50 protein-coding genes (2 of these 50 cut by a window edge) are annotated in these 56,003 nt (G+C 75.9%); 23 read left to right on the top strand and 27 right to left on the bottom strand.

Translation table 11 applies throughout. The features are described 5' to 3' along the window. Positions 1-598: the 3' portion of a 3-oxoacyl-ACP reductase FabG gene (fabG, locus tag ACIP60_RS02660; protein ID WP_400679205.1), read on the top strand. The gene continues 161 nt to the left of window position 1, outside the view; 598 of the gene's 759 nt are visible here — the last part of the coding sequence; its start codon lies beyond the left edge, outside the window; it ends in the stop codon at positions 596-598. A gap of 58 nt (positions 599-656) precedes the next feature. Here fabG and ACIP60_RS02655 read toward each other — a convergent pair whose 3' ends face one another. Next, positions 657-2,768 (bottom strand): hypothetical protein, encoded by a 2,112-nt coding sequence (locus tag ACIP60_RS02655; RefSeq protein WP_400679202.1) that lies wholly within the window; start codon positions 2,766-2,768, stop codon positions 657-659. 324 nt (positions 2,769-3,092) lie between these two features. Here ACIP60_RS02655 and ACIP60_RS02650 point away from each other — a divergent pair, with 324 nt between their 5' ends. Next, positions 3,093-3,557 carry a DUF3592 domain-containing protein gene (locus ACIP60_RS02650; protein WP_400679199.1) on the top strand — a complete coding sequence of 155 codons (465 nt, stop codon included), beginning with the start codon at positions 3,093-3,095 and terminating at the stop codon, positions 3,555-3,557. 54 nt (positions 3,558-3,611) lie between these two features. On the opposite strand, the gene ACIP60_RS02645 is transcribed toward ACIP60_RS02650, so the two are convergent. Both ACIP60_RS02645 and ACIP60_RS02640 read right to left on the bottom strand, forming a co-directional pair. Further along, a complete protein-coding gene (locus tag ACIP60_RS02645; protein ID WP_400679196.1) occupies positions 3,612-4,655 on the bottom strand; it encodes a S66 peptidase family protein in 1,044 nt (347 codons plus the stop codon). Positions 4,656-4,723: 68 nt separating this feature from the next. Further along, positions 4,724-5,671, bottom strand: a complete 948-nt coding sequence (locus ACIP60_RS02640; protein ID WP_400679194.1) for a zinc-binding dehydrogenase — start codon at positions 5,669-5,671, stop codon at positions 4,724-4,726. A 166-nt stretch (positions 5,672-5,837) separates the two neighbouring features. Between ACIP60_RS02640 and ACIP60_RS02635 the strand changes: the two genes are divergently transcribed. Continuing rightward, the gene (locus tag ACIP60_RS02635; RefSeq protein ID WP_400679192.1) at positions 5,838-6,401 is read left to right on the top strand and encodes a DUF4240 domain-containing protein; all 564 of its coding nucleotides are present in this window, start codon (positions 5,838-5,840) and stop codon (positions 6,399-6,401) included. 117 nt (positions 6,402-6,518) lie between these two features. Here ACIP60_RS02635 and ACIP60_RS02630 read toward each other — a convergent pair whose 3' ends face one another. Further along, a complete protein-coding gene (locus ACIP60_RS02630; protein ID WP_400679190.1) occupies positions 6,519-7,310 on the bottom strand; it encodes a nucleotidyltransferase domain-containing protein in 792 nt (263 codons plus the stop codon). Between the two features lie 175 nt (positions 7,311-7,485). On the opposite strand from ACIP60_RS02630, the gene ACIP60_RS02625 reads away from it, so the two are divergent. After that, positions 7,486-7,965: a VOC family protein gene (locus ACIP60_RS02625; protein WP_400679188.1), complete on the top strand. Its 480-nt coding sequence runs from the start codon at positions 7,486-7,488 to the stop codon at positions 7,963-7,965. Positions 7,966-8,072: 107 nt separating this feature from the next. Here the strand turns inward: ACIP60_RS02625 and ACIP60_RS02620 are convergent, their stop codons facing one another. The 13 genes from ACIP60_RS02620 to ACIP60_RS02560 form a co-directional block, all read right to left on the bottom strand. Next, a complete protein-coding gene (locus ACIP60_RS02620) occupies positions 8,073-12,296 on the bottom strand; it encodes a LysM peptidoglycan-binding domain-containing protein (RefSeq protein ID WP_400679186.1) in 4,224 nt (1,407 codons plus the stop codon). After that, positions 12,296-12,724, bottom strand: a complete 429-nt coding sequence (locus ACIP60_RS02615; protein WP_111551911.1) for a pilus assembly protein TadG-related protein — start codon at positions 12,722-12,724, stop codon at positions 12,296-12,298. The genes ACIP60_RS02620 and ACIP60_RS02615 overlap by 1 nt, the downstream gene beginning before the upstream one ends. Positions 12,725-12,771: 47 nt before the next feature. After that, on the bottom strand, positions 12,772-13,233 hold the full coding sequence (locus tag ACIP60_RS02610) for a TadE/TadG family type IV pilus assembly protein (protein WP_400679183.1): 462 nt from the start codon (positions 13,231-13,233) through the stop codon (positions 12,772-12,774). Continuing rightward, positions 13,230-13,592: a TadE/TadG family type IV pilus assembly protein gene (locus ACIP60_RS02605; RefSeq protein WP_146616376.1), complete on the bottom strand. Its 363-nt coding sequence runs from the start codon at positions 13,590-13,592 to the stop codon at positions 13,230-13,232. The genes ACIP60_RS02610 and ACIP60_RS02605 overlap by 4 nt, the downstream gene beginning before the upstream one ends. Before the next feature lie 80 nt (positions 13,593-13,672). Further along, on the bottom strand, positions 13,673-13,936 hold the full coding sequence (locus ACIP60_RS02600) for a hypothetical protein (protein ID WP_111551908.1): 264 nt from the start codon (positions 13,934-13,936) through the stop codon (positions 13,673-13,675). Between the two features lie 131 nt (positions 13,937-14,067). Continuing rightward, positions 14,068-14,955: a hypothetical protein gene (locus tag ACIP60_RS02595; RefSeq protein WP_400679180.1), complete on the bottom strand. Its 888-nt coding sequence runs from the start codon at positions 14,953-14,955 to the stop codon at positions 14,068-14,070. Continuing rightward, complete coding sequence (locus ACIP60_RS02590; protein WP_400679177.1) at positions 14,952-15,917, bottom strand: type II secretion system F family protein; 966 nt, start codon at positions 15,915-15,917, stop codon at positions 14,952-14,954. Before ACIP60_RS02590 ends, ACIP60_RS02595 begins: the two co-directional genes overlap by 4 nt. After that, positions 15,917-17,476, bottom strand: coding sequence for a CpaF family protein (locus ACIP60_RS02585; protein ID WP_400679174.1), 1,560 nt, complete (start codon positions 17,474-17,476; stop codon positions 15,917-15,919). Before ACIP60_RS02585 ends, ACIP60_RS02590 begins: the two co-directional genes overlap by 1 nt. Further along, entirely contained in the window at positions 17,466-18,758 is a 1,293-nt protein-coding gene (locus tag ACIP60_RS02580) for a hypothetical protein (protein ID WP_400679173.1), read from the bottom strand. Before ACIP60_RS02580 ends, ACIP60_RS02585 begins: the two co-directional genes overlap by 11 nt. After that, a complete protein-coding gene (locus tag ACIP60_RS02575) occupies positions 18,758-19,390 on the bottom strand; it encodes an SAF domain-containing protein (protein WP_400679171.1) in 633 nt (210 codons plus the stop codon). The genes ACIP60_RS02580 and ACIP60_RS02575 overlap by 1 nt, the downstream gene beginning before the upstream one ends. A 100-nt stretch (positions 19,391-19,490) precedes the next feature. Continuing rightward, positions 19,491-20,423, bottom strand: coding sequence for a hypothetical protein (locus ACIP60_RS02570; protein ID WP_400679168.1), 933 nt, complete (start codon positions 20,421-20,423; stop codon positions 19,491-19,493). Beyond that, entirely contained in the window at positions 20,417-21,037 is a 621-nt protein-coding gene (locus tag ACIP60_RS02565) for a hypothetical protein (protein ID WP_400679166.1), read from the bottom strand. Before ACIP60_RS02565 ends, ACIP60_RS02570 begins: the two co-directional genes overlap by 7 nt. A 142-nt stretch (positions 21,038-21,179) precedes the next feature. Next, the gene (locus ACIP60_RS02560; protein ID WP_100839459.1) at positions 21,180-22,016 is read right to left on the bottom strand and encodes a hypothetical protein; all 837 of its coding nucleotides are present in this window, start codon (positions 22,014-22,016) and stop codon (positions 21,180-21,182) included. Between the two features lie 220 nt (positions 22,017-22,236). On the opposite strand from ACIP60_RS02560, the gene ACIP60_RS02555 reads away from it, so the two are divergent. From ACIP60_RS02555 to ACIP60_RS02540, 4 genes are all read left to right on the top strand, one after another. Further along, positions 22,237-22,743, top strand: a complete 507-nt coding sequence (locus ACIP60_RS02555) for a pyridoxamine 5'-phosphate oxidase family protein (RefSeq protein WP_400679163.1) — start codon at positions 22,237-22,239, stop codon at positions 22,741-22,743. Between the two features lie 124 nt (positions 22,744-22,867). Then, positions 22,868-23,326: a MaoC family dehydratase gene (locus tag ACIP60_RS02550; RefSeq protein ID WP_400679162.1), complete on the top strand. Its 459-nt coding sequence runs from the start codon at positions 22,868-22,870 to the stop codon at positions 23,324-23,326. A 305-nt stretch (positions 23,327-23,631) separates the two neighbouring features. Next, the gene (locus ACIP60_RS02545; RefSeq protein WP_400679159.1) at positions 23,632-24,915 is read left to right on the top strand and encodes an MBL fold metallo-hydrolase; all 1,284 of its coding nucleotides are present in this window, start codon (positions 23,632-23,634) and stop codon (positions 24,913-24,915) included. A gap of 484 nt (positions 24,916-25,399) precedes the next feature. Then, positions 25,400-25,822: a hypothetical protein gene (locus ACIP60_RS02540; protein ID WP_400679947.1), complete on the top strand. Its 423-nt coding sequence runs from the start codon at positions 25,400-25,402 to the stop codon at positions 25,820-25,822. Between the two features lie 654 nt (positions 25,823-26,476). On the opposite strand, the gene ACIP60_RS02535 is transcribed toward ACIP60_RS02540, so the two are convergent. After that, a complete protein-coding gene (locus tag ACIP60_RS02535; RefSeq protein WP_400679156.1) occupies positions 26,477-29,383 on the bottom strand; it encodes a hypothetical protein in 2,907 nt (968 codons plus the stop codon). Further along, a complete protein-coding gene (locus ACIP60_RS02530) occupies positions 29,380-30,729 on the bottom strand; it encodes an SWIM zinc finger family protein (RefSeq protein WP_400679155.1) in 1,350 nt (449 codons plus the stop codon). The genes ACIP60_RS02535 and ACIP60_RS02530 overlap by 4 nt, the downstream gene beginning before the upstream one ends. Before the next feature lie 183 nt (positions 30,730-30,912). Between ACIP60_RS02530 and ACIP60_RS02525 the strand changes: the two genes are divergently transcribed. The 5 genes from ACIP60_RS02525 (at position 30,913) to ACIP60_RS02505 (ending at position 35,279) form a co-directional block, all read left to right on the top strand. Continuing rightward, positions 30,913-31,854: an acyl-CoA thioesterase II gene (locus ACIP60_RS02525; protein ID WP_111551899.1), complete on the top strand. Its 942-nt coding sequence runs from the start codon at positions 30,913-30,915 to the stop codon at positions 31,852-31,854. Positions 31,855-31,982: 128 nt separating this feature from the next. Then, positions 31,983-32,612 (top strand): TetR/AcrR family transcriptional regulator, encoded by a 630-nt coding sequence (locus ACIP60_RS02520; RefSeq protein WP_400679153.1) that lies wholly within the window; start codon positions 31,983-31,985, stop codon positions 32,610-32,612. Positions 32,613-32,754: 142 nt separating this feature from the next. After that, a complete protein-coding gene (locus ACIP60_RS02515) occupies positions 32,755-34,398 on the top strand; it encodes a BCCT family transporter (RefSeq protein WP_400679151.1) in 1,644 nt (547 codons plus the stop codon). A gap of 410 nt (positions 34,399-34,808) precedes the next feature. Then, positions 34,809-34,994 (top strand): hypothetical protein, encoded by a 186-nt coding sequence (locus tag ACIP60_RS02510; protein WP_400679149.1) that lies wholly within the window; start codon positions 34,809-34,811, stop codon positions 34,992-34,994. 69 nt (positions 34,995-35,063) lie between these two features. Continuing rightward, on the top strand, positions 35,064-35,279 hold the full coding sequence (locus tag ACIP60_RS02505; protein ID WP_100839466.1) for a cold-shock protein: 216 nt from the start codon (positions 35,064-35,066) through the stop codon (positions 35,277-35,279). An 81-nt stretch (positions 35,280-35,360) separates the two neighbouring features. On the opposite strand, the gene ACIP60_RS02500 is transcribed toward ACIP60_RS02505, so the two are convergent. Continuing rightward, entirely contained in the window at positions 35,361-36,821 is a 1,461-nt protein-coding gene (locus tag ACIP60_RS02500) for a DUF2398 family protein (protein WP_400679146.1), read from the bottom strand. An 89-nt stretch (positions 36,822-36,910) separates the two neighbouring features. Here ACIP60_RS02500 and ACIP60_RS02495 point away from each other — a divergent pair, with 89 nt between their 5' ends. Further along, positions 36,911-37,792: a sterol desaturase family protein gene (locus tag ACIP60_RS02495; protein WP_400679144.1), complete on the top strand. Its 882-nt coding sequence runs from the start codon at positions 36,911-36,913 to the stop codon at positions 37,790-37,792. Next, complete coding sequence (locus ACIP60_RS02490; protein WP_400679142.1) at positions 37,789-38,451, top strand: lysoplasmalogenase; 663 nt, start codon at positions 37,789-37,791, stop codon at positions 38,449-38,451. The genes ACIP60_RS02495 and ACIP60_RS02490 overlap by 4 nt, the downstream gene beginning before the upstream one ends. 108 nt (positions 38,452-38,559) lie before the next feature. Here the strand turns inward: ACIP60_RS02490 and ACIP60_RS02485 are convergent, their stop codons facing one another. The 4 genes from ACIP60_RS02485 to ACIP60_RS02470 form a co-directional block, all read right to left on the bottom strand. After that, on the bottom strand, positions 38,560-39,150 hold the full coding sequence (locus ACIP60_RS02485; protein ID WP_400679140.1) for a hypothetical protein: 591 nt from the start codon (positions 39,148-39,150) through the stop codon (positions 38,560-38,562). Between the two features lie 177 nt (positions 39,151-39,327). Beyond that, on the bottom strand, positions 39,328-41,664 hold the full coding sequence (locus ACIP60_RS02480) for an FtsX-like permease family protein (RefSeq protein ID WP_400679137.1): 2,337 nt from the start codon (positions 41,662-41,664) through the stop codon (positions 39,328-39,330). Further along, positions 41,661-42,347 (bottom strand): ABC transporter ATP-binding protein, encoded by a 687-nt coding sequence (locus ACIP60_RS02475; protein ID WP_400679134.1) that lies wholly within the window; start codon positions 42,345-42,347, stop codon positions 41,661-41,663. Before ACIP60_RS02475 ends, ACIP60_RS02480 begins: the two co-directional genes overlap by 4 nt. Continuing rightward, positions 42,344-42,871: a PadR family transcriptional regulator gene (locus ACIP60_RS02470; protein WP_400679131.1), complete on the bottom strand. Its 528-nt coding sequence runs from the start codon at positions 42,869-42,871 to the stop codon at positions 42,344-42,346. The genes ACIP60_RS02475 and ACIP60_RS02470 overlap by 4 nt, the downstream gene beginning before the upstream one ends. 112 nt (positions 42,872-42,983) lie before the next feature. Between ACIP60_RS02470 and ACIP60_RS02465 the strand changes: the two genes are divergently transcribed. Then, positions 42,984-43,511, top strand: a complete 528-nt coding sequence (locus ACIP60_RS02465) for a hypothetical protein (RefSeq protein ID WP_400679129.1) — start codon at positions 42,984-42,986, stop codon at positions 43,509-43,511. A gap of 7 nt (positions 43,512-43,518) precedes the next feature. Here the strand turns inward: ACIP60_RS02465 and ACIP60_RS02460 are convergent, their stop codons facing one another. Continuing rightward, positions 43,519-44,322: an exodeoxyribonuclease III gene (locus tag ACIP60_RS02460; protein WP_100839472.1), complete on the bottom strand. Its 804-nt coding sequence runs from the start codon at positions 44,320-44,322 to the stop codon at positions 43,519-43,521. 109 nt (positions 44,323-44,431) lie between these two features. Beyond that, complete coding sequence (gene ggt / locus ACIP60_RS02455; protein ID WP_400679125.1) at positions 44,432-46,237, bottom strand: gamma-glutamyltransferase; 1,806 nt, start codon at positions 46,235-46,237, stop codon at positions 44,432-44,434. Between the two features lie 292 nt (positions 46,238-46,529). Between ggt and ACIP60_RS02450 the strand changes: the two genes are divergently transcribed. The 6 genes from ACIP60_RS02450 to ACIP60_RS02425 all read left to right on the top strand — a co-directional run bounded on the left by ACIP60_RS02450 (position 46,530) and on the right by ACIP60_RS02425 (position 54,472). Next, positions 46,530-47,810 carry an ROK family protein gene (locus ACIP60_RS02450; protein WP_400679122.1) on the top strand — a complete coding sequence of 427 codons (1,281 nt, stop codon included), beginning with the start codon at positions 46,530-46,532 and terminating at the stop codon, positions 47,808-47,810. A gap of 88 nt (positions 47,811-47,898) precedes the next feature. Next, the gene (locus ACIP60_RS02445) at positions 47,899-48,717 is read left to right on the top strand and encodes an ABC transporter permease (protein ID WP_400679119.1); all 819 of its coding nucleotides are present in this window, start codon (positions 47,899-47,901) and stop codon (positions 48,715-48,717) included. Then, positions 48,714-49,571: an ABC transporter ATP-binding protein gene (locus ACIP60_RS02440; protein ID WP_400679117.1), complete on the top strand. Its 858-nt coding sequence runs from the start codon at positions 48,714-48,716 to the stop codon at positions 49,569-49,571. The genes ACIP60_RS02445 and ACIP60_RS02440 overlap by 4 nt, the downstream gene beginning before the upstream one ends. Positions 49,572-49,605: 34 nt before the next feature. After that, positions 49,606-50,622: an aliphatic sulfonate ABC transporter substrate-binding protein gene (locus tag ACIP60_RS02435; RefSeq protein WP_400679114.1), complete on the top strand. Its 1,017-nt coding sequence runs from the start codon at positions 49,606-49,608 to the stop codon at positions 50,620-50,622. Next, positions 50,619-52,130 (top strand): sulfatase-like hydrolase/transferase, encoded by a 1,512-nt coding sequence (locus ACIP60_RS02430; RefSeq protein WP_400679111.1) that lies wholly within the window; start codon positions 50,619-50,621, stop codon positions 52,128-52,130. Before ACIP60_RS02435 ends, ACIP60_RS02430 begins: the two co-directional genes overlap by 4 nt. Next, on the top strand, positions 52,127-54,472 hold the full coding sequence (locus ACIP60_RS02425) for a family 43 glycosylhydrolase (RefSeq protein WP_400679109.1): 2,346 nt from the start codon (positions 52,127-52,129) through the stop codon (positions 54,470-54,472). The genes ACIP60_RS02430 and ACIP60_RS02425 overlap by 4 nt, the downstream gene beginning before the upstream one ends. A gap of 37 nt (positions 54,473-54,509) precedes the next feature. Here ACIP60_RS02425 and ACIP60_RS02420 read toward each other — a convergent pair whose 3' ends face one another. Further along, positions 54,510-55,604, bottom strand: a complete 1,095-nt coding sequence (locus tag ACIP60_RS02420) for an ROK family glucokinase (protein ID WP_400679107.1) — start codon at positions 55,602-55,604, stop codon at positions 54,510-54,512. Positions 55,605-55,886: 282 nt separating this feature from the next. Between ACIP60_RS02420 and ACIP60_RS02415 the strand changes: the two genes are divergently transcribed. Further along, positions 55,887-56,003, top strand: the beginning of a protein-coding gene (locus tag ACIP60_RS02415; RefSeq protein WP_400679104.1) for an alpha/beta hydrolase. The gene runs 960 nt beyond the window's last position; only the first 117 of its 1,077 coding nucleotides appear in the window; its start codon is at positions 55,887-55,889; the stop codon falls past the right edge of the window.

Raw genomic sequence — 56,003 nt, 5'->3', positions numbered from 1 at the left:
CGGCAGCGCGCGGGCGTACGGGTGCGACGTCGCCGACTACGACGCGGTGGCGGCCGTGTTCGCCGCCGTGGTCGAGGAGTTGGGAGGGGTGCACATCCTGGTCAACAACGCCGGGATCACCCGCGACAACCTGTTCTTCAAAATGCCCAAGCAGGACTGGGACACCGTGCTCGCGGTCAACCTGACCAGCGCCTACAACTGCGCGCACGTCGCGCAGCGGTACTTCGTGGCGCAGAAGTACGGCAAGATCGTGTCGCTGAGCTCGCGCTCCGCGCTCGGCAACCGCGGCCAGGCCAACTACGCGGCGGCGAAGGCCGGCATCCAGGGCCTCACCGCCACCCTGGCCATCGAACTCGGCCCCTACAACGTCAACGTGAACGCCGTCGCCCCCGGCTACATCGCCACCTCGATGACCGCCGCGACCGCCGAGCGGGTCGGCGCGACCCCCGAGGAGCACCAGGCCGAGGTCGCCGGCCGCACCCCGCTGCGCCGGGTCGGCCGGCCCGAGGAGGTCGCCGCCGTGGTCGCCTTCCTCGCCAGCGAGGACGCCTCCTACGTCAGCGGCCAGACCCTGTACGTCAACGGCGGCGCCCGCTGAGGCAGCCCGCGACGACGGCCCGGGCCGCCGTGCGTGGCGTCCGCCTCCCGGCCGGCGGCTAGCCGCCAGCCTTGGCTGCGGCGAGCTGCCGCAAGTAGCGTTCCGCGGCGCGGAGTTTGCGGTTCTCGGGGCCGGGGAGGTGGGCGCGGAGCTCGATGATGTCGGGGGCGATCCGGATGGCCTCGGTGGGGTCCTTGACGGCGCGCCAGCAGGCTTCGGCGTTGGTGACGGCGCGCTGGGTCTCGGGGTGGTCGGGGCCGTCGGTCTGGAGGAGGGCCGCGGCGACCTGGCGGTAGAGCTCGGCGGCGACCGAGGGGAGTCCGCCGACCCGGCAGACGTGGGCGCGGACCTGGCGGACCTGGAGCACGACGGGGGCGCGGGCGCCGTACGCGCCGACGGCCTTCTCCTCCAGGGCGAGGGCGAGCGCGGCGGCGGTGTCGTGGTCGCCGGCCTCGGCGTTGCGCACGATGTGGCCGATCGTCTCCAGGTAGTCGCCGGGCGGCACCTGCCCGGGATCGGCCGCCGGGGCCTCGGTCCCCTTGCCGAGCCGGACGGTCACGGTCGCGGTCGAGCTCGCGGCTTCGGCTGCGGTCACGGCGGGGGCGCCCGGCCCGGGCAGCGGGGTGGTGGCGGCGAGCGGGTCGTGCCGGGGCGGGGCGTCCGGCTCGGGGGCGCGTTCGACGAACGGGGCCGGGGCCGGGGCCGGCTTGCCGAGCGGGACGGTCGCGGCGAGCGGGTCGGGGCCCGGCAGCGGGAGGGTCGCGGCCAACGGGTCGGCCTGGTCCGGGAGTTCGAGCGTCTTCGCGAGCGCCACCGGCGAGGCACCGACGGACCCGGGAACGGGCGCGCCCTTGCCGAGTTCGACGCGTTCGACGCGTTCGGGCTTGCCGAGCGGGACGGTCGCGGTGAGCGGCTCCGCCGGGACCATCGCTTCGCCCTTGACCAGCGAGACGATCATCGTGCGGCGCGGCGGGGTCGCCGGGACGCCGGGCTTGCGCAGCGAGACCAGGCCGCGCGGCGTCCACCCGGGGGCGAGCCGGGGGCGGGTGGGTTCGGGCGCGGCGGTGGCGGGGGCGGCGGTCTTCCCGGGGCGGGCGGCGGTGGCGGGCGGGGCGGTGGTCGCGGGGTCGCCGGGGCCGATCTTCCGGGCGGTGTTGCGGAAGTAGGGACGGTCGACGGGGTGGGAGGCGATCACCACGGTGTCGGGGCGCAGCACCGAGTGGACCTGCTGGCGGACGAGTTCGGGGGTGAGGAACCGGTCGGCGCCGGGGCGGCCGCGGTGCAGCGTCTCGATCAGGGCCCGGGTGAAGGTGCCGAGCTGGTCGGGGTCGTGGTTGACGACGGCCCAGAGCGGGACGCCGTCGGAGAGCTGCTGTCCGGCGGTGGCGGCGAGGCCGGGCCAGACCACCTGGTCGGCGCTCAGGTCGCCGATCACCAGGGTGTCCAACTCGGTGCCGCGGTGCCGCAGTTCGGTGGCGATCGCGGACCATGGCAGGCTCTCGGAGGTCTTGCTCTCGCGCAGCGAGAGGTAGAGCTGTTCGCCGCGCCGGTCGGTGATCAGGTGGCCGCCGAGGTGGATGAGCAGCGGTCCGGGGTGGCGGGCGGCGGCGCGCAGGTGGGCGAGGACGGTCTGCGGGTCGCTGGCACCGGGCAGGTGGACGGCGTCGACCTGCCCGGCGGAGAGCAGGACCTGCGGGGCGACGCCGGCCAGCGCGGCGGAGAGCACGGAGGCGTTCGCGGTGCCGCCGCGCCCCCAGCGGCGACCGCCGCCGTAGCCGCCCTCGACGACCAGGATGCGGCCGCGCAGGCCGCCGCCGATGCCGTGGGCGGCGGGCGCGGACGCCGGTGTCGGCGCGGTGGCGGGCGGCGGGGGGTCGGCGGCGGGGGGCGGGAGGGTGACGACCGGGAAGGTGCCGGTCCAGCCGGTGGCGGCGGGCGGGGCCGCGGGCGGCGGCGGGAGGGGGGTGCCGCCCGCGGGGGTGGGGGTGGGCAGCGGGATGGTGCGGGTGGAGCTGAGGGCGGCGTCGGGGACCACCGGGTTGATCGAGGTGGCGAACGGGTCCGCGGCGGGCGGGTGCTCCGGCGTCCGGTCGGGGGCGGGCGCGTTCGGGGGGAGTTCGAGCGTCCCCTCCGGATCGGCCGCGGGGCCGTTCCCGGTCGTCGATGCCACGTCAGCCACCGTTCGGTCACCGCCCCCGTCCGTCGCCCGTGCGACGTCGTGCCTGTACGCCGTGGTGTCCCGCACCACGCTTCGATCCCGGCCACGATACGTGGTCCGCGGGCGGCCGGGCCAGGCCGGGCCCCGGGAGGGTTGACGGCGGCTCCGGTCCGTCCCGGCCGGGTCGCCGCCTCGTCACGGGATCGTCCCGACCGCCGGGCGCCCCTTGGCGCGGACGATCACCGGCTGGACACTGGGGCGACTCCGGTGCCGGTCCGCGCGCCCGGAGCCGGATCGGGAACGGCAGCGGAAGCGGAAGCAGGAGGACGGAACACCATGGCGTACCGGGCGATGCTGGTGGCGGGACTGGTCACGGGCGCGGGCGGGCTCGCCCTGCTGGGGGCCGGACTGCCCGGCGCGCTGCTGCTGCGGCGGCGGTGGGCCGCCGAGGGGACGACCGCCGAGGCCCGCTGCTTGGAGACGTACGTGCAGGAGCGCCGTGACGACCGGCCGTCCGTGCGCCGGGCGATCGTCGAGTTCCGCACGCCCGACGGCACCGCGCACCGCGCCCACCTACAGGCCCGCGACCTGGTCGCGGGCGACGTCCTGACGGTCCGCTACCGGCCCCGGAGGCCCTCCCGGGCGCTGCACGCGGACCGGTCCGACGGGACGGCGGCCCTGCTGGTCGCCATCGTGGTGCTGACGCTGGCGCTGCTCACGACCGCCGGCATCACCCTGCACCTGGGCCTGGCACCCGACCCGGAGCCGGCCGACGGCTGGCACTTCGGCGGCACCCGCTGATGATCGACTCCCTTCCCGCACAACGGCGTTGGGCTGGGCGGCGGCGGGTGACCGTCAGTAGGTGACGGTGATCCTGCGGGCCGGGCCGTCGACCCGGATCAGGCCGCCGTAGGGGATGACGAGCTGCGGTTCGGTGTGGCCGAGGTCGACGTCGAGGACGGCCATCGTCCCGGGGGCGTAGGCGTCCAGGGCGCGCAGGACGGCGGCGTGCTGGTCGGCGCGGTAGCGGGCGCGGGCCTCGGCGTCGTGCGGGTGGTCGAAGCTCCAGGCCATGGCGCGGCCGACCAGCAGGGCGGGGAACTGGCGCAGCAGGCCGCGTTCGCCGAGGTTGCGCAGCATCCGGAACACCTCGGTGGCGCTGGGCAGTTCCTCGGAGGTCTCCAGGAAGAGCACGCGGCCGGCGTACTCGGCGGCGGGGCGCAGCCGGTCCGCGGCGGCCATCCAGTGCAGGATCTCCAGGTTGCCGCCCCAGCCGGTGCCCTCGACGACCCGGTCGGGGCGGTGCCAGCGCCAGCCGGTGGCGGGTTCGTCGGCGGGGGCGCGGTCGAAGGTGGCCGGGTCCTCCCAGCGGCCCTGCACGGTGCTGGTGTCGGTGGCGGCGGTGAGTTCGTACGCGCCGCCCTCGAACAGGGCGGCGCGCAGCGAGGCCGCGGTGAGCGGGTGGACGGCGTGCGGGCGGCCGAGCTGGGTCATGACGGAGGCGCCGTGGTAGGCGACGATGCCCTGGCGGTGGAGGAAGTCGAGCAGGTTGGTGTTGTCGCTGTAGCCGAAGAAGGGCTTGGGGTGGGCGCGCAGGAGCGCGGCGTCGAGGTGCGGGACCAGGGTGATCTGGTCGTCGCCGCCGAGGGTGGCCATCACGGCCGCGATCGTCGGGTCGGCGAACGCGGCGTGCAGGTCGGCGGCGCGCTCGGCGGGGGTGGCGCCGAGCCTGCGGGTGGTGGGGTACTCGACCGGTTCCAGCCCGAACTCCTCGCGCAGGCGGCGCAGTCCGAGTTCGTGCGGCAGCGGGAAGGCGCCCGGACCGGCGAAGCCGGGGGAGACGATCGCGATCCGGTCGCCGGGCCGGGGCCGGGGAGGGTACGTCGGCTGGTCTGACATGCCGGGATGCTAGCGGCGCGGACGCGTCGGGCACGACCCGGTTTCGGGGCTCAGGGGGCTTGAGGACTTCAAGGGGCGACGTCCAGCAGGGTCTTGCCGAGGGTGTCGCGGGACTCGATGGCGCGGTGCGCGTCGGCGGCGCGCTCCAGCGGGAAGCGGCGGCCGATGACGGGGCGCAGCCGGTGCGCGGCGGCTTCGGCGAGGACGTGGGCGGTGGCGGCGCGGATGCCCGCGGGGGTGGGCCGCAGGGTGAGCACGGTGAGGGCGCGGGCGGTGACCTCCGCGTCCGGGAGCGCGGTCCAACTGCCGCCGGCCAGGCCGTAGCTGAGCAGCTTCCCGCCGTCGCGGAGCAGGTCGGCGGCGGCCCGGCCGAGGGTGCCGCCGACGCCGTCGAGGACGAGGTCGACGGGGGCGGTGGCGGCCGTCCAGTCGGGCCGCAGGTAGTCGACGGTCTCGGCGGCGCCGAGTTCGGCGGCGAGGGCGAGTTTGCGGGGTCCGCCGGCCGCGGCGACGACGTGCGCGCCCGCGGCGGTGGCGAGTTGGACCAGCAGGGTGCCGACGCCCCCGGCGGCGGCCGTCACCAGGACCCGGCTGCCGGGTGCGGGTGCGGCGGTCTCCAGCAGCAGGCGGGCGGTGCGGCCGTCGGCGAGCAGCGCGGTGGCGGCGTCCAGGGCGAGGCCGTCGGGGACGGCGTGCAGTCCGTCGGCGGGGACGGCGGCGAGTTCGGCGTACCCGCCGCTGCCCCCGGTGGAGGAGACCACCCGCCGTCCCAGCCAGGCCGGGTCGGCGCCGGGCCCGAGGGCGGTGACGGTGCCGCCGACGCCGTTGCCCGGGACCATCGGGAGCGCGCCGGTGAACGGCCCGAGGCCGGTGGCGCGGAACTGGGTCTCGACGAAGGTCAGGTTGGCGTGCGCGACCGCGATCAGCACCTGCCCCTCCCCCGGCACCGGATCGGGCGCGGCCCCCGCCACCAGCACCTCGGGTCCGCCGAACTCCCGCAGCCACACCGCACGCATCACGCCTCCGCCCGTTCCCGGGCCGGTCGTTCCGGCCCGCCGCCCATCCTGTGACGTCAAGCCCGCTTGAGGTCAAGCCGACCGGCGGCCCGGCCGCTTCCCCCCGGGGCGGGCGCTTTCCGGCGCGGCGGGCACCCTGTCACCGGCGGGTGCCAGGATGCCCGGCATGGACACGGACGGATTCTGGGACCTGGTGGAGTCGAGCGCGACGGGCGGCCCCGGCTGCGAGCGCGCCGACCGGCTGACCACGCACCTCGCCGGGCTGCCGCTGTCCGAGGTGCTGGAGTTCCAGCTCCGCCTGGACGAGGCCCGCGCCCCGCTGGACACCGCGGGCACGCTGGCGCTGGCCCGGCTGGTGCTGCGCGGCTGGGTCAGCGACGACGGCCTCTGGTACTTCCACGCCTGGCTGATCGGCCTCGGCCGCGACGCCCACCGCCTGGCCGTCCACGACCCGGACGCCCTCGCCGACCACCCCGCCCTCCGGCGCCTGGCCGCCCTCCCCTACGAGCAGTGGGACGACGACGACTTCCCGGACTGGGAACTGCTCGACTACTGCGCCCAGGAGGCGTACGAGCAGCTCACCGGCGAGGAGGACGGCCTGGAGGAGGCGCTGGAGGCGGTCGGCCACGACAGCCCCTGCAACGCCGAGTTCACCGAACCGACCTGGACGTCCGAACAGACCGCCGCCCGCCTGCCCCGCCTCACCGCACTGTTCGCCGACGCCACCTGACCCGCCGCGCCGAACCGGGCGCCGACGACGGCCCGGCGGAACCGAACGGCCCGGAACTGTCCGGAACTGTCCGGAACGGCCCGGAACGAGGCATAGCGCCGAGGCGCCCGACACCCGTCAGCCCAGCGCCCGTTCGATCAGCAGCCGGGTGAACAGCCGGGCCTGCTCGGCGCGTTGAGCGCGCTCCTCCGGGGTGAGGACCGGCGGGACGCCGTAGCGGCGGGCGGCGATGTCCTCGGCCAGGCCGGGCGGGGCGTCCAGGGCGGGCAGGCGGGCGATCGCCTCGCGTTTGGTGATCAGCCGGCCCTCGCGCAGCGCGACGGTGGCGCGGACGGCGGTGACCGGGCCGAAGTCCACCCAGATGTCGCGCCGCCACGGCTCGGGGCGGGCGGTGACCGGGTACCAGTAGTCGCGCAGGTCGGCCCGGAGGTGCGCGTGCAGCGCGGCGTCGGAGACCGGCGGCAGCAGCGCGTCGGGCCGCTCGCCTGCCAACACCGTTCCGGCGTCCAGCAGTTCGCGGCGGGCGATGACCGTGACCGGACGCTCCATCGGCTCGCCCTGGGCGAAGGTGAAGTGCGCGGCGGCCGGGTCGCCGAGCTCCTGGCGCGGCAGGTACGAGCAGTGCAGCTTCGCCGCGCCGGGCTCCCGCGCGCCCAACTCCCGGTGCAGCGCGGCCAGTCGCTCCCGCACCGGCCCGCCGGGCGCGGCGGGCAGCACGGCGACCAGGTCGAGGTCGCTGCGGCCGTGCCGGTAGTCGCCGCACGCCAGCGAACCGTGCACCCACAGCGCGTCCACCGGCACGGCGTCCGCCAGCCGGGCCGCGAACCGCGCCAACAGCGGTGCGGCGAGGGCCCGTTGCTGCTCATCGTCGTGATCCGCGGGCAGGAACGGCGGCTCCGGGAAGGTCATGCCCCCCATGCTGGCACCTCGGGTACGCCCGGGCGCGTCCGGGCCCACCTGAACACGCCCGGACGCGCCCCGGACGGCCGGGCGCGGCTCCGCCGGGAAGCGCCGGGCACGCCCTACCGTCGAAAGGACCCGGCCGTACGGCCGGGCGACCGTCCGGGAACGGAGGACCCTTCCGATGGCACAGAAGATCACCACTTTCCTGTGGTTCGACGACCAGGCCGAGCAGGCCGCCGAGTTCTACGCCACGGTGTTCGAGCACGGCCGGATCACCGAGGTGCAGCGCTACTCGGACGCCGGGCCGGGCGAGGCCGGGAGCGTGATGCTGGTGTCCTTCGAACTGTTCGGGCAGGAGTTCCTGGCCCTGAACGGCGGCCCGGTGTTCCGCTTCAACGAGGCGGTCTCGCTCCAGGTCGACTGCGCCGACCAGGCCGAGGTGGACCGCTACTGGGAGCTGCTGACCGCCGACGGCGGCGCACCGGGCCCGTGCGGCTGGCTGAAGGACCGCTACGGCCTGTCCTGGCAGATCGTGCCGCGCCGGATGACCGAGCTGCTCACCGACCCCGACCCGGAACGCGTCCGCCGGGCCACCGCCGCGATGCTGACCATGGGAAAACTGGACATCGCCGCCCTGGAAGCCGCCGCGGACGGCACCTGACGCCCCGCGGCGCCACTCCTCCACCGCCGCCGGTACGGCGGGCACCCGGGTGCCCGCCGGGTAGCCGTCCCCCGTCCCCCGGGCGGGGGACGGGGGACGGGGGACGGTCAGCTGCCGGTGAGGAGGTCGCGGAGCAGGGCCACGGTGTCCGGGTCGAGGTCGCGGCCGGTGCGGCGGCTGAGGGCGTCGAGGCGGTTGACGGAGCGGACGAGCTGGTCGCGGGCGCCGGCCGAGGCGTAGGCGTAGAAGAGGTCGCGGTGCAGGAGTTCGACCTCCGGGGCGACGGCGAGGGCGCGGAAGATCGCGGCCTCGGCGGTGCGGTGGTCGCCGTACTGGAGGCGGCGGGCGGCGAGTTCGTGCGCGGTGTCGACGATCGCGGCCAGCATGTCCTGGCGTTCGGCCTCCGCCCAGGCGTACGTCCCGGCCGGGGCCTCGGCGAACGGGGCGCCCCGGACCAGGGCCAGCGCGTGCGCGAGGGCGGCGTCGGCGGTGGCGGAGGTGGAGCGCATGCCGCGCCGGTACAGGCTGCGGAACTCGTCCCAGTCGCAGGTGACGGTCGGAGCCAGGCTGTACGTGTCGGCGGGCTGCCCGCCCAGGTAGTCGCGGCCCTCCGGGGAGGTGCCCAGCCAGCCCGCCAGCGCGGCGATCTTGACCGGCAGCGGTTCGGCCAGCCGCTCGGCGGTGGCCCGCGGGTCGAGGTGCGCGGCACCCGGGTGGATGTCGCGGTCGACGGTGGTGTGCTCGCTGCCCGGACGCAGCGCCAGGTACGCGGCGAGCTCGGTCAGCCGGGGGCGGCCCGCCGGGTCGGCGCTGCCCGCCGCGCCGAGCACGTCCACCGGCCCGAGCACCCGGATGCGCGGCGCGGAGCGCAGGTGGTGGGCCTCCGGGGAGCGCAGGATCGCCAGCAGGTCGTCGCTGTCGGTGCGGGCCGGACCGCTCCCGGGCCGGGCGGACGGCCGGGCCGGGGAACGCGGGTCGGGCGCCGCCGCCTGGTCGTGGGTGGGCAGCGGCTCGGGCACCACCGGCGGCGCGTCCACCGGGGCGGGAGGCACCGGGACGGCGACGGGGGCGGCGAGTTCGAAGGAGCGGGTGCCGCCGTCCGGGACGGAGTCGGACGCGGGCGCGGGCACGGGCACGGGCGCCGAATCGGACACGGGGTCGAGTCCGGCGGTGCTTTCGGCCTCGGACTCGGACTCGGACTCGGGAGCGGGTACGGGCGCGGTGAACGGCGGTGCCGTGGGCGGGAGTTCGTTCTGCGGCAGGGCGGCGGCGACCCGGGGGTCGACGGGCGTGCCGTGCGGCGGGGTGGTGGCCTTGCGGGCCTGGCCGTTGGCGGCGTGCCGCGGCTCGACGGGCGCGGCGGGCGCGGCGGGCACGGCTGGCTCAGCGGCGGCGGGCGGCAGCGCGGCGGGCTGGACGGGCGTCACCGGGACGACCGCGTAGGGGTTGGTGGGGGCGGTCGGGACCAGCCCGGCGAACGGGCTGCTGCCGGTGGGCACCACCCGGGCCAGCAGCCGGGGCCCGGCCGCTTCGCCGCCGTCCGGCCGCTCGCCCGCGCCATCGCCACCGCCGCTACCCCCGACCGGCTTGGCCAGGCTGGGCTTCGGCGGAGCGCTCGCGGCGCTCGCCTCCGGGCCGGTCGGGCCGCCAAGCAGGGCGATCAGGCGGGCGTCGAGGGTGCCCTCGGCCCGTCCGCCGGTGTCCGTGCCCGCGCCCGCGTCGGTGTCCGGGTCCGCCGGACCGGGGCCGACGCCCAGCAGGTCGCCGCCGAAGCCGTTACCCAAGTCGCCGCCGAAGGCATCGCCCGAGCCGTTGCCGAGCGGGCCGGGGACGGCGCCGATCGCGGCGCCGACGGTGGCCAGCGCGGGGACGGGCAGCGGGAGTTCCTGCTCGTCCTCAGGGCCGTTGTGCGGGCCGTCGAGGGTCCATTCGGGGGCCGGGTGCTGGGTGAAGTCGCCGGAGGCGCGGACGAGTTCGCCGAGCTGGGCGTACTGTTCGCGGCTCAGTCGCTGGAGTTCGACGCTGAGGTGCAGGCCGGGCAGCGGGGCGTGGCCGGTGGCGGGGAGCGTCCAGCGGGCGACCGGGCCGGCGCCGCGCTCGGGGGCGCGGGTGAGGACGGCCAGGCAGGTGCGGGGGCGGCCGTCGAGCAGGCGGCCGAGTTCGGCGGGCACGCCGCCGGTGGGCGGCTGCGCGGACAGCACGATCTCGGGCAGCCACGCCTCGTCCGCACTGCCCCGGCTGCGGGCCTCGCGGGGGCTGCCGACGTTCGCGCCGATCAGGGTGGCGCGGGCCTTGGCGGTGCGCGGGCCGAGGGCGGCGAGCGCGGCCTCCAGGGTGGGGTGGTGGTGCACCCGGTCGGCGGCGGGGCCGGCGGTGGGCAGGTCGGGGGCGATGCCGACCAGGTGCAGGTGCAGGCGGTCGGCGAGCGGGCTGTGGGCGAGTTCGACGGCCAGGCTGCGCAGTACGTCCTCGGCGTCCTCGGGGTGTCCGGAGAGGTGAACCAGCCGGACGGTCTCCAGGTCGGCCAGGACGGTCGAGCCGTCCGGGGTGGCGCCGAGGGTGACCAGCGCCGGGTAGGGGGCGGCGTGCTTGGCGGCCTGTCCGGCGGACAGCAGCTCGGTGGAGTCGGTCGGGCACCACCACACGTTCGGGGCGTGCGCGGCCCGGAACGGGGCGATCGGCACGGCCGGTGCGGCCAGGTGCAGTTCGACGGTGCCCACGGTGGTGACCCGGGCGGCGACCAGGGCGGGCAGCCGCTTCTCGCCGCGGACGGCGTTGCGGCCCAGGGTGCGCAGGGCGCGGTTGAGCAGTTCCAGGCCGTGCTCGTCCTGGCGGGCCTTCAGCTCCGCCTCGAAGCGGCCGGCGGCGGCCGAGGGCAGCGCGATCCGGTGCCGGGGGCGGCGGGCCCGCTGCTGGTCGGTGCGGCGGCGGGCGACCAGGGTGATCAGCGCGGCGGCCATCAGCACGCCGAGGCCGGACGCCGCCAGCGCCACGGTGTAGTCGTCGCCACCGGTGGCGGCGGTGTGCTGCTCGCGGACGGCGGGCAGGTTCGTGGCGGACGCGGAGTCCTGCGGCGCGGGCGACTGGGCGGCGGAGGGCTGGGCCTGCGGCGACTGCGACGTCTGCGGCGACTGCGCGGGCGCGGGGGTGGCCTCCGACCCGGGCGGGGTCGGCGCGCCCGGCGCCGGGGTCTCGGGCGTGCTCGGCGCGGTCGGCGTGCTCGGCACACTCGGCGCCGGGCTCTCCGGGGCCTGGGCCGCGCCGGGCACGGTGAGCACCATGCCGGGGGCGAGCACGTCCGGGTCGGTGAGCTTCTCGCCGTCGGGGGCGGCGACGCCCTTGTTGGCCTCGAACAGCTCGGGCCAGCGGTCGCCGTCGCCCAGCTCCCGCTGCGCGATCGCGGAGAGCGAGTCGCCGGAGTGCACGGTGACGCTGCCGTGCGCGGGCGCGGCGGGTGCGGCGGGGAGCGCGGGCGGGGTGCCGGTGGTGCTGCGGGCGGCGGCGGCCGGGCCGGTGTCGGGCGCGGCGTCGGCGGGCATCAGCAGCTGCCAGCCGGGCTGGATCGGCCGGTCGGCGTCGAAGCGGGTGCCCGAACCGTCCATCGGGCGGCCCGCGTTGAGCTTGGCGATCTCGGTCCACCGTTCGCCGGAGCCGAGTTGGCGCTCGGCGATCGACCAGAGGCTGTCGGCGGGGCGGGCGTCGCGGACGGTGTAGACCGGCTGCTGCGGGTCGGCGGCGGGCGCGGCCGCGGGCGCTCCGGCGGGCAGTGCGGCGTACGCCGGAGCGGCGTTCAACTGGGCGACGGCGGCCGGGCGTTGGGTGAGTTCGGGGGTGGCGGCGAAGGCCGATCCGGCGACCGGGAGCAGGGCCAGGACGGAGCCGACCAGACCGGCCGCGATCCGCTGGCTCCAGCCGAACGCGGGGATCCGGCGGGCGACCCGGCCGCGCAGCTGGGCGGGGATCTCGACCAGGACGGAGACCAGGAAGCACAGCCAGCCGATCCAGCCGACGCCCACCAGCAGCCACAGGAACAGGCTGCCGTCGTCGGGGCTGGTGAGCGCGGTCAGCAGGTCGCCGTGGACCGGGTCGCCGGCCGCGGCGACGGCGAGCGTGCCGTAGCCGAGCAGGGCGGGCACCCCGACCAGCAGCAGGACGAGTGCCAGCAGCGCGCCGAGCGCGGCCAGCGCCGAGCCGCCCCGCCCCCGCCGCCCGCCCCGCCCGACGGGGGTCGGGGCGGGGTGCCGTCCGCCGCGGGCGGCGGGGGCGGGGCGGTCCGGCCGCCTGGTGCGGCGGCCCTTGCGGTGCTGGTCGTCGGCTCCGCGCGCGGCCATCAGCCGGTCGTCCCTTCCGTGATGCCGTGCAGCAGGGTGGCCTTGCCGTGCCCCTGCACGGAGAGTGTGGTGATGCCGATCACGCCGAGCAGCGCGGTCGGGTAGGTGCTGGTGACGGTGACGCTGATCTCGCTCAGGTCGGGGTACCGGGGGAAGTCGACGCGTCCCGAGACGCCCTGGCCGTCGAGGTAGGCCCGGGCGGCGGACTCGGCCTGTGCCGCGTCCACCTGGTAGCCGCCGTCGGCGCGCAGCCGGGCGATGTCGAGTTGCTGACCGGCCACCCGGGCGGCCTCCTGGGCGAGCGCGTCGGCCCGTTCCACGGCGCGCAGTTGGCCGCCGAAGTCGAGCACCAGGCCGACCACGGCCACCAGGCTGACGGCGGTGATGGCAACCATGACCGAAATGCTGCCCCGGTCCCGGGCGTTCACGCCTCGTTCGGCCACGTTCCCTCCCCCCACGGTCTGTTGACGTCCCCTCAGTTTCCCCGATAACGGTCCAGCACGGAGGTGAACGTGCCGGTGACGGTCTTGTGGCCGGGGACGCCGTCCAGCCCGATCAGGTCGGACAGCGGTACCGTGCAGGACACCCGGACGGTGACGGTGGCCAGTTGGCCGCCGGCGGTGTCCAGCGTGCCGTACTGCGGGTCCCCGGTCGGCTCGGCCTCGCACCGCACCGCCCGGGAGGCCAGCGAGGCCCCGACGGCGTCCGCGGCGGCCTGCCGGGCCCCCTCGGGGGTGCGGGCCAGCGAGGCGGCCCGGGCCCCGGCGCGGGCCGCGGCGTCGACCACCGAACCGGTGGTCTGCAGCCGCCCGGCGGCCACCGCCATCAGCGCGAAGCTCAGGATCACCGGCACCAGGACCGCCGCCTCGATCGCGAACGAACCCCGGTCCCCGGCCGGGCGGTCGCCCCGGTCACTGGTCCTCCCCCGGGCGCTCACGGCTGCCCCGGTGCGACGAACTTCTCCCGGGGCGCGGTGGCCGTCTTGGTGATCGCCAGGTCGGCGAACGGGAACAGGGTGAGCGGTTCCACGGTGACGGACAGCTGGTACAGGTCCGGGTCGCCGCCGGTCTGCCGGGGCGGCTGCGCCAACTCGACCACGTCGCCGAGCCGCCCGACGAACTCGCTCGCCCGCTGCTCGCCCGCACCGGCCGGCGCGCCGTTGATCCGTCCGGCCTCCACGCCCTCCCGGGCGGCGGCCAGCGCGGCCTGTTCGGCGTACCACCACAGGCCGGCCTGCACCACCAGGAGGATCACGAACAGCACGGCCGGGAACACGATGGCGAGGCTGATCGCCATCGCGCCCCGGTCGGACCTGCGGGCACGCGCGAGCCACCCGGCCGGTGCGGGCCGGGTGGCGGGCCGGTGCGGGCGGCGGATCACGGCGCGGTGCCGCCGGCGGGGACGTCCTTCTGGATGTTGCCCTGGACCTTCTGGCCGAGCTGGGTGATCGCGTAGACGACCGTCCCGGCGATGGCGACCAGCACGATCACCGCGAGGGCGAGTTCGATGCTGATCGCGCCCCGGTCGCCGGACTCGCGGGCGGCGCGCAGCTTGACGAGGCGGTACTCGACGACGGGTCGGACGAGATGGAGCGGGAGCAGCGGCCGCAGGGCGGTCGCCACGGTGCGGATTCGGGCCATGGTGTGGTCTCCAGGACTTCGCGGGAAGGGACTTCGGTACGGGTGGCGCTGTTCGTTCGCTGCTCGGTCTGGGGTCGGGGTCGGGGTCTGGGGTCGGGGATCGGTGGACGGAGTGGTGCGGTGCGGTGCGGTCAGCCGCTGTTGAGCATCTGGTAGACCGCCGGGAAGGCGATCAGGACGGTCATCAGCAGGGTCAGGGCGGAGCCGGGGGCCACCATCCGTTCGCTGTCGGCGTTGGCCTTGGCGAGCTCCTCGGAGAGCAGTTCGCCGCGCAGGCTCTTGGCGCGGGCCCGCAGGGTGTCGTAGACGGCGGCGCCGTCGACGCCGGAGATCCGCATGATGTCGGCCACGTCCTGGAGCGGGGTGAGGCCCAACTCCCGGGCCAGCGCGTCGAGTCCGTCCCAGGGCGGGAGCCGGTCGGTGGCGGCCCGCTCCAGGGCGTCGCGGATCCGCCGGAACACCGTGCCGCGCCCGACCGAGGCGGCCCGGCGCAGCGCCTCGGCGGGCCCGCAGTCGGCGGCCCGCTCCAGCGCGACGAGTTCCAGGTAGGCGGCGATGCCGTGCAGGTACTCGGTGCGGGCCTCCTTGGCCTCGCCGGAGACGATGCCGTCGGGGACGAACCAGAGCAGTCCGGCCAGCAGCGGCCCGACCAGCAGCGGGACGGCGAGCGGAAGGCCGTCGCCGACCACGGCGGCCATCACCGACAGGTAGCCGGGCAGGGCGAGGCCGAGGGCGGCGAACAGCAGCTTGTGGGCCATGAACCGGGCCGGGCTGCGGCCGATCAGGGCGAGTTCCTGGTGCGGGACGCGCACCCCGGGCAGCCGCCCGGAGCGTTCGCCGACCCGGTCGTACCAGGGCAGCGCGACGTCGGCGTCCTCGGCCCGGCGCGGCTCGGGGACGCGGTGCAGCCGGTCCAGGGCCTGGCCCAGGTCCGGTGGGGCGGGCCGGAGTTCGGCCAGCAGCAGGGCCACGCCGCCGGCCGCGGCGCCGCCGGCGACGACCGCCCAGGGGGAGATCACCGGGCCTCCTTCAGCAGTGCTTCGTCCTCGGCCGCGGCGCTCTCGTCGGCGGCCCGGTGGCCGGGCAGCCGGCCGGTCTTGGAGCGGCGGTCGGGTTCCAGCAGCCGGGGCAGCGGGGTGTGCCGGGCCAGCGAGCGCATCCAGGCGATCACCGCCACGAACGCCACCGCCACGACGGCCAGCACCAGTTGGCCCAGCACCGTCGAATAGGGCGCGGTGTAGCGGGAGTTGAACGCGCCGATCACGATGACCAGCAGGATGATGCCGACCATCCAGCGGATCGTGGTGCGGTGCTTGGAGCGGTCCGCCTCGATGGCGCGCCGCTGCCGGACCTCCTCGCGCACCGAGTCCGCCATGTCGGCCAGCGCCCGGGCCAGGCCGGGCCCGCTGTCGCCGGCCCGCAGCACCAGGGCGGCCAGCACCTTGTCGGCCGTCGAGTCGGCGACCTGGTCGCCGAAGGCGCGCAGCGCGTCCTCGGGCCGCCAGCGGGACTGCAGCCGGGCCGCCAGGTCGGCGATCTCGGTCTCCAGCGCGGCCGGCGCGGTGCGCCGGCTGGTCACGATCGCCTGGTTCAGGCCGACGCCGAGCAGCAGCACGTCGGCCAGGCGCTGGGTCCACTCGGCGAGCGCCTCCAGCCGTTCGATCCGCCGGGTGTCGGAGCGGGTCGCGTCGAACAGCCAGGGCAGGCCGAACACGGCGGCCGGGACGAGCAGCGCGACCAGCGGGATGCCGGTGAACAGCCAGCCGCCCGGCGCGCCGAGCAGGGCCAGCGCCAGCTGGATCCGGCGCAGCCGGGCGATGCCGGGCGAGGCGGTGCCGGGCGCCCCGTACCAGAGGGTGTGCAGCCGCCCCTCCAGCGGGTTGTCCCGCTCCGGCCCGTCGTCGGCCCGCCCGGTCAGGCCGGCGGCCAGCGCCACCAGCCCGGCGGCCAGCAGCAGTCCGCACAGCACGTACAGCAGCATCAGCGCATCCCCCCGATCCGCAGCGACAGCGGCGCGCTCCAGGCCCCGTACGGGGAGCCGAGCAGGCCCGCGTCGAATCCGGCCCGGCGCAGGTCGTCCAGGCAGTGCGGCGGGGTGGCGGGGACGGCCCGCACCTCGCCGATCTCCGGGCGCGGCCCGAAGACGGTGTTCAGCGCGGGGCGGCCGGACTCGCCGAGGCCGGCCACCTCCAGCACGTGCGAGACGAAGCGGTGCCGGCGCCCGCCGACCGCGGTCTCGTCGACCATCGCGACGTGCACGATGAAGTCGACCGCGTTGGCGGTGAGCCGGTAGGCGAGGGTGTCGGTCATGTGCGCGCCGTACTCCAGGCAGAGTTCGGCGATCCGGTCGACCACCATGTGCGGACCGCGGGCGTGCAGGGTGCACATCGAGCCGCCCTCGCCGTTGGTCATCACCCGCAGCATCGGCACCACCTCGGCGGAGCGGACCTCGCCGACGATGATCCGCGACAGCGTCATCCGCAGCGCCGCCGGGATCAGCTCGCCGATCGTCAACTCGCCCGCCAGGCGGCCGTCCACGCGTTCGCCGTTGCCCTCGCGGGCCTCCATCGGGACGACCTGCCGCAGGTGGCCCAGGGTGTGCAGCCACAGCTCGAACTCCGACTCCAGGGTGCCGACCCGCTCGTCCGGCGGGATCTCGGCGGCCATCGCGCGCAGCAGGCTGGTCTTGCCGACGCCCTGGGTGCCGGTGATCATCACGTTCTTCCGGGCCCGGATCGCGGCCGCCAGGAACGCCGCCAAGGTGGTGTCCACGGTGCCGAGTTGGACCAGGTCGGCGAGTGTCGCGCTGGCCACCCGGTGCCGGCGGATCGCCACGTACGGGCGGGGCGTGACCTCGGTCATCGCCTGCAGCCGCATCCCGCCCTCCAGGCGCAGCGCCAGCATCGGGCTGGCGGTGGACAGGCTGCGCTCGCCGCCGCCGTGCTGGCGCGCCAGGTCCTGGAGCAGCTCGATCAGCTCCTCGTCGGTGTCGGCCACCGGCGGGACCTGCCGCAGCGGCTGGTGCACCCGCGAGACCCAGACGTCGTCGCACCCGTTGATCAGGATGTTCTCGATCTCCGGGTCGTCCAGGTACGGCTGGAGCCGCCCGGCCCGGAACAGCAGGTCGTACACCGCCTCGGCGAGCACCCGGTCCTGCTCCCGGGTCGGCGGGATGCCGTGGGTCTGCGCGTACGCGTCCGACCAGCGGGCCACCGCCTCCTCGATCAGCGCCCGGCCGCGCTGCCGCCGGGTCGCCCGGTCCGCCTCGCTCCCGGACGCCTCGGACAGCCGCGACAGCTGCTGGTGCAGCTCCGCCGCGACCTGCCGCTTCAACTCCCTCGCCACCTGCGGGTCCACGGCCGGAGACGCCCCGACCGGCGAGAGCGCGGGCACCCCCGCCGCCCCCACCGGCCCGGCCGGCCCCGCCGTCGGCGGCTTCGCCCACGGCAGCCCCGCCGCGTCGGCCGAACCCCCTTGCACCACCTGTCCGTTCACCGACTGCTGCGGGGGCAGCGGCCCCTGGTACGGGCTAGCGCGCACGCCACACCTCCTCGCCGTCCTGTTCCGCCTGCCCCGGCTGTCCGCCCTGCCCCGGGAACGGCGCGGGCGCGGGCGGCTGCGGCACCGCGGGCGGCGCTATGTGCGGCGCGGCGTACGAGATCTGCGGCGCCTCCGTCCGGACCGGCCACTCCCCCGTGAACTGGCCTCCCGTGAAGGGGGCTTGCGGCGCATGCTGCTGGAACTGCTGTTTCGGATAAGGCTGTTGCTGCGGGTACGGCTGCTGCTGCGGGTACGGCTGCTGCTGGTAAGGCTGCTGTGGTTGCTGCGGCTGCTGGTACGGCGTCCCGGCCACCGGACCCGCCACGAACGGCGGTACCGGCTGCGGAACCTGGACCTGCACAGGCGGCACCTGCGGGGACGCCGCCTGCTGCGGCTGGACGGGCTGCGGCTGCACGGGCTGCGGCTGGACGAACGGCGGTTGCGGCTGGCCGGGCTGCTGCGGGGGCAGCGCGTGCTGGACGGCGGGCTGCGGGCCGCCGAGGCGTCGGCGGCGGGTGGTGGCGAGGTCCTGGATGCGGTCGGCGGCGGTGCGCGCGGTGCGCATCAGCTCGGAGCGGATGAAGCGCCGGTCGGTGGTGTCGCCGCCGTCGGAGAGCACCCGGGCGGTGCGCGGCGCGTGGGCGAGCGCCCCGAGAACGGGCAGCTGGAACTGCCGGGCGACCTCGTGCTCGGGGTAGGGGCCCTCGGTGACCAGCAGCAGGCCGAGGCCGTCCGCCCCGGTGCCGTGGGTGTCGAGGTCCTCGCGCAGCGCGGCGATCCGGGGCCGGGCGGCGGAGAGGCCGCGCAGCGTGGTGCGGACGGTGGCGGCCACCACGTCGGCGCGCCGGGGCAGCACCGCCATCGCCCCGTTCGCGCCGGAGCGCCCGAGGTCGAGCAGCACGTCGTAGCCCTGCGGTTCGAGCGCGTGCAGGGCCTCGACCAGGGGTTCCCAGGTGTAGGCCAGGCCGGGGGCCTGGGCGGGGTCGGTGAGGCCGGGCAGCAGCAGGCGTTCGCCGGTGCCCTGCGGGGAGACGTCGAGCAGCTGTTCCCAGAGCGTCTCGGCGAGCAGCCCGCGCCGGTCGGCGACGGCCAGGTTGCGCAGCCCGTACACGGCCTCCACCCGGCCCTCCAGCGCGCCGGCCAGCACCGCGCCGCCGTCCGGGTCGCACTCGACCAGCAGCACCCGGCGGCCCGGCCGCAGCGGCCAGGACAGCAGCAGCGCGAGCGCGCTGCTGGTGGCCCCCGGCGCGCCCGGCCCGCCGAGCACGGCCACCACCGTCATCAGGAGCCCCCGGCGGTTCGGGGCGCCAGGATGACCTGGAACTTGCCGCCCGCCACCCAGAGCGCCAGCCGGGGCCCGTCGGCGGGGCCGACGGCGACGTCTATCACGGTGCTGCCGTCGGTGTCGGGCTTGCCCACTGCGGCGACCACCGCGGTCATCGTCTCCGGGGTGCGGGTGGTGGCGGCGTCGCCGCTGCCGCCGGGCGCGTTGACGATCAGGATCTGCAGGCCGGGCTGGAGCCTGGTGGCGGGCAGCTGGGAGCGCTTCGCGGAGACGCCGACGATCTGCTGCCCGGGCTGGGTCGCCGGGTCGCTGGTCAGGTCGGACTTGACCAGCAGCGCCCCGCGCTTGAGGTCGGTGGTGGCCCGCAGGCCGACGGTGCGCGGCAGGTCCTGGGCGTCCAGCGGGTGCAGCGCGGGGTCGCCCGCGATGTGCGCGACCACCAGGTCGTCGGAGCCGAGCACCTGCCCCATCGGCACGTCCCGGGCCAGCGCCAGCACGGCGATCCGCTGCCCGCTGCTGTTGTACAGCACCGCCCCGCCCAGGCCGCCGGCCGCGATCAGCGCCGCCGCCATCGCCAGCACGGCGGGTCGCCGCCGTCGTGCGCCGAGTCGGCGCGGCGGGGTCGGCATGCTTCGGTTCTCCACCGCTCTGCGGCCTCTCACTCGTGATGGAACGTCGACTCCGGCCCGGTCGGCGGTCGCGTCGTCCTCGTCGCGGCCGCCGGCCGGGTCAGTTCACCACCTGGACCTCGTTGACCGGCACGTTCAGCACCGCCTCGGTGTAGGTCGGCCACCAGTCGTAGTCGGCCATGTCGATGGCGGTGCGGTCGCTGCTGCGCGCGGTCACGTGCCACTTCAGCGTCACGCTGAGGCTGTACGCCTTGTCCTTCATCCGCGCCGAGCTCTCGGTGAAGACGTGGCTGCAGGTCGGCGTCCCGCTCCGGCTGAACGGGTTCCCGGCGTCCTTGCAGGTGAACTCCCGGACCCCGCCCGGCCCGTCGTCCACGTGCCAGACCACCTCCGCGAGGGTGATCGTGGTGGTCACCTCGAACCCCTGCCCGGGCAGCTTGCTGCTCAGCGGCCCCACCACCTTCGGGTCCGGGTCGATCCACAGCCACACCGGCGAGCCGACCACCGCGTCCCCCGCGGGCGCGGCGTGCAGGACGGGCTCGGCGACCTCGATCGACACCAGGGCGTCGTAGGCGACCTGGGCGGGCGTCTTGGGCGGCGTGGCGCCGGGGGGCTGGGCGAGGAACACCTGGCCGGCGGCCTGGAAGTTGACCAGGTCGCCGGTGAGGTCGCAGGCCTTCTGGTAGATCGCGCCGTCCTTGCTGGTGTGCCCGTCCCAGACGGCTTCCCCTGGCACGGGCTGCGGGGTGACCTCCGAGTAGTAGCAGCCCTCCGAGAACCATCCCAGGTCGTCGCGCCAGCACTTCACCTGCTTGCCCTTCCAGGTGCAGAGGGCCTCGCCGCCCCCGCCCCCGCCGGATGTCCCACCGCCGCCGGTCGGGGTGCTGCCCGGCTGGTGGGTGCCGGTGCAGATGACGCGGTCGGCGCAGGGGGCGGGCACGCCGTCGTCGGCGCGCGCCGCCGGAACGGCCGTGGCCGCCAATCCGGTTCCGATCAGTGTACAAATAGCGGTTCGCCAGACGGAGTTCAGCATGTCTTGTCCACCTCACGGGTGAAGTCGGCGATCAGCCAGCGGTTTCCGTATTTCTTCATCACGGCGGTCGCCGGATAACGCGACAGCCGCTGTTGCGGATCCTTGATCTCCTTGCTGGTGGCGTCCGCCTGGTGCCAGCCGGACACGTCGAGGCAGTCCCCGATCGTCGCCGTGGGCGGATTCGCCTGCAGGTCGAGGCTTTTGAGGACGGGTGAGGTGCGCGGCTGCCCGACCATGACGAGTCCGTTGTCGTGCAGCTGGGTGAGCGAGATCACGGTGTCGGTGAAGGCGGCCCCGGTGGCGTACTGCCGGAGCGGCGTTCCGTCCGAATCCGATCGCCCGAGCACCTTGACCTGGACGTCCCACCAGCCCTGATAGGCCGTCACCGCGCCGTTCCCGTCCAGCGCCTGGGCGCCTTCCCGGGGGACGGGGCTGCCGGTGCCGGGGTCGGCGGTGGTGGCGTCGGAGGTGGCCCGGGGGAGATTGGCGGAGGGTGTTCCGAGCCGGTCCGCGGACCCGGCACCGCCGGCCGAACAGGCCGTCAGCAGGAATGGCAGAAGCCACCCGCTGATCCCAATCGCCCCAGGGCGCACCAGAATTGAGCGCTGCCGCATAGCCCCACCTTGTTGCGGCCGGACCTGTGGTGGGTCCGGACCGCGGATGTCGTCTGCCGTCCCCGGTGTCGTTCTGAGGTCGCTCGGAGGTCGATTCTTCGCCACCCCGCCCCGGCACGGCAACACCCGGGGCGTCCTGACCTTACGCGGAAGGCGGATCGGTTGGGGCACTTTCTCGCCACAGAACCGCCAAAAGTTCATCGGAAAACGGCAATCCGGCGAGTGCCCCTCTCACGGCGGCGCGATTGCGCATCAGGAGTCTCCCCCCGTCACGCGGGACCAGGAGTCTGGCCTCCCCGGCATTGGCCGGGTCCCCCCATCCCAACTGCCCCTCCACGGCGGGCTGGAGGTCGAGCGGTCCGACGGCGGCGGGTGCGCCGGGCACGCCGTGTTCGAGGACCCGGCCGAGCGCCCAGCTGAACGAGCCCTCCGCGCCGGGCAGGACGCCGTCCCGGCCGCGCCGGCCCGCGCTCCAGCGGCCGATCCGGCCCCACAGCGGGACGCGCGAGTGGGCGAGCAGTTCGCCCGCGCCGTCCTCGCGCTGGAGGGCGGCCCAGGTGTCGCGGTCGGCGACGACGTCGGCGATCAGCAGGGTCTCCTCCTGCTCGCCGTGCACCATGGCGCTGGTGATCCAGTCCCAGGCGAGGCCGCGCCGGTAGGCGTTGTCGGGGGTGGAGCCGGCGGTGACCAGGGCGACCCGGCGGCCGCGCGGGTCGGCGACGAGCTGACCGACCAGGCAGACCACCAGCCAGCGGGCGGGGCGCTGGGCGGCCTGCCGGAGCGCGGTGAGCAGGGTGTTGGCGTCGGCGTCGGCCGGGGGGCCGGTGACGGTGCTGCCGCGGGTGCCGGCGTCGAAGGTGCGGCCGGGGAGGGCGTCGGCGAGGACGCGGGCGCCGTCGGCGGCGCGGGCCGAGCCGCCGTGGCCGCGTTCGGGGCCGCCGTCCGCGCCGATCACCACCAGTTCGATGCCACCGCTCACCCGTACCGCCCCTTCCTGCCGTACCGCCCCTGGCCCGCCGCGCCCGTCCCGCCGCCCCGCCTTCGGGGTGCCGGGACACCTGGACGCCGCGCCGGGGCGCCGCCGGAGGCCAAGGTATCGCCGAGGGGTGTCGGTGCGGGGCGGAATCGGTCCGATGAGCCCCAGCTCAGGGACCATGGGCCCTGTTCGGGGCCGGACCGGCGGGGGCACCATCGTGGGTATGGACCGTGACGACCGGGTGGAGAACCTCAGCGAGGCCGAGTGCCTGCGGCTGCTCGGCACCGTGCCGCTGGGGCGGGTGGTGTACACCGAGCACGCGCTTCCCGCGGTGCTCCCGGTGGCCTTCCGGGTGGCGGCGGACGGGCGGCTGATCCTGGCCCTGCGCGCCGGCACCCAGGTGGCCCGGGCGCTGGACGGCACGGTGGCCGCCTTCCAGGTGGACGACTTCGACCGGGCCGGGCGCTGCGGCTGGAGCGTGCTGGTCCACGGCCGCGCCGAGGTGGTGCGGGACTCGGGCGAGCGCGCCGCCCTGCGCTCCGGCGGCCTGCGCCCGTGGATCCCGGACCCGGGCCCGGAGTACGTGGCGATCAGCCCCGAGCTGGTCTCCGGCCGCCGCGTCCTCCCGGACCGGGACGCGGACCGAAACGGCCTCGACGACCTCGACGACTTCGACGACCTCGCCGCCGCCGCCCTCCCCGGAGCCCGCCCGGAGCACCACCCCGCCTGACCCGCCCGGAACGTCCGGGCCGCCCGAACGGCACCCCACTGACATGTGACCGGCGAGTAGGCATACTCTGCGGGGCGGCCCCTGCCCGGGCCGTCCCTGCCCCGACGCACCTGTGGAGCGCACCGTGACGACCTTCGCCTCGCTCGCCGACCTGACCGCCGCGGTCGGCGCCGAACTCGGCACCAGCGAGTGGCACACCGTCGACCAGGACCGGGTGAACCTGTTCGCCGAGGCGACCGGCGACCACCAGTGGATCCACGTCGACCCGGAGCGCGCCAAGGAGACGCCGTTCGGCGGGACGATCGTGCACGGGTACCTGACGCTCTCGCTGCTCCCGGTGCTCGCCAAGGAGTGCTACGACGTGGGCGGCATCGCGATGGCCCTCAACTACGGCTCGGACAAGGTCCGCTTCCCGGCCCCGCTGCCGGTGGGCACGGCGGTCCGGGCGACGGCGGTCCTGGTCTCGGCGGACGAGGTGCCGGGCGGCGTGCAGGCCGTGGTCCGGTTCACCATCGCCAGCGAGGCGAGCGCCAAGCCGCACTGCGTCGCGGAGACCATCACCCGCTTCTACCCGGCCGCCTGAACCGGGCCCCGCCCCCACCGCCCTCCGCCTCCACGGCGTCTTCACGGACCGTCCCGCACCCCGGGGCGGTCCGTTCTCGTTGCACCGGACGGGCCCGCACCGGTCGCGCCCCCCGGCGCGCCGCCGACCGAATGCCTGCTGTGCGGGGTTTTGGGCGGTAATGTCCAGGTCCGAGATGCGCTGCCTGCCGCCGGGGCTTCCGGCTGCCCGGGTGTCGCCCTCCGGCCTGCCGTCGATGCCGCGGGGCGCCTCGCGTCCCGCCGTCCCGGTGCGCCGCCGTTCGGGTGTCCGACCGTGGAGGTACCGTGTCCCGCCCCGTCTCCTGGCTGTTCCGCGCCGGTGAACTGGCCGCCGAGGCCGGACTCGCACTGCGCGACGCGAAACGCTCGTACCGGACGCTGCCCCGGGAGACCTGGCAGCGGATGCGCACCGACGCGTTCGGCGCCGACCCGGCCGGCTGGCGCCTGCACCGGGTCCGCAACTCGCCGCACTTCGTGGACGGCTCGTTCCGCAACCCGGTGGCCACCCGCCGCCTCGCGTACGCGTACACCCCGCTGGCCCTGATGCGCACCAAGCTCGCGGTCGACCCGAACCGCCGCGCCCCGGCGGCGGCCGTCCCGGTGCACCGCCTGCTCCCGGTGGAGCTGGCCGCCCCGCCCGCCTCCGGCCTGCGGCTGACCTGGCTGGGCCACGCCACCGTGCTGGCCGAGCTGGACGGGGTCCGGGTGCTGTTCGACCCGGTGTGGAGCGAGCGCTGCTCCCCGTTCGACTGGATCGGCCCCAAGCGCCTGCACCCGGTGCCGCTGCCGCTGAGCGAACTCGGCCCGGTGGACGTGGTGGTGATCTCGCACGACCACTACGACCACCTGGACATGCCGACCGTCCGGGCGCTGGCGGCCGGCGACGCGGTGTTCGCGGTGCCGCTGGGCATCGGCGCGCACCTGGAGCACTGGGGGGTGTCGCCGCGCCGGATCGTCGACCTCGACTGGTGGGAGTCCACCGAACTGGACGGCCTGCGGCTGACCGCCACCCCGGCCCGCCACTACTGCTCGCGCGGGCCCCGGCCGAGCGGCAGGTTCCTCTGGTCGTCCTGGGTGGTGGAGGGGAAGCGGCACCGGATCTTCCACAGCGGCGACAGCGGCTACTTCCCCGGGTTCGCCGAGATCGGGCGCCGCTTCGGGCCGTTCGACGCGACGATGATGCAGGTCGGTGCGTACTCCGAGCACTGGCCGGAGGTGCACCTGACGCCCGAGGAGGCGGTGCAGGCCCACCGGGACCTGGGCGGCGACGTGCTGCTCCCGGTGCACTGGGGCACCTTCGACCTCGCCCCGCACCCCTGGGAGGAGCCCGCCGAGCGTACCCTCGCCGCCGCCCAGGACGCCGGCGTCACCCTGGCGATGCCCCGCCCCGGCCGCCCCTTCGAGCCCGCCGACCCGCCCGCCGCCACCCACTGGTGGCGCGCCGTCGCCGCACCCCCCTCCGGCGTGGACCTCCTGCTCCCCGACGGCCTCTCCCCCGTCCCCGACACCCCCGCCACCCTCACCCGCCCGGACGCCCCCTCCGCCGAACGGACCGGCGGCCCGGCCTAGGTGTGTTGTTCCGGGACGTTGGTGACACGCGTGCTGGGTTCTTGAATGAGTGAGGGCCTTCCGGGTTCGGTGTGGATTGCGACATCTCCACCTGGCCCGGGAGGCCCTCATGCCCCACCGTAATGCCCCGCTGACCGAGACCGGGCGCCTTCGGCTCGCCCGCTGTGTCGTGGACTCCACTGATCCGGTGCTTCGGGTGAAGGCCGTCCGCCTGTCGCGCGGCAGCTCCGACAGGCACTGCACCCCGGGCGCGTCGACCAGCAGCACCGAGTATCCCGGCAGGAACCGCAGGTTCCCGGTCACCGCGAACCCGGCATCCAACCGCCGCAGCACCGTGGGGTTCCCCGCCGGCGCCGTAGCGATCCTGTCCTCTCGCCAGTCGCCGATCACGCCCGGCACTCCACCCGGTGGCCGGAGCGGTCCAGCTGCCCATGTCGTCTGTATCAGTCGCCCTATCCCTCAACTCGGGCTAGTGTCAAGTGACATGATGAACGCTCAGCGCATTGTGTTGGCCGCGACCGCCACTCTCCTGCTGGCCGCCTGCAGCAGCGGCACCACCGTCACCGTCAAGCCCTTGCCGACCCCCGCTGCAACCGACCTGTCCGCCGCAGCCCAGGAGCTGCGCGCCCTGGACCAGGCGGCGGGCGCCACCACCGAGACCGCCGATGCGTACGACCAGGCCTTCGCCGCGTTGGCAGCCCGTTGCGTGGAACAACCCCGGGCACTCGGGGCCGAGGTCCAATCCACCGTGGCCCAGCTGAAGGCCTTGGGCAGCAAGACCCAGACCCACCTGACCGTGCTGAGCGGCATCGCCGCCGCCATCCCGTCGGCCTACCCGAGGTCGAACTGCGCGCCCTACCTCAGCACGTACGTCGCCGCTCAGCAGGCCACGGGCACGATCCACTGACCCGCCCGGCCGGGCGGGTCGGCACCGCCGACGGACCGCCTCCACCACGTCCGCGTCGGTGACCATCGCGAAGGGTTCCGCTCCTGCGCGGCGGACGGCAAGGGCGGTTTCAAAGAGGTCGGGGCCGAGGGCATCGCACAGCAGGGCCGACTCCCTCCCTCCCTCCCGGCGGCGACTCGCGGTCCCTGCCCGGCCCGGCCGAGGAGCGCCCGACGGAACTGGAGCAGTTCGCAGCTCGCCTTCGTGACACCGCGCTCCCGTGGTTCGCCGGTACCGCCGATCCTGAGCAGCTCGCACGGACAGCTCCTGGTCCTCTTCTTCTCACCGGATGGGGGTTCGCGCAGGATCTGCTCGAGTTCCTCGTCAGCACCGGCCATCACCCGCAGGCGCAGGCGTTTGGGGAGAGGGCCCAGGAACATCAGCCCACCCGTCAGCAAGCGTTCGCGACAGGCCGGACCATGGCCGGGACACGAGAGCGACCCCGCTGGCACACGCCCGAGGCCCTCTCCGGTGATCGGCCCGACGTCCGCCGCGGCACCCGGCCTTCGGTAGAAACGGTGCCAGTTGCAGCCACTCGTCGTTCGTGAGATCACCCGGCTCCACGAGCGACACAACGGTCCGTGCGAGACGATCACCCGCTCCACCGGACAGAACCTAGGTCCGCCCGAGCGCGCCGGACCGGCCCTGGCCGAGCAGCGCCGCCAGGTTCCGGGCCTCCGCGAGCAGTTTGGTGCCGCCCCGGCGGGCGGCGGTGCGGGTGACCGCGTCGATCGGTCCGCGGGCGGCGCTGCGGCGGGCGCAGTCGACGGCGACCGCGACCAGGTCGGCGGCTCCGCGCGGGGGCGGGCCGTCGAGCAGGGCGGGGAGCAGGGCGGCGAGGATGCTCCAGGTCAGTCGCGGGGCGGGGTCGGCGAGTTCGGCGAGGGTGGCGGCGAGGCGGTTGGGCTTGACCGCGCCGAGGGCCAGGAGCGCGGACGTCTCGCGGGCCAACGCGGCCGGGTCGAGCTGCTGTTGGGCGGCCAGCGAGAGCAGCGCGTCGACGGTCGCGGAGCGGTCCTCCGCGTGGCCCGCGCCGAGGCCGTAGGCGAGCGCCTGGTGGACGGCGAACCCGCAGGGGCCCCCGTTCTCGGCCAGCAGGGGCAGCAGGTGGGGGTGGCCGCGGACGGGGGTGTCCTGGGCGGAGTCGGCGAGCAGGCCGGTGATGCGGAGCGCCGACTCCTCGCGGTGGTGCGGCAGCAGCGCGGTCCAGCGGGCGCCGGGCGCGCTGTTCTCCACGGCGGAGCGGAGGAAGAACGGCGCGGACGGCCCGAGCAGGGCCCGCACCTCGCGGGGCAGCCCGCCCACCGGCCCTCCGCCCACCGATGCGTCCGCCGGTCCGCCGCCGGGGACGTCCAGGGCGGGTATCGCCAGGCGGTCCGACTCGGCTTCCGTCAGCTCGGGTTGGCACGCGTAGCGGCGGTGCTCGGAGCACCGGACGCCGGACGTCCAGGTGCCGGGCGGCACCGGGGCGGAGGTCCGCCGGGGCAGGCCGCCCGTGCGCAGCCAGGCCGCCAGCCGCCGACCGGCGGGTGAGGTCAGCCGGTCCGCGGCGGCCAGGGTGGCCGGGTCGTCGTCGCCCGCCGTCCGCAGCAGGGCCTGGGCGAAGTCCACCGGCCCGGGCCGCACGCCCAGTTCCTCGTAGCGGGCCAGCCGCGCCGCCAACTCCCCGGCCTCCAGGGCGCCGTTGCGCCAGCTGGGGGTGGCGAGCAGGAACGGGACGGGGTCGGCGGCGAGCCGCCAGGCGGTCTCGTGCAGCCGAGCGGCGAGGAACTCGCCGATGGGGCCGCGGAATTCGGCGTGGCCGAACAGGTGGGCCGGCCGGAAGCGCAGGGCGCGCCAGACCCGCTGCTTGGGGATGGCGCCGGTGGCGGTCGCGGCCAGTCGGCCGAGCACCCGCCATTCGCCGTCCGGCAGGACGGGGGCGAGGGCGGCGGTGAGCGCGTCCCGGTCGGCCCAGACCTGGCGGGCCAGGCCGTCGAGGACGCGCTCGAAGGACACGCTCTCCTCGGAGGTGGCCGAAGTGGCCGAGACGGCCGAACCGGCGGCCAGGGCAGCGGCCAGTTCCTCGGCGACCTGCGCGGCCGTACCGAGCGGCTCGGGCATCGCGATCCGGCGGGGCGGCTGCGGCAGCCGGTCCGGCTCCGGTTCCACCTCCGCCGCCGTCCCCAGCGCCGACTGCACCTGCGTTCCGAGCAGTTCGGCGGCGACTCCGGCGTTCGACGGGTCGAGCAGCAGCGCTGCGGCCCGCAGTTCGGCCATCAACTCTCCTCCGGCACCGGCGACATGGCGTCCGGTCACTCTCAGCGCCTGTGCCTGGAGCCGGCGGTCCGGATGCCCGAAGCAGTCAACCACCGCCCGCAGCGCGAGTCCCGCCCGGCCGCGCGCCGCCACCCGGTCCAGCCAGCCCAACTGGGCCCGGACCAGCTTCTTCTCCGGCCGGGCCAGCACCACCCCGGACGCCTCCGCGATCTCCTCCTCGGTCAGCCGGTCCGCGTCGTCCAGCGCGATCAGCGACTCCTGCGCGTACCCGGCCACCGTCGAGGGGCCGTCCAGCAGTGCCAGCAACGCCCGCCGGTTGTCGGCCAGTTCGTCCGGGTCGGGCTCCAGGGCCCGCAGTGCCTCCAGGTAGGTGCGCAGTTCGCCCGTCCCGCCGCCGCGCACCAGCCGGGCGAAGCCCCGGCCGATCAGTGCGGGACGGTCGACGGTGCCGTCGGCGGCGAGCCGGGCCAGCACGGCGGGCCAGCGCTGCGCCGGGTCCTTGGCGGCCCAGGGGCCGGACAGGTGCTGGGCGGTGTCGGCGTCGAAGACCAGCGGGGCGAGGACGGGGGCGAAGCCGTCCGCGCCGAGCCGGGCGTACAGGTCGGGGCCGGGCGGGAGCGCGCGCAGCCAGGGGCGGGGGGCCGGGTCGCCGCGGTCGCGCATCCACTCGGTGACGAAGCCGGGTTCGGCGGGCGGCGGGGTGCCGCTGCGGCGCAGCAGGTGTTCGGCGATCTCGTAGGGGGTGGGGTCGCCCCAGCCGGTGCGGTCGGCGGGGCGGCGGGCCAGCCGGAGGGCCACCTCGCGCTGCCAGTGGACGGGCCGGGCGTCCAGCAGGGCGAGCAGCGGGGGCTGTGCCCAGGACCGGACGTCGAAGTCGCGGCCGCCGATCCAGTCGGCGGCGCCGGAGGGGGCGCTGTGGCAGACCGCTCCGGCGATCAGCAGCGCGGTCACGGCGCCGCCCCGGGCGTGCTCGCCGTCGCGCAGTTCGCGGCGCAGCTTCCGGAGCCGGGGCAGTTCGGCCCGGCGCCGGTCCTCCGGCATCGCCTCGACCAGCCGGGCGACCAGGGCGAAGTCCGCCGCCCGGACGGCCGCCGCCAACTCCCCGGCCCCACCCGTCCCGACCGCCTCCACCCCCACCGGCTCCCCGGCCCCACCCGTCCCCACTGCCTCCACCGCCACCGACTCCCCGGCCCTATCGGTCCCCACTGCCTCCCCCACGACCGGCTGCCCGGCCCCGTCGCCGCCCGCGGTCCCGTCGCTCACCGCCGCTCCTCTCCCGCGCTCATCCGCACCGCGAGCACGTGGCTGCACGGCCCGCGCCCGCCCCGGTGGCGGGCCCACCAGCGGCAGGTGCAGCCGAGGGCGGTGCCGTCGGCGCCGACCCGGACGTGGTGGACGTGGTCGCCGACGGTGACCACCCGGATGTCCCCGGAGACCGGGCCGACGGCGTCGGCGGCGAGCAGGGCGCGGGCGGAGCGGAGCCGGGGGTTGCGGTCCTCCGCCCGGCCGCCTCGGTAGGGCAGTCGGCGGTGGAAGTGGGCGGCGTCGGCGAGGTCGTAGCCGAGTTGGCCGGCCGTGGCGAGGTGGGCGAGGGCGGCGCGGACCCGGTCGGGGGACAGGCCGGAGTCCTCGGCGAGGTCGGCCGGGTCGAGCCGGGGCTCCCAGGCGAGCAGGGCGGCCAGCGCGTCGACGTCCTCGGCGGGGGTGTCCCGGGCCAGCAGGTCGAGCAGGCCGCCCTCACCGGAGAAGCCGCGGGAGCTGTCGGGCGACAGGGTGAGCGTCAACCGGCCGCCGGGGAGGGCGAGTTCCCAGGCGGAGGCGGTGGGTCCGGCGGGGGTGCCGGGCGGGGCGTAGACGCGCAGGGCGGTGGCGTGGCGCAGCAGCGGGCGCAGGGCGGTCAGGCGTTCGGGGCCGGGCAGGCAGATCGCGCCGGGGCCGGGACGGGAGGCGGGGCGCAGGCCGGGGCCGGCCGGGACGACCCAGCGGACGGCGCCGCGGCCGACCGTCGGGAGGGTGCGCAGGAAGCGGACGGCCTCGGCGGCGGGGAGCTGGGCGCGCAGGTCGAAGCGGGCGGTGATCACCTGGGTCTCGGCGAAGCCCTTGAGCCAGCGGTCCGGCAGCGGGACCTTGCGTTCGACCAGGGTGTCGGTGCCGACGCCGACGGCCAGTTCCCCGGCGCCGACGGCGAGTTCCAGCCGCTGGCCGGGGGTGCGCAGCCGCAGGGCCTCGCGCAGCGGGGCGTTGACGTCGACGTTGGTGGTGCCGTGGCCGGTGGCGGCGCCGTCGAGCCCTTCGGGCAGGACGTCGAGCCGGGCGTGCACGCCGCCGCAGCCGGAGAAGGACTCGAAGCGCAGCCGGTCGCCGTCGGCGGTGACCACGGGGTCGAGCGAGTCGGCGCCCACGGGCCGGTGGTAGCGGGCGGCGGCCACGTCGGCGACGGCGAGCAGGGCGGCGGCCGCAGCGTCGGGGTGGCGCAGCAGGCCGTCGAAGAACCGGGGGTGCGCGGCCTCGCCGTCCGGGGTGACGCCGCCGCTGGTGGCGAGGGCCAGCCGCCGGGGGCGGAGCGCGGAGGGGTGCAGGTAGCGCAGGGCGTGAACGGCCGTGGTCATGGGCGGAACGCTAACCTCCGCCCCCGACACGACCTCCCGACACGACTTCCCGCTACGACTTCCCGACACGACCCCGGCCGCCCTCCCGCCGACCCGCCCGCCCCACCCGCCCCCGCTCACCCCTCCCCCGCCCCGCGCACGTGACGGGCACCACAGCTCCCGCCGACTGCAACGTGTTCTAGCATGGGCCGGGTGACCGCCCCCGCCGCCCCGACGCCCGCCTCCGCCTCTGGACTGCGCTCCTTCGCGGAGCTGCTCGGCATCGAGGAGCTGGAGGAGAACCTGTTCCGGGGCCACTGCCACGCGGGCGCGCCGCTGCGCGCGTTCGGCGGGCAGGTCGCGGCGCAGGCGCTGACCTCGGCCGGGCGCACGGTGGAGCCGGCCCGCCGGGTGCACAGCCTGCACGGGTACTTCCTGCGTCCGGGCGATCCGCGCCGCCCGATCGTCTACCAGGTGGACCGGGCCCGGGACGGCGGCTCGTACGCGACCCGGCGGGTGACGGCGGTCCAGCGCGGTGAGGTGATCTTCACCATGTCGGCGTCGTTCAAGCGCCCGGAGGCGTCCGGCGACCGGCAGCGCACCATGCCGCCGGTACCGGGCCCGGAGGAGCTGCCGGACCCGTACCTGGCCTGGCAGCGGGACGCGCCGGAGGAGTTCGCGGGCGCGACGGTCTTCCGGGCCCTGGAGATGCGTTTCGTCCCGGCCGGTGCGCCCGGCATGCCGCCGGAACTGCCGGGCGTCCCGCAGCAGTTCGTCTGGCTGCGGACGGGCAGCGCGCTGCCGGGGGACGACCCGCTGCTCCAGGTCTGCGCGTTGACGTACCTGTCCGACCTGACGCTGGCCTCGACCACGGCGCTGCACCTCCAGCCGCACCGGGTGCACCGGGTCGCCGAACCCCGGGTCGCGCTGGCCTCGCTGGACCACGCGATGTGGTTCCACCGCCCGTTCCGCGCCGACGAGTGGCTGCTGTTCGCGCAGCGCAGCCCGTCCGCGTCGGACGGCCGGGGCCTGGCGATGGGCGAGTTCTACGACCGGGACGGGGTGCTGGTGGCCTCCGCCGTCCAGGAGACCCTGCTGCGCGAGCTGCGGCCGAAGCAGGCGCGGCAGGCCCCGCCCACCCCCTGACCTGCCGCCGGACCGCCGTCCCGAGAGGCCGCGCGCGCGACCGCCCGAGCGGCCGCGCGTCCCCCGTCACCCACCGGTGACCCGTCGCGTCATACCGCGGTGCGGGGCCGCCCCGTATCATGGTTCGGGTGACCAAGGTTGACCTGTCACCTCGTCCGGTGGAGGCGATGTCCCCCCGTCAGCTGGAACGCCGCGGATCCCTCCTGTCCGCCGCCCTGGGCCTGGTGACCGAGATCGGCGTGGAACGCCTCCAGATGAAACAGGTGTCGGAGCGCTCCGGCGTGGCCCTCGGGACCGCCTACCGGTACTTCTCGTCGAAGGACCACCTGCTCGCCGCCGCGATAGCGGACTGGCACCGGCTGCTGCTCGCCGACCTGGTCGGCGAGGTGGGGGCGGGGCGCAGCGCCTCGCCGACCGAGCGGGCGGTGCGGTTCGTGCGGCGGGGGATGCGGGCGTACCAGCGGCAGCCGGAGCTGGCCCGGCTGCGGGTGGCGGTGGCCACCTCCACGGACCCCTTCGCCAGCGAGGCGCTACAGGGCCTGGCCCGGGCGGACCGGGCGGCGCTGGGGGCGGTGCTGCCGGAGGTCCCGCCGGCCCCCGGGGAGCTGGTGCGGCACATGGTGGGGCACGCCTGGCAGGGCGAGTTGACGTCCTGGGTGACCGGGCGGACCACGCTGGACGACGCCCGCACCCGGCTGGAGGAGATGGTCCGGATGGTGCTGACGCCGTACGAGCCGCCCCCGGTCCCGGCCGCCTGACCCGCCGCCTGACCCGCCGTCGGCCGCGCCGCCCGCGGCGTTCCGCCGACCCGCTGCGCCCCCGCGCCGACCCGCCGTGCCCCCGCCGCGTTCCGGCGTGCCGCGCCCCCTCCTGGGCCCGGTTGTGGACATAGTGCCCCGTATGCCCACGCCTTCGGAGCCCTCGACGGACCGTCAGCCCGCCGCGCCGGACGCCGGCGCCCTCCCGCTGGACCGGGTGGTGTTCGGGGTCGGCGCGGCCGCCGTGCTGGGGGTGGTGGCCTGGGGGGTGTGCGCGGAGGACTCGCTGGGCCGGGTCTCGGACACCGGGCTGGCCTGGGTGCTGCACAACTTCGGCTGGCTGTTCGTGGTGGCCGCGGACGTGTTCCTGCTGCTCGCGGTGGTGCTGGCGGTCAGCCGGTTCGGCCGGGTCCCGCTGGGCCGGGACGGTGAGGAGCCGGAGTTCTCCACGCTGGCCTGGGTGGCGATGATGTTCTCCGCCGGGATGGGCATCGGCCTGCTGTTCTACGGCGTCGGCGAGCCGCTCCAGCTGTACGCGCAGCCGCAGCCGGGCTCCGGCCCGGCCCCGCAGAGCGCGGCGGCGGCGCAGCGGGCGCTGGAGTTCTCGCTGTTCCACTGGACGCTGCACCCGTGGGCGATCTACGCGGTGGGCGGTCTGGCGCTGGCCTACACGACCTTCCGCAAGGGCCGGGGCAACCGGATGTCGGCGGCGTTCGTGCCGCTGATCGGCGAGCGCGGGGCGAACGGCTGGCCGGGCCGGCTGATCGACCTGCTGTCGGTGTTCGCCACCGTGTTCGGCTCGGCGACCAGCCTGGGCCTGGGCGCGATCCAGGTGGCGGGCGGCCTGGGCTACGTCACCGACGTCCGGGCCACCGAGGGCGTCGAGCTGGTGGTGATCGCGGCCCTGGGCAGCGCGTTCGTGCTGTCCGCGATGTCGGGCGTGCACCGCGGCGTGAAGTGGCTGTCGACCGTCAGCGTGGTGCTGGCCGCCCTGCTGATGGTGTTCGTGTTCGTGGTCGGCCCGACCGTCTTCGTGCTGGACGCGCTGCCCTCGACGGTCGGCGGCTACCTCTCCGACCTGGTGGTGCTGGCCACCCAGACCGGGGCGTTCACGGACGAGGACTGGCTGGGCACCTGGACGGTCTTCTACTGGGCGTGGTGGCTGTCCTGGGCCCCGTTCGTCGGCACCTTCATCGCCCGGATCTCCCGGGGCCGGACGGTGCGCCAGTTCCTGGTCGGCGTGCTGCTGGTGCCCAGCGGGGCGACCGCGGCGTGGTTCGTGGTGATGGGCGGCTCGGCGATCCGGCTGCAGGCGACCGGCGCGGCCGACCTGGTGGCCACCATCCCGCGGGGCGCGGACGCCGGGCTGTTCGAGATGCTGAAGGCGCTGCCGCTGGGCGCGGTCACCAGCGTGGTCGCGGTGCTGCTGGTGATGCTGTACTTCATCACCTCCGCCGACTCGGCCGCCCTGGTGCTCGGCTCGCTCTCCGCCGGCGGCGCCCTGCACCCGCGCACCTGGCTGGTGGTGGTCTGGGGCGTGCTGATGGCGGGCGTGGCCGCCGCCCTGCTGCTGGCGGGCGGGCTGACCGCGCTGCAGAACGCCACCGTCCTGGTCGCGCTGCCGTTCGTGCTGGTCATGCTGGGGCTGTGCGTGGCCCTGGTGCGCGAGCTGCGCACCGACCCGGCGGCGGGCGCGCCCCACCCGCGTCCCGCGCACGGCCTGCGCGACGCGGTCGGCACCAGCGTCGGGACGGAGCACCCCGACCGGTCTCGCCCGCAGGAGTGAACCCGCCGTCGGGCCCGCGGCCCCCGGCCGGCCCGGCAGCCTGTGCGGCGCCCGGCCGAGCGCCCGGCCGAGCGCCCGGCCGAGCGGCCGACTCCCGGACCTCCGCCAAGAGTGCGCCCTGGTCAACGCCGCCCGGCGGCGGTGGCACCCTGGTCCGTGTCGGACCCACGCCGAACGGCGGGCCGGGCGGCCGTCATCCGCCCGCGCCCGCCCCCGCCACCCCGCCGCGCGTGCCGCCACCCCCGCCACCGCCCGCATGCCGCCCGCATGCCGCCCGCCGCACCGCGCGCGTCCACGGTCAGGCGTTCGACCTGCGCGGATGCGGGAGCGGGGGTTCCGACGCCGAGATCCCTTCCAGACTTCACCCGCGTTTCGCGACCGCGTAACACCCGGCTGCCAGGCTCTCCACCATGAACGCCCGCACCGTCTCCCCGGCCCAGGACCCGCGCTTCCCGCTGCCCCGCCGCCACCGCCGCCTGCTCGCCTGCGCCGCCGTCGCGGCCTCGGTGGCGCTGGGCTCGCTCGGCGTCGGCGCCACCGTGGAGACCGTCCGGCAGCAGGCCCCGACCGCGCAGGCGGCCCCGGCCGGCCGCTGAGCCGAACGAGTGGTGGACCCGGCGCCCGGACCCGATACTGGGACTGACCCGGCCGGAAGGGAGTCCACCATGGAGACCGGCACCGTACGGTGGTTCGGCATCGAGCACGGCTACGGCTACATCACCCCGGACGCGGGCGGCCCCGACGTCACGGTCTACTACGACTCGGTGATCGCCGACACCGACGCGCACCGCTTCCTGCACCAGGGCCAGCGCGTCCGGTACGACATGATGCGGGAGGAGCCCCGCGCCGTCGCCGAGCACGTCCGCCCGCTCACCTACTGACCGCCCACCTGCTGACCGCCCACCGATCACCACCGATCACCCACCGGCCCGGCACCGACCGCGCCGGCCGACCGGGCGTCCTCACGCCGCCTGCCGGTCCCGCCCCCGCCCGGCCGCCGGGGCGGTCGCCGGGCGGGAGTGGCGGCCGGTGCCGGTGGGGGGCTCGGGTTCGGCGCGGGGGGCGTAGCGGGCGGCGGGGGCGAGCAGCAGCCAGGTGCGGCCGGCCGGGGCGGCGAGGCCCATCCGGTGGAGCAGGTCGAGTGCGTCGCGGCGGAAGGCGGCGAGGTCGGCGAGGTAGCCCGCGTCCCAGCCGGCGCTCATGCCGTAGTCGTCGGTGATGTCGCCGAGGGTGCCGTCGATCAGGGCGTCGGGGACGAGGACGGCGGGCGGGGCGTTCTCGGTGGCGGCCGGGCGGAGCTCCTCGACCAGGCGTTCGGCGAGCAGCAGGGCGGCCTGGGCGAGGGTGCCGGGGCCGGGGAGGGCGAGGTCGGTGAGTTCGTCGGCGGGGTCGAGCAGGGCGACGCCCTCGGCGCGGATCTCGGCGGTGAGGCCGAGGAAGTCGGCGAATCGTTCCGTCTCGGCGGGGGCCGCGGCGAGCAGGTGGGCGCGTTCGGCGGGGGCGAGTCCGTCGTAGCGGACGACGGGGGTCTCGGCGAGCAGGCGGCGGACGGTCACCTCGGGTCCGGCGGCGGGCAGCGGGGGCGCGGTGAGCAGGTCGGCGGCGAGTTCGGCGGGCGGGCGCCACGCGTCGAGCAGGGCGCGGACCGGGGCGGGGGCGGCGGCGGCGGGGGCGGCGGAGCCGCCGGCCAGGGCGCGGGCGAGGGCGGCGTACCCGGCGGGGTCGAGTCCGGCCAGGGTGCGGCCGGGCAGCGGGGCCTTGTGCAGGCGGGCGTGGGCGGGACCGAGGGTGAGCCGGTAGCCGAGCAGAGCGTGGAAGTGTTCGGCGAGCGCCTCGGCGTGACGCCGGATCAGCGGGAGCGCGGCGCCGTGCGGCCCGTCGGCGGTGACCAGCGGGTGGGCCATCAGCAGCCGGGCGGCGGTGCGCAGTTCGGCGGTGGCGGCGAGGGCGCCGGCGGCGGCGGGGCGTTCGGGTTTGCGGTGCCGGCCGCCGCCGGTGGGGCGGGTGCCGGCCTGGGCGGGCGCCTCGCGGCGTATCCGGCGGTAGCCGAGCGGCCGGAACAGCGGCGAGGTGCTGTGGTGGACGGTGGGGCCGTGCCACCAGCTGGTGCCGGGCGCGGGTTCGGCCTGCTGGGGTGCGCCGCCCAGGTGCCGGGCCCCGTACGCGCCGAACACGGCGGTGGCCAGCAGGTCGGCCTCGGCGGGTCCGGCGGCGGCGAACCGGGCGGCCAACTCCTCGGCCGCGGCGGCGGGTTCGACGGCCGGCCGACCGCCCGGACGGCCGACCGGGCGGGTCTGCGCCGGGCCGTCCGCGGCTGCCCCGGGGCGTGCCTGGGCGGCGAGCCGCCCTGCCCCGCCCGTGCGCCGCGTCCCCGTCCCGCCGGTCGCCGTGGCGAGGCCGGCGGCTGCTTCGTGCCGCTCCATGTCGGTGCCAAGCCTAGACGCCGCACCGCTCGCTACGCGCCGGTAACAACCTCTTCCGCCGGCCGCCGCCGTCGCCTAGGGTTCCGGGCATGCCACACCTGCCCGATGTCGTGCTCTGGTCGATACCGGCCTTCGTGCTGCTCACGGTCCTGGAGATCGTCTCGTACCGGTTCCATCCGGACGAGGACGAGCGGGGCTACGCCGTGAAGGACACCGCGACGAGTCTGACCATGGGTCTGGGCTCGCTGCTGTTCGACGCGGGGTGGAAGATCCCGATCGTGGCGATCTACTCGTTCCTCTACGAGTTGACGCCGCTGCGGGTGCCGGTGCTGTGGTGGACGGTGCCGCTGATGCTGCTCGCCCAGGACTTCTTCTACTACTGGTCGCACCGGGGCCACCACGTGATCCGGGTGCTGTGGGCCTGCCACGTGGTGCACCACTCCAGCCGGCACTACAACCTGTCCACCGCGCTGCGCCAGCCCTGGACCTCGGCCACCAGCTGGGTGTTCTTCGTCCCGATGGTGCTGGCGGGCGTGCACCCGGCGGCGCTGGCGTTCTGCTCCTCGGCGAACCTGGTGTACCAGTTCTGGATCCACACCGAGCGGATCGGGAAGCTGCCCCGCCCGGTCGAGTACGTCTTCAACACCCCCTCGCACCACCGGGTGCACCACGCCTCGCAGGGCGGCTACCTGGACCGCAACTTCGGCGGCATCCTGATCGTCTTCGACCGGCTGTTCGGCTCCTTCGCGGCGGAGGCCGAGCGCCCGGTGTTCGGCCTGACCAAGAACATCGGCACCTTCAACCCGCTGCGGGTCGCCACCCACGAGTACGCCTCGATCGCCCGGGACGTCCGCGCCGCGACCACCTGGGGAGACCGGCTGCGCCACCTGGCCAAGGGCCCGGGCTGGCAGCCCGGGCCGCGCACCGAACCCCCCGCCACCGCCGCCGGACCGGAGAGTGCCACCGCATGACCCCCGCCCGTGACCCGCGCACCGCGCGGGCCCTGCTGTTCGCCTTCGCCGCCGTCTCGGTGGCGCACCTGCTGGCGATCGCCGTCCACCTGACGCCCCTGCAGTACGCCACCAAGCCGCTGCTGATGCCGCTGCTGGCGGGCTGGGTGTGGGCCGCCGCGAAGCCCGGCACGCCGCGGCTGCTGGTGCCGGCGCTGCTGTTCGGCGCGGGCGGCGACATCCTGCTGGAGATCGGCGGGACGGTGGCGTTCCTGGCCGGGATGGGCTCGTTCGCGGCCGGCCACGTCTGCTACGTGACGATGTTCGTGAAGCTCGGCGCGCTGGCCGACCGCCGCCGGGCGCTGGTCGTGGCGGGCTGCTACGCGGTGGTCTGGGCGGCGCTGATCGTGCTGCTGTGGCCGGACCTGGACGCCGGGATGCGCGTCCCGGTGGCGTGCTACAGCCTGCTGCTGGCCGCCACCGCGGTGACCGCCTCGCAGGTCAACGTGCGGGCGGGGCTGGGCGGGGCGCTGTTCCTGTTCTCCGACACCCTGATCGCCACCGACCTGGCGGGCTGGCGGCACCTGCCCGCGCACGGCTTCCTGATCATGCTGACCTACCTGGTCGGCCAGTACCTGCTGACCCTCGGGACGCTGGAGCGCACCACCCGGACGGACTGAACGCGCGCGGAAGGGCGGCACCCGCTGCGGGTGCCGCCCTTCCCCGTGCCGTCTGCCGCGGGGGACGCGCGGCCTGCCGAGTACGGTGGGTTCGTACCGGACGGCCGCTCAGGAGGCCCGGCCGGAGGCCGCGCCCCGGCGGCGCAGCAGCCAGAACCCGCCGATGCCGGAGGCCACCAGGCCCGCGCCGACGGCCAGCCGGGTGCCGTCCACGCCGACCGAGCCGCCCAGGCCGGTCTCCACCCCGCCGTGCGGGATCCGGGCGCCCTCCCAGACCCCGGCCCCGGCGGCCGAGCCGCTGCTGGCGGCGGCGGCCGCGATGGCCACCGCGCCGACGAAGCCGTCGCCGTTGGGGCACTTGCCGTCGATGCCCCAGGACGAGTCGGTGGTGGTGCGCTTGGCGGCGGCCGCGGCCATCTCCTGTTCGGAGATGACGGTGGCGCTGCCCGAGTACTTGCCGTCGGGGCCGACGCTGAGCGTGGTGGAACCGCCGGCGAAGGCCAGCGAGGTCGCGGTGACGGTCTTCTCCGTGCTGCTCGCGCACGTGACACTGACCGAGACCGACTGCCCGGGCTGGGCCTGCGCCGGGCTGACCCAGGCGGGTTCGCCGCCCTTCGCGGACGCGGGAGCGGTGCCGGCCAGGCCGAGCAGGACGGTGGTGCCGAGCAGTGCGGCGGCGGCGGTGCGCGTCGGGCGCATGCCGTACCTCCAGGGGGTCGGAGTGGGGGCAGCGGGCGGGTGTCCGTCCCGCTACTCCTAGTTGCCGCCCACGCTAGGCAGTGCCACCCGGCCCGGCGAACCCGTGCAGCCGTTCGAGTCCGTCCCCGGCCGCCACGGGCGCGCGGGCCGCTCGGGACGGGCGGCCCGGCGGGCGCGCTACTCGTTGCGGGCGGCCTCCGGCCCGGTGATCCGGCGCAGCAGCGGCAGGGTGGCGCCGATGACCGCCAGCGCGGCGCCCAGCCCGGCCGCCACCACCAGGTAGTAGTCCGCGTCGAGGGCGTGCAGGGTGTACTCCAGCTGCGAGCGCAGGAACAGGTCGGCGGCCAGCAGGCCGACGCCGATCGCCACCGCCGAGACCACCAGCAGCGGCACCGCGGACTCCATCAGCACCACCCGGCGCAGCACCGGCAGCGGCACCCCGCTCAGCCGCAGCAGGCTGAACGGCCGCCTGCGCTCGCCGAGCGCCCCGGCGGCGCCGACCGCCAGGCTGCAGCCCGCGATCGGGAAGGTCGCCAGGATCACCACGTCGGCGAGCTGCCGGTAGGACGCCAGCTCGCTGCCGGACAGCTTCCGCTCCTCCGCCAGGGTCAGCGACTGCCGGACCGCCGGGTACGCGGCGTCCACGACCGTCCGGGCCCGCTCGACGGCGGCCTGCGAGCCGTCGGTGCCGACCACCACCCGCACCACCGGGAGCGCCGCCGCCTGCTCGGCGGTGTACGGGGCGGCGGGCCACTCGTCGCCGGTGTGGTCGCGCCGGCCGGCCCAGACGTTCGGGACGTACGCCGTCGCCGCGCCCGGCGCGCAGTGGCCGAACACCCGGACGGCGTCCAGGCGGCGGCAGTCCACGGCCTGCGCCACGTCGCGCTCCTCGCCGTCGCCGACCCGCACCGCTCCGGGGACGGGGTGGACCAGCAGCGCGCCGTGCACGCCCGGGATCGCCGAGAGGCGGTCGAGCAGCCCGGGCGGGGCCGGGCGGCCGGGGGCAACGGGGCGGCCGTCCGGGGCGTAGCCGTTGCCGAGTTCGTCGGTCAGCACGTGGTCGAACGGCCGGCCGCCCTCGGGACGGCCGCGTTCGGCGGTCATCGCGGTGATGATCCCGACCGTCGCGGTCATCACCAGCAGGGCCAGCACCAGGCCGCTGACGGCCCGGAACCCGGCGGTCGGGTCGTCGGCGAGGCGGCGTGCCGCGATCAGGGCGGCCGGGCGCCGGGTGCGCCGGGCCAGCAGGGCGGCGGCCCGCCCGGTCAGCCAGGGGCCGGAGAGCACCAGGCCCAGCACGATCAGGGCGAACGCGGAGAGGTAGCCGCGGGTCTGGCCCTCGACCGAGGAGGGGTGCCGGAGCAGGAAGACCGCCAGTTCGGCGAGCCCGGCCAGCAGCGGCAGCACCCGCCAGGCCCGGGGCGGCTTCGGGGTGGCCCGGCGGCTCACCCCGAGCGGGGAGATCCGCACCCGGCGCAGCGCGATCCGGGCGGCGACGGCCGCCGCCAGCGGAACGCCCAGGGCGACGCCCGCGAGCTGGAGCGGCGTCAGGGTGAGGTCGGAGGGGAAGAACCGGTCCCCGCTCAGCGCCAGGTCGGCGACCGGGCCGCGGACCGCGAGGTGGGGCAGGAAGCCGAGCAGCACGCCCGCGGCGGCGGCGAGCACGGCCTCGACGGCGGAGACCGCCGAGACCTGCCGGGGGGTCGCGCCGACCAGGCGCATCGCGGCGAAGCGGCGTTCGCGCCGGGTGGCGGTCAGGCGGGTGGCGGTGCCGATCAGGATCAGCACGGGGAGCACCAGGGCGCCGGTGGCGACGGTCAGGACCAGCGCGATGCCGTCGGACTTGATGCCGACCACGCAGTCCGCGCACCGGTCGGGCGGGGTGGTGGCGACCCGGTCGACCAGCGCGGCGCCCGCCAGCTCCTGGAGGGCCTGCGGGGTGCGGCCGACCAGGGCGACCAGGCTGTCGGGGGCGGGCAGCGCGTCCTTGCCGAGGACGCCGATCCGGTGGCCGGGGAAGCGGTCGCCGAGCTGCTCGGGGGGCGTGGCGTCGACCAGCTCCGCCAGCGCGGGCGACAGGTAGTACTCGCCGTCGGCGGGCATCCGGTCCACGCCGGGCGCGAGCGCGGCGGAGGCGCCGGTGAGCGCGACGTCGACCCGGCCGATCTCCCGGCCCTGGAAGCTGTCGCGCCGGGTCAGCCACCACATCGGCGCGTTCCGGTCCGGGTCCCCGCCCGCCGCGTCCCCGCCCGCCGCGTCCGCGCCCGACGTGCCCGTGTCCGCCGCACCCGTGTCCGCGTCCGCCGTCCCCGCCGCCTCCCGATCGGCGGGGGCGGCCGTGAGACCGGTGTTGAGCCAGGCGTAGCGGTCGTTCTGGGCGTGCACGGCGTTGACGGCCGCGAGGGTGGTGAGCAGCAGTCCGACGCCGACGGCGACGGCGACGGCGGTGACCAGCAGGCGGGTCAGTGCTTCGCGTCCGCCGCTGACGGCGAGGCGCAGGCCGAGTCGGATCACGCGGCGGCCCACCCGGTCGGCGAGGTGGCGCGGCCGTCGCGGACGACGGCCTCGCGGTCGGCGTAGGCGGCGGTCCGGGCCTCGTGGGTGACCAGGACGACGGTGGTGCCCTGGGCGCGGGCGGCGTCGACCAGCAGGTCCATCACGTGTTCGCCGGTGAGCGAGTCGAGCGCGCCGGTGGGTTCGTCGGCGAACAGGACGCGCGGCTCGGCGACGAGTCCGCGGGCGAGCGCGACGCGCTGCGCCTGGCCGCCGGAGAGTTCGCCGGAGCGGCGCCCGCCGAGGCCGTCCAGGCCGAGCCGGGGGAACCAGGCGCGGGCCCGGGCCAGGGCGTCGGCGCGCTTGGCACCGCCGAGCAGCAGCGGCAGGGCGACGTTCTCCTCGGCCGTCAACTCCGGTACCAGCTGGCCGAACTGGAAGACGAAGCCGAAGCTCTCGCGGCGCAGCGCGCTGCGCCGCTGTTCGCCGAGGCGGTCGATCCGGCGGCCGTCGAAGTGGATCTCGCCGCTGTCGGGGGTGAGGATGCCGGCCAGGCAGTGCAGCAGGGTGGACTTGCCGGAGCCGGAGGGGCCCATCACGGCGAGGATCTCGCCCGCCCCGACGGCCAGGTTCGCGCCGCGCAGGGCGGGGGTCTCGCCGAAGGAGAGGGTGACGTCGCGGGCTTCGATCAGCGGGGCGGTCATCGCCGGGCCACCTCCGCGGCGAGGGCGTCGAGCCGGGCGGCGGTGAGGTCGATCCAGCGCAGGTCGGACTCCAGGTGGAAGAGGCCGTGGTCGGCGAGCAGGGCGTCGACCAGGCTGCCGGAGCGCTTGACTTCGGTGAGTTCGCGCATCCGCTTCAGGTGGGCGGCGCGCTGGGTGTCGAGGTAGTGCTCGGCGTCGCGGCCGAGCATCAGGGCGAGCACGACCTTGCTGAACAGCACGGTCTGCAGGTGGGGTTCGGCGGCGACCGGCTCGCGCAGCCAGTCCTCGAACTCGGTGGCCCCGGCCTCGGTGATCACGTACCGCTTGCGGTCCGGCCCGTCGCCGGCCTCGGGCTCGCCGACCACCACCTTCCCGTCCCGGGCGAGCCGCCCGAGGGTCGCGTACACCTGGCCGAAGGGCAGCGGCTTCCCGCGCCCGAAGAAGGCGTCGTAGTCGCGCTTGAGGTCGTAGCCGTGGCTGGGCTCGCGTTCGAGGAGCCCGAGCAGGGTGAGGGGAACGCTCATGGCCGGAGCGTACGCCGCGCGTACACTCCGCGTCTATACACTCGAAGAATACTGGCGCACGGACCTTCGACCCACTAGCCTCCACCTGGGGTTTCACCGATGAGGGGGCACGGTGCGGTTCGGACCACTGAAACACCTCACGACGAAGGCGGACACGCCGCTCGGCGAACTGCTGCTGCACCGGCGGCAGTTGAGGAAGGACGCCTTCGGCCTGCCGGCGGTCAACGGCCCGGAGGCGTGGTCGCTGAACCTGGCCGGCCGGCCGCTGGCCGAACTGCCCGGGTTCGCGCTGCACACGGGGCGGGGCGCCGAGCTGCGCCGGGGCGCGGTGGGCAGCTTCGAGGGCGCCGAACTGCGGATCGTCGTGCGCGGCGGCCTCCGGCGCTCCCGCCGCCGGGTGGAGTTCCACGGCGGCGGGCGTACCCTGTGCTTCGTCCGCCGGGGGCTGGCCCGCGCCGAACTGCTGGAGGACGGGCGGACGGTGGCCCGCAGTTCCTTCCGGGGGTGGGAGCAGGAGGGGGCCGACCCGCTGCGGGTGCTCGCGCTGGCGGTGTACACCTGGGCGGGGCTGGACCGCGCCAACGCCAATCCGGTGCTGTGCGGCTTCCTGTCGGCCGTCCTCGGCGGGCTGCTCTCCTGACCCGGGCTCAGAGGTCGAGGTCGACCACCACCGGCGCGTGGTCCGACGTGCCCTTGCCCTTGCGGGCCTCGCGGTCGACGTAGGTGTCGGTGACGGCGTCCGCGAACGGCTTGTTGGCGTACGTCAGGTCGATCCGCATGCCGCGGTTCTTCGGGAAGGCCAGCGCCCGGTAGTCCCAGAAGGTGTACGGCCGGTCGTACTTGAGGGGGCGCGGGACGACGTCCCGCAGGCCGGTCTCCTGGAGGGCGGTGAGGGCGGCGCGCTCGGGGGCGGTGACGTGGGTGAGTCCCTCGAAGACGGCGACGTCGAAGACGTCCTCGTCGGTGGGGGCGACGTTGAAGTCGCCGAGCACGGCGAACGGGCGCCCGCCCGCGGCGTCCTCGCGGACGGCGTCGCGCAGCGCGGCCAGCCACTCCAGCTTGTAGCGGTAGTGCGCGTGGTCGACCTCGCGGCCGTTGGGCACGTACACCGACCAGACCCGGACCGGGCCGCAGGTCGCGGCGACGGCGCGCGGCTCGACCACCGGGAGCGGCGCGTCCTCGGCGAGGTAGCCGGGCTGGCCGGGCAGGTCGCGGACCACGTCCTCCAGGCCGATCCGCGACAGCAGGGCCACGCCGTTCCACCGGCCGTCGCCGTGCGCGGCGGAGGCGTAGCCCAGTTCGGCGACCGCCTCGGCGGGGAACGCGTCGGTGGCGCACTTGAGCTCCTGGAGGCAGAGCACGTCCGGTGCGGCGGACTCCAGCCACTCCAGCAGCTTGGGCAGCCGGGCGGTGACGGAGTTGATGTTCCAGGTGGCGATGCGGACGGTCACGGCGGCCTTCCCTCGGCGGTGCGGACGGACGGGGCACCCGGCGCGCGGGCCGGACACCCCGTCCGAACATACCGTCCGCCACCGACGGCGTCCGGCAGCTGACGGCGGCTCAGCGCGCGGGCCGCACCACCCCCGCCGCGCCGCCGCCGCGGCGGACCGGTTCGGCGGCGGCCAGCCAGCGGCCGTCCGGGAGCCGTTCGACGCCGGTGGCCGCGCCGATCTCCGGGGTGGAGGTGAACACGTGGCCCAGCGCCTGGAGCCGCGCCGCCTCGGGCGAGGCCAGGAAGGCCGGTTCGGCCTGGGTGGCGGCGGTGTTGCGCTGGCTGGCCCGGGGCGCGGCGATGGCCTGTTCCAGCGTCAGCCCGCGGTCGACCCGGCCGGTGAGGACCTGGAGCACGGTGGTGATGATGGTCGCGCCGCCGGGCGAGCCGAGCGCCAGGTACGGCTTGCCGCCCTTGAGCACGATGGTCGGCGAGATCGAGGAGCGCGGCCGCTTGCCCGGGCCGGGCAGGTTGGGGTCGGGGACGCCCGGCGTGAGCGGCGCGAAGTTGAAGTCGGTCAGCTCGTTGTTGAGCAGGAAGCCGCGGCCGGGCACGGTGATGCCGCTGCCGCCGGTCTGCTCGATGGTCAGCGTGTACGCGACCACGTTCCCCCAGCGGTCGGCGACCGTCAGGTGGGTGGTGCTCTGCCCCTCGTACGGTTCGGCGGCCGGCTGCCCGCTGCTGCCGCAGGCCGCCGGGTGGTACGGGTCGCCGGGGGCGAGCGGGCTGGTCAGCGCGCGGTCCGGGCGGATCAGGCAGGCCCGGGCGGCGGCGTAGGACGGGGAGAGCAGTTGGCGGGTCGGCACCTGCACGGCGCTCGGGTCGCCGACCCAGCGGTTGCGGTCGGCGAAGGCGATCCGGCTGGCCTCCAGGTAGCGGTGGTCGTACCGGAGCGGGTCGGCGAGGTCGGCCCGGCTGCTGCCGGACAGGATGTTGAGCGCCTCGCCGACGGTCGTCCCGCCGGAGGAGGACGGCGCGATGCCGTACACGTCCAGGCCCCGGTAGTTCACGTGGGTCGGGTCCTGGGCGCGGACCCGGTAGGCGGCCAGGTCGGCGGCGTCGACCCGGCCGGGGCGGGCGTTGCGGCCGGAGGCGGGGTCGACCGGCGGGTGCTGGAGGGTGCGGACGATGTCGGCGCCGATCGGGCCCCGGTAGAGCGCGTCGGTGCCCCGGCGGCCCAGTTCCCGGTAGGTGGCGGCCAGGTCGGGGTTGCGCAGGGTGGAGCCGACCGCCGGGAGCTGCCCGTGCGGCAGGAACAGCGCGCGGCTGGCCGGGAAGTCCTGGAACCTGGCCCGGTTGGCGGCGGTCTGGTCCTGGAAGGTCTGGTCGACGGTGAAGCCGCGGTCGGCGATCCGCTCGGCGGGCTCCAGCACCTGGCCCAGGCTCCGGCTGCCCCAGCGGCGCAGCGCCTGCTCCCAGGTCGCGGCGGTGCCGGGCACGCCGATGGACAGGCCGCTGGTGACGGCGTCGTCGAAGGGCAGCGGGGTGCCGTTCTCCAGGAACAGCGAGCTGTCGGCGTGCCGGGAGGCGGTCTCGCGGCCGTCGATCGTCTCCACCTCGCCGGTGCGGGCGTCGTAGTGGACGAAGTACCCGCCGCCGCCGATCCCGGCCGAGTAGGGCTCGGTGACGCCGAGCGCGGCGGCGGTCGCGACGGCGGCGTCCACCGCGTTGCCGCCGCGCCGCAGCACCTCCAGCCCGGCGGCGGTGGCGTCGGCGTCCACGCTGGCCACCGCCCCGCCCCAGCCGACCGCGACCGGCTGCTTGCCCGGCGGGGCCTGCCCGGCCTGATCGGCCCGCGCGGGGGCGGCGGCGCCCAGCAGGCCGGTGGCGGTGAGGAGCGCGAGGGCGGGGACGAGACGGGCGCGGGCGCGCATGCGGCCTCCCTGGGTCGGCGTCGGTCCCCCGTTCTCCCACACCCGTCGCGCACGCGACAAGGCGCCGCCCCGGGCTGGGCCGAAAACAAGTCGAATACGTGACAGGGCGCCAAGTCGCCGTAACAACAGGCCCGTTCGGACGTTCACGGGCTGGTCCGCCGGCCCGGCGGGGCGCGCGGGGCGGGGCCCGCCGGCCACCCGTCCGGGTGCCGCGGCGGGCCGCAGTGTTGCCGCGCGTTGCGGCGGCATGACATTTAATCCGGCTCATTGACGTAAATCCGGGCCGCTCTCCATGCTGGGGGCCATGCACTCCCCGCACCCCCACGACGGACCGCTGGCCCGCCTGCGCCGGGGCCACGAGAAGCTGGTCCTGGACCTGCTGCGGCGGCACGGCCCGCTCAGCCGGGCCGGGCTCGGCAGCCACACCGGGCTGTCCCGGACCACGCTGTACGACATCGTCGGCGGCCTGGTCACGGCCGGCGCGGTGGTGGCGTCGGCACCCGCGGCGGGCACCGGGCGGCGCGGACGGCCGGTGGAGACGCTGAGCCTGAACCCGGCGGCCGGGCAGGCCGTCGGGATCGACTTCGCCCGGCGCGCGGTGCACGTCGCGGCGGTCAACGTGGCGCACGAGGTGGTCGGTTCGGCCAGCCGGGCGCACCCGGCGGGCCTGCCGTGGCCGGAGCGGATCGCCCTCGCCCGGCAGCTGGTGGACGGCCTCGCGGACGGCGCGCTCGGCCTGGGCTCGGTCACCGGCATCGGGGTGGGCGTGGTCGGGCCGGTCGGAGCCGTCGACGCACCGGCTGACCGGCCGTCCGACCCGCCGTCCGACCTGCCGTCAGGCACGGGGTCCGGCACGGGGTCAGCCGCACCGGGTGACCGGCCGGACGGCGCGGGGGCGGTGCGCGAGCTGCTCGGCGCGGCGTTCGGCGTGCCGGTGCTGGTGGACAACAACACCCGGCTGGCGGCGCTCGCCGAGTCGGTGTGGGGCTCGGCGACCGGCTCGCGCGACGTGCTGTACCTGCGCCTGTCGCACGGCGTCGGCGGCGGCCTGGTGATCCGGGGCGCCTTGCACGCCGGGGCGTACGGGCTGTCCGGCGAGCTCGGCCACATCACGGTCGACCCGGCGGGCCCGCCCTGCGACTGCGGCGGCCGGGGCTGCCTGGAGACGGTGGCCTCCGTCGGCGCGGTGCTGGACGCGCACCGGGAGGCGGGCGGCCGGTCCGCGGACCTCGCGGAGTTCCTGGCCGCGGCCACCGGCGGCGAGCCGGCCGCGCTCGGCGTGCTGCGCACGGTCGGCGGCCACGTCGGCACGGTGCTGGCCGCCGTGTGCAACGCGGTCGGGCCGGGCGTGGTCGTGGTCGGCGGCGAACTGGCCGGGGCCGGGCCGCTGCTGCTCGACCCGGTGCAGGAGGCGCTGGCCGCGCACGTGCTGCCGCTGGCCCGCAGCCGGCTGGACCTGCGCCGGGCCGCGCTCGGCGAGTACGGCGGCGCGCTGGGCGGCATCGCCCTGGTGCTCCAGACCACCCCGCTGCTCTCGCACTACCGGCGGCCGGACCCCGAGGAGGCGCCGTGACCCCCGCACCGCCCCCGCCTTCCTTCCCTACTCGCACCCGCATCCCCGAGGACGTCCCCGTGCACGGCAGTCGCAGACCGGTCACGCCATGGCCGTGACCGCTCCCCCCACCGAGTCCCCCGCCGGGCCCGCCGCGACGGCGTCCCGTTCGGGCGTCCGCCGGGTGGTCCGCACCCTCGCCCTGAACCTGCTGGCGGTCGCCGTCGGCCTGGCCGCCTGGTCGCTGCTGGCCGCGGCGGGCGTCCAGGGCCTGCCCGGTCCCGGTGAGGTCGCCGACCGGGCGGGCGAGTTGATCGCCGACGGCACCCTGCTGGACGACGCGCTGGCCAGTCTGCGCCGGGTGCTGCTCGGTTTCGCCCTCGGCACCCTGGCGGCCGTGCCGGTCGGCTTCCTGATGGGCTGGTACCCGACGGCCCGGGCCCTGCTGGAACCGTACGTGCAGTTCTTCCGGACCATCCCGCCGCTGGCGCTGATCCCGCTGGCGGTGGTGCTGCTGGGCATCGGCGAGGTGCCGAAGGTCGTGGTGATCTTCCTGGCGGCCTTCCTGTCCAGCGTGGTGGCGGCCTTCCAGGGCGTGCTGGACGTGGACGCGACGCTGGTGAACGCCGCCCGGGTGCTGGGGGCGAACGACCGGGCGATCTTCCTGCGGGTGGTCGTCCCGGCGGCGGCGCCGTTCATCCTGGTCGGCATGCGGATCGGTCTGGGCTCGGCCTGGGGCACCCTGGTCGCCGCCGAGCTGATCGCCGCCCAGGAGGGCCTGGGCTTCCGGATGCAGCAGGCCGAGCTCTACTACGACCTCCCGACGATCTTCGTGGGGCTGATCACCATCGGCGTGCTGGGCCTGGTCATGGACCGGCTGCTCCAGCTCGCCGAGCGCCGCCTCACCCGATGGCAGGAACGCCGATGACCAGCAAGCCCTCCCCGCTGAGCAAGCTCGCTCCGCTGAGCAAGCCCTCCCCGCTGAGCGGGCCCGCCCCGGCCGACGGGACGACCAGCAAGATCTCCTTCCGCGCCGTCTCGCGCAGCTACCCGGTGAAGGGCGGCCGGTTCACCGCCCTGGACGGCGTCTCGCTCGACGTCGCGGACAACGAGTTCGTCACCGTGGTCGGCCCGTCCGGCTGCGGCAAGAGCACCCTGCTGGGGATGGCCGCCGGGCTGGTCGCCCCGACCGGCGGGGAGGTGCTGGTGGACGGGGAGCCGGTCACCGGTCCGGGCCCCGACCGGGGCGTGATCTTCCAGCAGTACGCGCTGTTCCCGTGGCTGACGGTGCGCCGCAACGTCGAGTTCGGGCTGCGGCTGGCCAAGGTGCCGGCCGCCGAGCGCCGCCGCCGGGCCGAGCACGCGATCGAGCTGGTGGGCCTGGGCGACTTCGCCGACGCGCTGCCCAAGACGCTCTCCGGCGGGATGCGGCAGCGCTGCGCGATCGCCCGGGCGTACGCGGTGGACCCGCGGGTGCTGCTGATGGACGAGCCGTTCGGGGCGCTGGACGCCCTGACCCGCATCCAGCTCCAGGACCAGCTGCTGGACACCTGGAGCCGGGAGCGGCGGACCGTGCTGTTCGTCACCCACGACGTGGACGAGGCGGTCTACCTGGCCCGCCGGGTGGTCGTGATGGCCTCCCGGCCGGGCCGGATCCACCGGGTGGTGGAGGTCGACCTGCCCTACCCGCGCACCGAGGAGATCCGGCTCTCCCCCGAGTTCGCCCGCCTCCGCAACGAGGTCTGGCACGCCGTCTACCACCAGGCCCCCTCTTCTTCCTGACGTTCCGCCACTTCTCCCCAAGGACCGCATCGCCATGCGCATACTCCGTCGCGCCCTCTTCGCCGTCTCCGCCGTGACCGTCCTGTCGCTCTCCGTCACCGCCTGCTCGTCCGGGTCCTCCGGTTCGGGCGGCTCGGACGGCGGGTCCGCCTCCGCCGGCAAGGCGGTGAAGGTCCGGTTCGGCTACATCAGCGACTACAACGGCGCCAGCCTGCTGGCCATCGCCGACCAGCAGGGCCTGTGGAAGCAGCAGGGCCTCGACCCGGAGCTGAAGGTGTTCACCAACGGCCCGCTCCAGGTGCAGGCGCTCGGCGCGGGCGACCTGGACTTCGGCTACATCGGCCCCGGCGCGCTCTGGCTGCCCGCCTCCGGCAAGGCCAAGGTGGTCGCGATCGACACCCTGACCTACGCCGACCACGTGATCGCCCAGCCGGGCATCACCTCGGTCAAGGACCTGAAGGGCAAGAAGGTCGGCGTGCCGGCCGGCACCTCCGGCGAGATGGTGCTCAACCTGGCGCTCCAGCAGGCCGGGCTGTCGCCCAGCGACGTGCAGAAGGTGCCGATGGACCCGGCGACGGTGGTGTCCGCGTTCGTGGGCGGGCAGATCGACGCGGCCGGGATCTGGTACCCGCTGATCGACAGCATCAAGGCGAAGAAGCCGGACCTGGTGGAGATCGCCGGGACGCGGGACTTCACCGGCCGGGCCTTCCCGACCGCGTTCGTCTCCGGGCCGAAGACCGACGCGGGGCTGTCCGAGAAGGTGGTCAAGGTGCTCCAGGCGGCCAACGACTGGCGGGCCGCGCACCCGGACGAGTCGGTCGCCGAGGCCGCCGCGCTGCTCAAGCTCGACCCGGCCAAGGTCAAGGCGGACGCCGCCAACGTGCAGACCCTGACCACCGCGGACCTGGTGGCCAAGAGCCAGGACGGCACGGTGGACGGCTGGTTGAAGGGCCTGGGCGACTTCTTCGTCTCCACCGGCCAGTTGAAGAACTCCCCGGCCCCGTCCGAGTACTACGCGGGCGACGCCTACGCGAAGGCGTACGGGAAGTGAACCTGCTGTTCCTGATGACCGACCAGCACCGGGTGGACACCCTCGGCGCGTACGGCAACCCGCACGTGGCGACCCCGCACCTGGACCGGCTGGCCGCGTCCGGCACCCGCTTCGACCGGTTCTACACCCCGACGGCGATCTGCACCCCGGCCCGGGCCAGCCTGCTGACCGGTCAGAACCCGTTCCGGCACCGGCTGCTGGCCAACCAGGAGCGCAACGTCGGCTACCTGGAGGACCTGCGGCCGGACGTCTTCACCTTCCCGCAGGCGCTCCGGGAGCGCGGCTACCGGACGGGCCTGGTCGGCAAGTGGCACGGCGGCACCGAGCGCAACGCCGCCTCGTACGGCTTCGAGGGGCCCGACCTGCCGGGCTGGCACAACCCCGTCGACCACCCCGACTACCTGGCCTACCTGGCCGAACGCGGCCTGCCGCCGTACCGGATCACCGACCCGGTGCGCGGCACCTCGCCCAACGGCAACCCGGGCAACCTGCTGGCGGCCCGGCTCCAGCAGCCGGTGGAGGCCACCTTCGAGCACTACCTGGCCACCCGGACGATCGAGCAGCTGGAGCGGTACGCGGCGGACGGGCGGCCGTTCTTCCTGGCCGCGCACTTCTTCGGACCGCACCTGCCCTACCTGCTGCCCGACGCCTACTACGACCGCTACGACCCGGCGCTGGTCGAGCTGCCGCCCTCGGTGGCCGAGACCTTCGAGGGCAAGCCGCCCGTCCAGCGCAACTACTGCGACCACTGGGCGTTCGACACGATGCCCGCCGAGGTGAGCCGCAAGCTGATCGCCGTCTACTGGGGGTACGTCACCCTGATCGACGAGCAGATCGGCCGCATCCTCACCCGGCTCGACGAACTCGGCCTGACCGACGCCACCTCGGTGTTCTTCACCGCCGACCACGGCGAGTTCACCGGCGCGCACCGGCTGCACGACAAGGGCCCGGCGATGTACGAGGACATCTACCGCATCCCCGGCATCGTCCGGGTGCCGGGCGCGCCGCCGCAGGTGCGCGAGGAGCTGGTCTCGCTCACCGACTGCACCGCGACGATCCTCGAACTGGCCGGCGCCGACCCGGCTCCGGCGGTCGACAGCCGCAGCCTGCTGCCCCTGGTGCGCGGCGAACGGCCGGACTGGCCGCAGGAGTTGGTTGCCGAGTTCCACGGCCACCACTTCCCGTACCCGCAGCGGATGATCCGCGACGACCGGTACAAGCTGGTGGTCAACCCGGAGTCCGTCAACGAGCTGTACGACCTGGTCGAGGACCCGCACGAGCTGGTCAACCGGCACGGCGAGGCGGCGTACGCGGACGTCCGGGCCCGGCTGACCCGGCGGCTGTACGACCTGCTGCGCGAGCGCGGCGACAACTTCCACCACTGGATGGCGCCGATGTACGACATCGGCACCCACCTGGAGGACTCCACCCTCAGCGCCTTCGAACCCGACGGCACGGCACCCGCCGCGCCGACCGCCGGCACCACCCCGAGCAGGGAGACGGCATGACCCCCCGCACCCCGCGCCACCGAAGACTGCTCCCGCGCCTACTGGCCGCCTGCGCGCTCGCCTGGGGGCTGCTGGCCGTCCCGCCGGCCGCGACCGCGGACGGCGCACAGGCCGCGACCTACACCAACCCGGTCTCCGCCGGGGTGGTGGACACCTTCCCCGACCCGTCGACGATCCGCGGCAAGGACGGCCTCTGGTACGCCTACGGCACCCAGAACCCGGTCTTCCAGAGCCAGGGCGAGGACGGCGAGCGCATCCTGCCGATCCTGCGCTCGGCGGACCTGGTGCACTGGACGTACGCGGGCCAGGTGTTCACGCCCGCCACCCAGCCCGCCTGGGAGAACGGCTCCCGGCTGTGGGCGCCGGACATCCGCTACTTCGACGGCCACTACAGCCTGTACTACTCGGTACCGGGCGCGGGCACCGTCGCACTGGCCACCGCGCCCACCCCCACCGGCCCGTGGACCGACCGGGGTTCGGTGCTGCCCTCCCCCAGCGGCTGCCCGAGCGGCAACATCGACCAGGCCCAGTTCACCGACACCGGCGGCCAGGCGTACCTGTACTGGGGCAGCTACGACACCATCTGCGTCGCCCAGCTGACCCCGGACCGCACCCGCACCCAGGGCGCGGTGACCCAGGTCGCCAAGGGGCGGCGGGTCGAGGGCGGCTTCGTGGTGCACCGGGACGCCTACTACTACCTGTTCTACTCGGACGGCGGCTGCTGCTCGGGGGCGTTCAGCGGCTACCAGGTCAAGGTCGGCCGGGCCAGCAGCCCGACCGGGCCGTTCCGCGACGAGCTGGGCACCGACCTGACGGCGCTCACCAGCAAGGCCGGGATCGTGGCCGGGGCGAACGGGAACCGCTGGATCGGCCCGGGCCACAACGCGGTGCAGACCGACCTGTCCGGGCAGGACTGGCTGGTCTACCACGGCATCCCGGCCGAGGCGCCCGACCTGGCGCCCGCCGCCGGGGGCACCCTGAACCTGACCCGCCGCCCGCTGCTGATCGACCGGCTGGACTGGATCGACGGCTGGCCGGTGCTGCGCGCCGGGGCGGGCCCGTCCGACACCGCGCAGACCGCGCCGGTCACCGCCCCGGCGACCGGCGGCGCGTTCGACGGCGGGACGCTGACCGGCTGGCGCACCGAGGGCGCCGGCACCGGCGGCTGGTCGGCGCCGGTGGAGACCGACTCCGGCGGGTACGCGGCGCACGCCGACAGCGGGGACGCGCCCGCGTTCGCGGTCAGCGCGGGCACCGCCCCGGCGAACGTCCGCGCCGAGGCCGACCTGCGGGTCACCGCGGCGGGCGGCCGGGCCGGGCTGGCGCTGGCCTACGCCGGGCCGGGCGACCGGATCACCGCCTGGCTGGACCGGAGCCGGAACGCCCTGGTCACCGAGGCGGTGGTCGGCGGGGTCCCGGCCGGGGAGCAGCTGACCGCGCTGCCCGCCGGGTTCACCTGGAACACCTGGCACGCCGTCACCGCCGAACTGCGCGGCACGGCGCTGACGGTGGAGGTCAGCCACGACCGGCTGCACGACCCGGTGGCCGTGCAGCAGCGCACCGTCCCCGCCGGGGCGGCCCGCTCCGGCGCGGTCGCGCTGGCCGCCCGGGGCCCGGGCGCGGCGGGCGACAACGTGAGCGCCACCGCGCTGTACACCCCGGTGACCGCCCGGGTGGCGGGCCCGGCGCCGGGCGCGCTGCTGCCCGGTTACAGCGACGAGTTCGACGCGGCGGCGGTGCCGGGCACCACCGCCGGCTCGCCGTGGAGCTGGGTGCGCGGCCCCGCCGCCGGGGTGGCGGCGGGCGGCGGCTCGCTCTCCTGGCCGACCCAGGACGCGGAGCTGTACCTGGGCGACAACAGCGCCTCGGTGCTCCAGCGCCCGGCCCCGGACGGGGACTTCACGGTGGAGACGAAGCTGGTCTTCGCGCCGGGCCAGACCTCGCAGCAGGCCGGCCTGGTGCTGTACGAGAACGACGACCGGTGGTTCAAGCTGGTGCACTCGGTGCTGGCGCTGAACAACGGCGGCGGGGCGGTGCTCCAGGTCAGCGAGTTCGGCAAGGAGGGCGAGCGGCCGACCACCACCCCGCCGACGGCGGTGGCCAACGCCCCGATGTTCGGCGGCCCGACGGCCGACACGATGTGGCTGCGCCTGGTGCACCACCTGGACGCGGCGCACGGCGAGCACGAGGTGCGGGCCGTCACCAGCCGCGACGGCGTGACCTGGACGTACGCCGGGGTGTGGACGCTGCCGGTGAAGGGCCCGCTGAAGATCGGCCTGGTGTCGATGAACCGGTCGGGGGCGACGGCGCGCTTCGACTACGTCCGCACCTACGCGGGCTGAGCCCCGCCGCCCGCCGCTCCCGCCCCGTCAGGCGTCCTCAGCCGTCCACCCGGCGGCGCTTGACGGTGCGGAAGCGGCGGGCCACCTGGCGGGCCAGGTCGGCGGCGCCGACCAGGCCCGCCTCGTTGCCGAGGGCGGCGTGCACGATGCCCGCCTCGGGGCGGAAGCCGCGGCCGGTGAGGGTGCGGCGGAAGGCGTCCCGGGCGGGGCCGAGCAGCAGGTCGCCGGCCTCGCTGACGCCGCCGCCGACGACGAAGCGCCCGGGGTCGAGCGCGGCGGCCAGGTTGGCGATGCCGACGCCGAGCCAGCGGCCGACCTCGTAGAGCAGTTCGACGGCGACCGGGTCGCCGTCCCGGGCGGCCTCGGTGACCAGCGGGCCGGTGATGCCCAGCGGGGTGCCGCCGGCCCGGGCCAGCAGCGGCTGGACCACCGGGGACTCCTCGACCACGAGCCCGCGGGCCTCGCGGACCAGCGCGTTGCCGGAGGAGTACTGCTCCCAGCAGCCGCGGTTGCCGCACGGGCAGCGGTGGCCGCCGGGCACCACCTGCATGTGGCCGAACTCGCCGGCCAGGCCGTACTTGCCCCGGTCGACCCGGCCGTCGCGGACGACCGCGCCGCCGATCCCGGTGCCGAGGGTGATCATCACCATGTGGTCCTCGTCGCGCCCGGCGCCGAAGCGCCACTCGGCCCAGGCGGCGGCGTTGGCGTCGTTCTCCACCACCACCGGGAAGCGCAGCCGGGAGCTGAGCGCCTGCTGGAGCGGTTCGCCGCGCCAGTTCAGGTGCGGGGCGAACAGCACGGTGGAGCGCTCGGCGTCCACCCAGCCGGCCGCGCCGACGCCCACCGCGTGCACGTCGTGCTCGTCGGCGAGCCGGAGGACCAGGTCGACGATGACGTCCTCGACCACCTTGGGGCTCTTGCTCTTGTCGGGGGTCTCGGTGCGCAGCCGGTCCACGACGTTCCCCTCGCCGTCGACGACGCCCGCGACCACTTTGGTGCCGCCGATGTCCACCCCGATGGTGGGGAGCCTGAGCACCCCGGCGGGCAGGGTGCGGCGGCGGCGCTCGGCGCGCGGGCCGAGGCCCAGCAGGCTGGGCAGGACGGGGCGGGCGGGGCCGTTGGTACGGGTCACGGAACGAATGCTCCTTGATCGGGTAAAGGTTGCGGTCCGATGGCGGAAGGCTGTGGGCGAACTGGCAGACTGGGGCCGGATCACACAGCGGATTCTCACGAAAACGTGATGTTCCTCTCAGGTTTTCGCGAGTGTCGACGGCAACTGACCGCGCGTATGACGCAGTCTGACAAGTGTGATGCGTGTACCGGGGGACCGTGCCCCGGACGGCCGGACGACCCGATTCGAGAGACCCCGATGCAGCTGACAGGCACCCCGTTCCTCCTCCTCACGATCGTCCTGGTGCCAGTCTCGATCGCGGTGGCCCTGCTGCTGTGGGGCCGGGTGCGCGGCCCGAAGCCCTTCCAGGCGCTGTCCAGGATCGTGATGCTGCTGTTCTGTCAGCTCACAGCCGTCCTG

The organism is Kitasatospora sp. NPDC088783 (assembly GCF_044750705.1).
GTDB classification, from domain to species: domain Bacteria; phylum Actinomycetota; class Actinomycetes; order Streptomycetales; family Streptomycetaceae; genus Kitasatospora; species Kitasatospora fiedleri.
Note: the sequence above shows the minus strand (reverse complement) of the source record. Positions and strands in the feature narration are given on the sequence as shown.

Excerpts from the sequence above, each read along its gene's own strand:
- ACIP60_RS02650 (WP_400679199.1), top strand. The coding sequence starts at position 3,093 with ATGGCGTACCGGGCGATGCTGGTGGCGGGACTGGTCACGGGCGCGGGC.
- ACIP60_RS02645 (WP_400679196.1), bottom strand. The coding sequence starts at position 4,655 with ATGTCAGACCAGCCGACGTACCCTCCCCGGCCCCGGCCCGGCGACCGG.
- ACIP60_RS02640 (WP_400679194.1), bottom strand. The coding sequence starts at position 5,671 with ATGCGTGCGGTGTGGCTGCGGGAGTTCGGCGGACCCGAGGTGCTGGTG.
- ACIP60_RS02635 (WP_400679192.1), top strand. The coding sequence starts at position 5,838 with ATGGACACGGACGGATTCTGGGACCTGGTGGAGTCGAGCGCGACGGGC.
- ACIP60_RS02630 (WP_400679190.1), bottom strand. The coding sequence starts at position 7,310 with ATGACCTTCCCGGAGCCGCCGTTCCTGCCCGCGGATCACGACGATGAG.
- ACIP60_RS02625 (WP_400679188.1), top strand. The coding sequence starts at position 7,486 with ATGGCACAGAAGATCACCACTTTCCTGTGGTTCGACGACCAGGCCGAG.
- ACIP60_RS02620 (WP_400679186.1), bottom strand. The coding sequence starts at position 12,296 with ATGGCCGCGCGCGGAGCCGACGACCAGCACCGCAAGGGCCGCCGCACC.
- ACIP60_RS02605 (WP_146616376.1), bottom strand. The coding sequence starts at position 13,592 with ATGGCGATCAGCCTCGCCATCGTGTTCCCGGCCGTGCTGTTCGTGATC.
- ACIP60_RS02600 (WP_111551908.1), bottom strand. The coding sequence starts at position 13,936 with ATGGCCCGAATCCGCACCGTGGCGACCGCCCTGCGGCCGCTGCTCCCG.
- ACIP60_RS02590 (WP_400679177.1), bottom strand. The coding sequence starts at position 15,917 with ATGCTGCTGTACGTGCTGTGCGGACTGCTGCTGGCCGCCGGGCTGGTG.
- ACIP60_RS02580 (WP_400679173.1), bottom strand. The coding sequence starts at position 18,758 with ATGACGGTGGTGGCCGTGCTCGGCGGGCCGGGCGCGCCGGGGGCCACC.
- ACIP60_RS02575 (WP_400679171.1), bottom strand. The coding sequence starts at position 19,390 with ATGCCGACCCCGCCGCGCCGACTCGGCGCACGACGGCGGCGACCCGCC.
- ACIP60_RS02570 (WP_400679168.1), bottom strand. The coding sequence starts at position 20,423 with ATGCTGAACTCCGTCTGGCGAACCGCTATTTGTACACTGATCGGAACC.
- ACIP60_RS02565 (WP_400679166.1), bottom strand. The coding sequence starts at position 21,037 with ATGCGGCAGCGCTCAATTCTGGTGCGCCCTGGGGCGATTGGGATCAGC.
- ACIP60_RS02555 (WP_400679163.1), top strand. The coding sequence starts at position 22,237 with ATGGACCGTGACGACCGGGTGGAGAACCTCAGCGAGGCCGAGTGCCTG.
- ACIP60_RS02540 (WP_400679947.1), top strand. The coding sequence starts at position 25,400 with ATGATGAACGCTCAGCGCATTGTGTTGGCCGCGACCGCCACTCTCCTG.
- ACIP60_RS02530 (WP_400679155.1), bottom strand. The coding sequence starts at position 30,729 with ATGACCACGGCCGTTCACGCCCTGCGCTACCTGCACCCCTCCGCGCTC.
- ACIP60_RS02525 (WP_111551899.1), top strand. The coding sequence starts at position 30,913 with ATGGGCCGGGTGACCGCCCCCGCCGCCCCGACGCCCGCCTCCGCCTCT.
- ACIP60_RS02515 (WP_400679151.1), top strand. The coding sequence starts at position 32,755 with ATGCCCACGCCTTCGGAGCCCTCGACGGACCGTCAGCCCGCCGCGCCG.
- ACIP60_RS02510 (WP_400679149.1), top strand. The coding sequence starts at position 34,809 with ATGAACGCCCGCACCGTCTCCCCGGCCCAGGACCCGCGCTTCCCGCTG.
- ACIP60_RS02505 (WP_100839466.1), top strand. The coding sequence starts at position 35,064 with ATGGAGACCGGCACCGTACGGTGGTTCGGCATCGAGCACGGCTACGGC.
- ACIP60_RS02500 (WP_400679146.1), bottom strand. The coding sequence starts at position 36,821 with ATGGAGCGGCACGAAGCAGCCGCCGGCCTCGCCACGGCGACCGGCGGG.
- ACIP60_RS02495 (WP_400679144.1), top strand. The coding sequence starts at position 36,911 with ATGCCACACCTGCCCGATGTCGTGCTCTGGTCGATACCGGCCTTCGTG.
- ACIP60_RS02490 (WP_400679142.1), top strand. The coding sequence starts at position 37,789 with ATGACCCCCGCCCGTGACCCGCGCACCGCGCGGGCCCTGCTGTTCGCC.
- ACIP60_RS02485 (WP_400679140.1), bottom strand. The coding sequence starts at position 39,150 with ATGCGCCCGACGCGCACCGCCGCCGCCGCACTGCTCGGCACCACCGTC.
- ACIP60_RS02475 (WP_400679134.1), bottom strand. The coding sequence starts at position 42,347 with ATGACCGCCCCGCTGATCGAAGCCCGCGACGTCACCCTCTCCTTCGGC.
- ACIP60_RS02470 (WP_400679131.1), bottom strand. The coding sequence starts at position 42,871 with ATGAGCGTTCCCCTCACCCTGCTCGGGCTCCTCGAACGCGAGCCCAGC.
- ggt (WP_400679125.1), bottom strand. The coding sequence starts at position 46,237 with ATGCGCGCCCGCGCCCGTCTCGTCCCCGCCCTCGCGCTCCTCACCGCC.
- ACIP60_RS02450 (WP_400679122.1), top strand. The coding sequence starts at position 46,530 with ATGCTGGGGGCCATGCACTCCCCGCACCCCCACGACGGACCGCTGGCC.
- ACIP60_RS02445 (WP_400679119.1), top strand. The coding sequence starts at position 47,899 with ATGGCCGTGACCGCTCCCCCCACCGAGTCCCCCGCCGGGCCCGCCGCG.
- ACIP60_RS02440 (WP_400679117.1), top strand. The coding sequence starts at position 48,714 with ATGACCAGCAAGCCCTCCCCGCTGAGCAAGCTCGCTCCGCTGAGCAAG.
- ACIP60_RS02435 (WP_400679114.1), top strand. The coding sequence starts at position 49,606 with ATGCGCATACTCCGTCGCGCCCTCTTCGCCGTCTCCGCCGTGACCGTC.
- ACIP60_RS02425 (WP_400679109.1), top strand. The coding sequence starts at position 52,127 with ATGACCCCCCGCACCCCGCGCCACCGAAGACTGCTCCCGCGCCTACTG.